The sequence below is a fragment of the Onishia taeanensis genome (assembly GCF_900100755.1).
GTDB lineage: Bacteria > Pseudomonadota > Gammaproteobacteria > Pseudomonadales > Halomonadaceae > Onishia > Onishia taeanensis.
In genome coordinates, this window is record NZ_FNCI01000001.1 from 506,807 (window position 1) to 550,452 (window position 43,646).

General features: G+C 62.4%; 34 protein-coding genes (1 of these 34 cut by a window edge). 22 read left to right on the forward strand and 12 right to left on the reverse strand.

Annotated features, from left to right (window positions below; translation table 11 throughout):
- Positions 1 to 574 carry the 3' portion of a TIGR04211 family SH3 domain-containing protein gene (locus BLR71_RS02395; RefSeq protein ID WP_092522686.1) on the forward strand. Its footprint begins 50 nt before the window's first position, so 574 of the gene's 624 nt are visible here — the last part of the coding sequence; the start codon falls outside the window, past its left edge; its stop codon occupies positions 572 to 574.
- A gap of 72 nt (positions 575 to 646) precedes the next feature.
- A complete protein-coding gene (locus tag BLR71_RS02400; protein ID WP_092522688.1) occupies positions 647 to 1,288 on the forward strand; it encodes a thiopurine S-methyltransferase in 642 nt (213 codons plus the stop codon).
- Between the two features lie 175 nt (positions 1,289 to 1,463).
- Here BLR71_RS02400 and BLR71_RS02405 read toward each other — a convergent pair whose 3' ends face one another.
- From BLR71_RS02405 to ggt, 3 genes are all read right to left on the reverse strand, one after another.
- Positions 1,464 to 2,090: a YajG family lipoprotein gene (locus BLR71_RS02405; protein WP_245696314.1), complete on the reverse strand. Its 627-nt coding sequence runs from the start codon at positions 2,088 to 2,090 to the stop codon at positions 1,464 to 1,466.
- An 11-nt stretch (positions 2,091 to 2,101) separates the two neighbouring features.
- A complete protein-coding gene (locus BLR71_RS02410; protein WP_092522690.1) occupies positions 2,102 to 3,313 on the reverse strand; it encodes an MFS transporter in 1,212 nt (403 codons plus the stop codon).
- A gap of 89 nt (positions 3,314 to 3,402) precedes the next feature.
- Positions 3,403 to 5,133 (reverse strand): gamma-glutamyltransferase, encoded by a 1,731-nt coding sequence (gene ggt / locus BLR71_RS02415; protein ID WP_092522692.1) that lies wholly within the window; start codon positions 5,131 to 5,133, stop codon positions 3,403 to 3,405.
- A 216-nt stretch (positions 5,134 to 5,349) separates the two neighbouring features.
- Here ggt and rpe point away from each other — a divergent pair, with 216 nt between their 5' ends.
- The 3 genes from rpe to BLR71_RS02430 all read left to right on the forward strand — a co-directional run bounded on the left by rpe (position 5,350) and on the right by BLR71_RS02430 (position 7,332).
- Positions 5,350 to 6,036: a ribulose-phosphate 3-epimerase gene (gene rpe / locus BLR71_RS02420; protein ID WP_092522694.1), complete on the forward strand. Its 687-nt coding sequence runs from the start codon at positions 5,350 to 5,352 to the stop codon at positions 6,034 to 6,036.
- Between the two features lie 8 nt (positions 6,037 to 6,044).
- Positions 6,045 to 6,326, forward strand: a complete 282-nt coding sequence (locus BLR71_RS02425) for a GIY-YIG nuclease family protein (RefSeq protein ID WP_092522696.1) — start codon at positions 6,045 to 6,047, stop codon at positions 6,324 to 6,326.
- Between the two features lie 169 nt (positions 6,327 to 6,495).
- Positions 6,496 to 7,332 (forward strand): mechanosensitive ion channel family protein, encoded by an 837-nt coding sequence (locus BLR71_RS02430; RefSeq protein ID WP_422730752.1) that lies wholly within the window; start codon positions 6,496 to 6,498, stop codon positions 7,330 to 7,332.
- Between the two features lie 97 nt (positions 7,333 to 7,429).
- Here the strand turns inward: BLR71_RS02430 and BLR71_RS02435 are convergent, their stop codons facing one another.
- Entirely contained in the window at positions 7,430 to 9,079 is a 1,650-nt protein-coding gene (locus tag BLR71_RS02435; protein WP_092522700.1) for a dihydroxyacetone kinase subunit DhaK, read from the reverse strand.
- 87 nt (positions 9,080 to 9,166) lie between these two features.
- Entirely contained in the window at positions 9,167 to 10,468 is a 1,302-nt protein-coding gene (locus tag BLR71_RS02440; protein ID WP_092522702.1) for an NAD(P)/FAD-dependent oxidoreductase, read from the reverse strand.
- Positions 10,469 to 10,687: 219 nt separating this feature from the next.
- On the opposite strand from BLR71_RS02440, the gene BLR71_RS02445 reads away from it, so the two are divergent.
- The 5 genes from BLR71_RS02445 (at position 10,688) to trpC (ending at position 15,954) form a co-directional block, all read left to right on the forward strand.
- Complete coding sequence (locus BLR71_RS02445) at positions 10,688 to 11,416, forward strand: phosphoglycolate phosphatase (protein WP_340147950.1); 729 nt, start codon at positions 10,688 to 10,690, stop codon at positions 11,414 to 11,416.
- A 313-nt stretch (positions 11,417 to 11,729) separates the two neighbouring features.
- The gene (trpE, locus tag BLR71_RS02450) at positions 11,730 to 13,217 is read left to right on the forward strand and encodes an anthranilate synthase component I (RefSeq protein ID WP_092522845.1); all 1,488 of its coding nucleotides are present in this window, start codon (positions 11,730 to 11,732) and stop codon (positions 13,215 to 13,217) included.
- A 164-nt stretch (positions 13,218 to 13,381) separates the two neighbouring features.
- The gene (locus BLR71_RS02455; RefSeq protein ID WP_092522705.1) at positions 13,382 to 13,966 is read left to right on the forward strand and encodes an anthranilate synthase component II; all 585 of its coding nucleotides are present in this window, start codon (positions 13,382 to 13,384) and stop codon (positions 13,964 to 13,966) included.
- Between the two features lie 44 nt (positions 13,967 to 14,010).
- Positions 14,011 to 15,030 (forward strand): anthranilate phosphoribosyltransferase, encoded by a 1,020-nt coding sequence (trpD, locus tag BLR71_RS02460; protein WP_092522707.1) that lies wholly within the window; start codon positions 14,011 to 14,013, stop codon positions 15,028 to 15,030.
- Positions 15,031 to 15,087: 57 nt separating this feature from the next.
- Entirely contained in the window at positions 15,088 to 15,954 is an 867-nt protein-coding gene (gene trpC / locus BLR71_RS02465; protein WP_092522709.1) for an indole-3-glycerol phosphate synthase TrpC, read from the forward strand.
- 183 nt (positions 15,955 to 16,137) lie between these two features.
- Here trpC and BLR71_RS02470 read toward each other — a convergent pair whose 3' ends face one another.
- Entirely contained in the window at positions 16,138 to 17,091 is a 954-nt protein-coding gene (locus BLR71_RS02470) for a helix-turn-helix domain-containing protein (RefSeq protein WP_245696315.1), read from the reverse strand.
- Positions 17,092 to 17,295: 204 nt separating this feature from the next.
- Between BLR71_RS02470 and BLR71_RS02475 the strand changes: the two genes are divergently transcribed.
- The 3 genes from BLR71_RS02475 to eat all read left to right on the forward strand — a co-directional run bounded on the left by BLR71_RS02475 (position 17,296) and on the right by eat (position 21,034).
- Complete coding sequence (locus BLR71_RS02475; RefSeq protein WP_092522711.1) at positions 17,296 to 18,708, forward strand: ethanolamine ammonia-lyase subunit EutB; 1,413 nt, start codon at positions 17,296 to 17,298, stop codon at positions 18,706 to 18,708.
- Entirely contained in the window at positions 18,705 to 19,538 is an 834-nt protein-coding gene (gene eutC / locus BLR71_RS02480) for an ethanolamine ammonia-lyase subunit EutC (protein ID WP_092522713.1), read from the forward strand. Before BLR71_RS02475 ends, eutC begins: the two co-directional genes overlap by 4 nt.
- Before the next feature lie 68 nt (positions 19,539 to 19,606).
- Positions 19,607 to 21,034 (forward strand): ethanolamine permease, encoded by a 1,428-nt coding sequence (gene eat, locus BLR71_RS02485; RefSeq protein ID WP_092522715.1) that lies wholly within the window; start codon positions 19,607 to 19,609, stop codon positions 21,032 to 21,034.
- A 103-nt stretch (positions 21,035 to 21,137) separates the two neighbouring features.
- Here eat and BLR71_RS02490 read toward each other — a convergent pair whose 3' ends face one another.
- Both BLR71_RS02490 and ydiJ read right to left on the reverse strand, forming a co-directional pair.
- Positions 21,138 to 22,988 carry a cation:proton antiporter gene (locus tag BLR71_RS02490; protein ID WP_092522717.1) on the reverse strand — a complete coding sequence of 617 codons (1,851 nt, stop codon included), beginning with the start codon at positions 22,986 to 22,988 and terminating at the stop codon, positions 21,138 to 21,140.
- Between the two features lie 266 nt (positions 22,989 to 23,254).
- On the reverse strand, positions 23,255 to 26,455 hold the full coding sequence (ydiJ, locus tag BLR71_RS02495; RefSeq protein WP_092522719.1) for a D-2-hydroxyglutarate dehydrogenase YdiJ: 3,201 nt from the start codon (positions 26,453 to 26,455) through the stop codon (positions 23,255 to 23,257).
- Positions 26,456 to 26,665: 210 nt separating this feature from the next.
- Here ydiJ and serS point away from each other — a divergent pair, with 210 nt between their 5' ends.
- Positions 26,666 to 27,943 carry a serine--tRNA ligase gene (serS, locus tag BLR71_RS02500; protein ID WP_092522721.1) on the forward strand — a complete coding sequence of 426 codons (1,278 nt, stop codon included), beginning with the start codon at positions 26,666 to 26,668 and terminating at the stop codon, positions 27,941 to 27,943.
- Positions 27,944 to 28,083: 140 nt separating this feature from the next.
- Here serS and BLR71_RS02505 read toward each other — a convergent pair whose 3' ends face one another.
- Positions 28,084 to 28,935 carry an SIMPL domain-containing protein gene (locus tag BLR71_RS02505; RefSeq protein ID WP_245696316.1) on the reverse strand — a complete coding sequence of 284 codons (852 nt, stop codon included), beginning with the start codon at positions 28,933 to 28,935 and terminating at the stop codon, positions 28,084 to 28,086.
- Between the two features lie 110 nt (positions 28,936 to 29,045).
- Between BLR71_RS02505 and BLR71_RS02510 the strand changes: the two genes are divergently transcribed.
- Positions 29,046 to 30,143, forward strand: a complete 1,098-nt coding sequence (locus BLR71_RS02510) for an AI-2E family transporter (protein WP_092522725.1) — start codon at positions 29,046 to 29,048, stop codon at positions 30,141 to 30,143.
- Between the two features lie 112 nt (positions 30,144 to 30,255).
- Here the strand turns inward: BLR71_RS02510 and trxA are convergent, their stop codons facing one another.
- Complete coding sequence (trxA, locus tag BLR71_RS02515) at positions 30,256 to 30,579, reverse strand: thioredoxin (protein ID WP_092522727.1); 324 nt, start codon at positions 30,577 to 30,579, stop codon at positions 30,256 to 30,258.
- Positions 30,580 to 30,877: 298 nt separating this feature from the next.
- Here trxA and cysB point away from each other — a divergent pair, with 298 nt between their 5' ends.
- A complete protein-coding gene (gene cysB / locus BLR71_RS02520; RefSeq protein WP_092522729.1) occupies positions 30,878 to 31,849 on the forward strand; it encodes an HTH-type transcriptional regulator CysB in 972 nt (323 codons plus the stop codon).
- 115 nt (positions 31,850 to 31,964) lie between these two features.
- Here the strand turns inward: cysB and BLR71_RS02525 are convergent, their stop codons facing one another.
- Positions 31,965 to 32,585 carry a phosphoadenosine phosphosulfate reductase domain-containing protein gene (locus tag BLR71_RS02525; protein WP_092522731.1) on the reverse strand — a complete coding sequence of 207 codons (621 nt, stop codon included), beginning with the start codon at positions 32,583 to 32,585 and terminating at the stop codon, positions 31,965 to 31,967.
- 246 nt (positions 32,586 to 32,831) lie between these two features.
- The gene (gene pabB / locus BLR71_RS02530; protein ID WP_092522732.1) at positions 32,832 to 34,187 is read right to left on the reverse strand and encodes an aminodeoxychorismate synthase component I; all 1,356 of its coding nucleotides are present in this window, start codon (positions 34,185 to 34,187) and stop codon (positions 32,832 to 32,834) included.
- A 258-nt stretch (positions 34,188 to 34,445) separates the two neighbouring features.
- Here pabB and BLR71_RS02535 point away from each other — a divergent pair, with 258 nt between their 5' ends.
- From BLR71_RS02535 to prpD, 6 genes are all read left to right on the forward strand, one after another.
- Positions 34,446 to 35,156, forward strand: coding sequence for a GntR family transcriptional regulator (locus BLR71_RS02535; RefSeq protein ID WP_092522734.1), 711 nt, complete (start codon positions 34,446 to 34,448; stop codon positions 35,154 to 35,156).
- Between the two features lie 40 nt (positions 35,157 to 35,196).
- Entirely contained in the window at positions 35,197 to 36,084 is an 888-nt protein-coding gene (prpB, locus tag BLR71_RS02540; RefSeq protein WP_092522736.1) for a methylisocitrate lyase, read from the forward strand.
- A gap of 111 nt (positions 36,085 to 36,195) precedes the next feature.
- Positions 36,196 to 37,323, forward strand: coding sequence for a bifunctional 2-methylcitrate synthase/citrate synthase (prpC, locus tag BLR71_RS02545; RefSeq protein WP_092522738.1), 1,128 nt, complete (start codon positions 36,196 to 36,198; stop codon positions 37,321 to 37,323).
- Between the two features lie 154 nt (positions 37,324 to 37,477).
- Positions 37,478 to 40,096 (forward strand): Fe/S-dependent 2-methylisocitrate dehydratase AcnD, encoded by a 2,619-nt coding sequence (gene acnD / locus BLR71_RS02550; RefSeq protein ID WP_092522739.1) that lies wholly within the window; start codon positions 37,478 to 37,480, stop codon positions 40,094 to 40,096.
- Positions 40,093 to 41,274, forward strand: coding sequence for a 2-methylaconitate cis-trans isomerase PrpF (gene prpF, locus BLR71_RS02555; RefSeq protein WP_092522741.1), 1,182 nt, complete (start codon positions 40,093 to 40,095; stop codon positions 41,272 to 41,274). The genes acnD and prpF overlap by 4 nt, the downstream gene beginning before the upstream one ends.
- Positions 41,275 to 41,472: 198 nt before the next feature.
- Positions 41,473 to 42,957, forward strand: a complete 1,485-nt coding sequence (gene prpD / locus BLR71_RS02560) for a 2-methylcitrate dehydratase (RefSeq protein WP_092522742.1) — start codon at positions 41,473 to 41,475, stop codon at positions 42,955 to 42,957.
- Positions 42,958 to 43,646: the final 689 nt, after the last annotated feature.

The following is a 43,646-nucleotide window of genomic DNA, read 5'->3' on the forward strand; positions in this document are numbered from 1 at the left end:
GCTTGGGGCCCAAGCCCAGGAGACCTCAGATCCGGACCTCTGGGTATCGGATGATCTCACTACCTTCGTGCGCAGCGGTCCCACCGACGGCTACCGTATCGTTGGCACCCTGACGGCCGGTGACCCGGTCGAGCTGCTCGATACCAGTGGTGACTACTCGCTGGTCCAGGGGCCGGGGGGCGATCAAGTGTGGATTCTTTCTTCCGATCTTCAGGAGGAAAAAAGCGCTACCGCCCAATTGCCGGCCCTGCAGGAGCGGGTGAAGACGCTGAGCACTGAGCTCGAAGGCATCAACGAGCAGTGGGAAGGGCGACTTGCCTCGACGACGGCGGCGCTTGAGCAGCGCGAAACGCGGATCAGTGATCTCGAAAACCGCAACCAAGCGTTGCAGGACCAGTACAGCGAGGCGCAGGAAAATCTGCGCGGCCTGCAGGCCCGGCTGGACACCCAAGAAGAAGACCTGCTGCTGCGCTACTTCATGTACGGTGGCGGCGTGGCCGGGGCTGGCCTGCTGATTGGCCTGATCATTCCCCACCTGCCCAGGCGTCGCAAGAAAAACGATCGCTGGTTCTAGTAAAGCGCTGATGGAAGGCCGTGGGTTACCCAGCGGGTATCCCATGCCCCAACCCATGCAAGAGGAGCGGGCATGAACAATGAGTGGATCTCGCGCTGGCGCGAGGGACGGATCGGCTTTCATCGCGACGCCGAACATCCGGCCTTGGTCCGCCATTGGCCAGCGCTTGGCGTCGAGCCGGGAACCAAGGTGCTGGTGCCGCTGTGCGGCAAGAGTCTGGACATGCGCTGGCTGGCGGCTCAGATGCACCCGGTGCTGGGTATCGAGCTTGCCTCGCTTGCCATCGAGCAGTTCGTGGCGGCCGGCGGGGAGTCGTCTCGTTATCGCCAGGGCGATTTCGAGATCTGGCGACAGGGCAGCATTGAGCTCTGGTGTGGCGACTTCTTCCATTTCCACACCCAGCAGGCAGCCGACCTCGGTGCTTTCTACGACCGCGCGGCGCTGATTGCGCTGCCACCGGCGACCCGGCAGCGCTATGCCTTCCATCTCGCCCAGCTGATGCCACCCGGCGCCCGAGGGCTTCTGATCAGCCTGACCCGCGCGCCGGGTGACGATGCTGGGCCGCCTTACAGCGTGCCGGCCGATGAAGTGAGAGAGCTTTTTGGCGCCAACTTCGAGGTGACTCACCTCGAGGATGGCGAGCCGGAAGACAGCGGCTGGCAGGAAAGCGTATGGTCGCTTCAGCGTCGTGGTCCCCGGGCCGATCGGGAATAGGTCCGGTAACGCGACGCTAGTCTCAGGGTGAGGGCCGGCCTAAGGCGCGCTTGTCGACTGAGCTTGCTAGATCGCCGACCCCTTGTTCATTGCCTGTTGGATGGCTTTCTCTCTGCCTATACAAGAATGCCCGGCCATGGCCGGGCATTCTTTTCTCGTCTGCAAGCGCGAATGTTTAGCGGGACAGTAGCTGCCCCATCGCCGGATCACCGAAGGCCCTGTCGAGGCCATCGCTTAGCAGCTCGTTGATCATCTGGGTGTTGTCTTCCTGGTTGGGGCGCACTGCATAGGACTGGTTGCGCCTCGAGGTATAACGGCCCACATAGCTTTCGCCCCCATTTTGGGCCTCGGCCTCGAATACCGCCTCGAGCTCTGCCTCGCCGAGCAGCGGCTGGCTGTTGCCGTGGGCATAATCCAGGCGCTTGAGGGTCAGGGTTAGCCGTGGGCGCTGCGCACCGGCGTCGCCGGTGGGTGTGAAGCCCATCTGGCGCAGCGCATATTCGGCCTGGGAGGCGAGCTGGGGGAGTACGTCGGCAGTCTGCAGGGTGATGGTGTCGGTGCCCATGACGGCACCGCTGCGGCTGCCCAATACATCGCTTTCGCGGCCGTCGATCACCGTCAGCGTGACCGCCTGCCCGCTGCCGCTTTCAGGCAGATCGCTGCTTACCTTCGGGTTGGCCTGGATGTATTGCGGGCTGCTGGCACAGCCGGCCATGGATAGCAGCAGAGCCATCAACATCAGGCCCAAGGCTGTCTGCCATGCAGTCGATTGGTGAGTCTTCATGAGGAAGCGTCGTGTCATGATCAAGGTCCTTATGCAGAGGCGGAAGCCGTGTCTTGCTGCCGAGTATATCCATGCAGGCACCAAAGGCCGAGCAGGGGGCCCGGTAACAGCAGCCAGGCAAGCCAGGCGCCGGTGTGCTGCCACAGCGGAATCAGGATCAGCAGCGATAGCATGGAGATCGCGAAACCGATGGCGTTTTGAAGCGTGAGTGCGCTGCCCACGATATGGGCCGGGCAGGCCTTGGCCGAGAGCGCGGAAAACTGCGGGGAATCGACCACCGCCAGCGCGTTCCATAGCGCCAGGAAGCCCACCAGCACGCCCCCTGGTAACCCGCCCAGCAGCGGGTAGAGCGCACAGCAAAGGCCCGAGCCCGCCAGGGCGAACTGTGCCACGCGGCGGCTGCCCAGGCGAGTGCTAAAGGCGCCGCCAATCCAGCAGCAGGGCCCGCCAATGGCGATCAGCGTGAAGGCGCCGAAGGCCAGCTCGGCGGTGCTCAGTGACGGCCAGCGTGACGCGAGCATCAGCGGCAGCAGCGCCCAGAGGGTGTAGAGCTCCCACATGTGGCCGAAGTAGGCACCGGCAGCATGGCGGAAGTTGCGGATGCGAAAGGCCGCGAGGCCACCCAGGGGCAGGCCAGGCTTCGTGCCACCATTGGGGCTAGCCGCAGGCTCAGGACTGGCACCTGCCGGACGCGGTGCCTCGCCGAGTCGCCAGACCATGACGCCCCCCAGCACCGTCAGCAGCGACGCGCTCCAGATGCCGCCTCGCCAGGATAGGGTGATCTCATCGAGAGCGGTAAGGGTGCGCAGGCCGTGGGGCAGGGCGGTGCCCAATACCAGCATGCCGACCAGCCAGGCCAGACCCACGCCGCTACGTCCCGGCGTCCAGCCCACCATCAGCTTCATGCCGACCGGATAGATGCCTGCTAGACACAGGCCGGTGATCACCCTGAGTGTTACCGCCATATCCAGGCCGCCGGCCATCGGCAGCAGGGCATTGGAGAGCGCGCCGAGCAGACAGCAGGCGGCGAAGAGTCGGCTGGCATCGAGGCGGTCGGCGAGACCGGTAAGGCCGATGGTCAGGGTGCCGAGCAGGAACCCGCCTTGAACGGCGCCGGTCAACCAGCCCAGGTCCGATGGGGCCAATGACCATAAGGTCATCAGCTCCGGAAGCACGGCGTTGGGCGTGAACCAAAGCGCGGTGCCGAACAGCTCGGCGATGGCAAGAATCAGGGTGGGCATGAGCACCAGAGCGAGTGGGAAAATGAAACGGCCCGGCGGTGCCGGGCCGTCAATCTAAGGTAAAGCCTAGAGCAAGGTCTCGTGGAATATTAGAGCCCCATGGCCGAAGAGGTCGAGCGCCGCGGATCGGCACCGCCGAAATACTCCCCATCGAGGATCATGATCGACTGGGCAGCCCCCATGGCGTCCTGCAGGCTGATGGTATGGCCCTTGGCCTCGAGTAGCGCGATCGTATCCGGGCTGATGCCATCTTCGATGCGAATCTCGTCCGGCAGCCACTGGTGGTGGATGCGCGGGGCGCTGACCGCCGACTGGATGTTCATGCCGTGATCGATGACGTTCATCAGCACCTGCAGGGTGGTGGTGATGATCCGTGATCCGCCGGGGCTGCCGGTAATCAGGAAGTTATCGCCATCTTTCTTGACGATGGTAGGCGTCATCGACGACAGCATGCGCTTGCCGGGCTCGACCTTGTTGGCCTCGCCGCCGATCAATCCATAGGCGTTGGGTACGCCTGGCTTGGCCGAGAAATCATCCATCTCGTTGTTGAGCAGGAAGCCGGCTCCGTCGACTACGATCCCCGAGCCGTAGCTGAAGTTGATGGTGTAGGTGTTGGACACCGCCAGGCCATTGTCGTCGACGATCGAGAAGTGGGTGGTCTCGTTGGACTCATAGGGTAGCGGGTTGCCGGGTGCCAGAGAGGTGCTGGGGGTGGCTTCGTCCATGCTGATGCCCTGGCGCAGTTCGTCGGCGTAGGCCTTCGCGGTGATGCCATCGAGGGGCACGTCGACGAAGTCGGTATCGCCCAGGTACTCGGAGCGGTCGGCATAGGCGCGCTTCATGGCTTCGGCCATCACATGGATGGTCGCGGCGGAGTTGAAGCCCATCGCGCCGATATCATAGTCCTCGAGGATGTTGAGCATCTGCACGATATGGGCGCCGCCGGAGGAGGGCGGGCTCATGGCGTAGATGTCATAGCCGCGGTAGGTGCCGTGGCTCGGTTCGCGGATGATCGGCTGGTAGGCGGACAGGTCTTCCAGGGTGATCAGGCCGTCGTGGGCCTGCATTTCGGCGACGATCAGTTGTGCCGTCTCGCCCTCGTAGAATTCCTGGGCGCCATTGTCGGCAATGCGCTGCAGGGTGGCGGCGAGATCCGGCTGGCGGAAGATCTCGCCAACCTGATAGTCACTGCCATCTGCCTTGAAGAACTTGGCTCTCGATGCCTCCCAGGGCTCGAAATTCGCCCGTGCATCCCGAATACCGTCGACAAAACGCTGGGGCAGCGGAAAGCCGTTTTCAGCCAGATCGATGGCCGGTGCCAAGGCCTCGGCAAGACTCATGGTGCCGTGTTTTTCAAGGGCCATGGCCAGGCCGGCAACGGTTCCAGGCACGCCGGCCGCCAGGTGAGTGAAGCGTGAGCGCTCGGTGACCGCGTTGCCGTCGGCATCCTGGAACATGGTCTCGGTGGCGGCGGATGGCGCCATCTCGCGGTAGTCGATGGCGATGACCTCACCGCTGGATTCATCCGAAATCAGCATGAAGCCGCCACCGCCGATATTGCCCGATCGGGGCTGGGTGACGGCCAGGGCGAACCCAGCGCTGACGGCTGCATCTACCGCATTGCCGCCCGCCTCCAGTACATCATGAGATACCTGGGAGGCGAGGAAATGGCTGGTGGCCACCATGCCGTGCTCGCCAACCACCGGGTGGAAGCGTTCACCTTCGAGGATGGCCTCCTGAGCGAAGATACCTGGTGCGAGTGACAGGGTGCCGACGAATAGGCAGAGGGCTAGTGAACGTCGCATTGGGAACTGGGGCATGACCGTATCCTTGGTGGTGTGTCCTCCTCCACTATTGTTGCTATGTGCAAGGGGCGCAAGGACTCAGCAGTCGAGCTGCAAACAGCGTCTATCAGGCGAGACATCAGCATAGGACCCCGCCGGCGGGGCGGTTTTGCATTCGGGGGTCTGTAAGGCGGCCAGCCGTGGGTTAGAATGATCGGCTTTCACTGGACTCCCACGAGGTCATTTCGTCCCATGCGCGACTTCAAGATTGCCCCTTCGATCCTTTCCGCCGACTTTGCCCGGCTGGGTCAGGAGGTGGACGACGTGCTCGCCTCCGGCGCCGACATCGTCCACTTCGACGTCATGGACAACCATTACGTGCCCAACCTGACCATCGGGCCGATGGTCTGCGAGGCGCTGCGCAAGCATGGTGTCACCGCGCCCATCGATGCTCATCTGATGGTCAAGCCGGTGGACGACCTGATCCGGCAGTTCATCGATGCCGGGGCGACCTATATCACCTTCCATCCCGAGGCTTCAGATCACATCGACCGCTCGCTGCAGCTGATCCGCGACGGCGGCTGCCAGGCCGGCCTGGTATTCAACCCGGCCACGCCGCTGCACTATCTTGACTACGTGATGGACAAGCTCGACATGGTGCTGCTGATGAGCGTCAACCCCGGCTTCGGCGGCCAGTCGTTCATTCCCGGCACGCTCGACAAGCTGCGCGAGGCGCGCCAGCGCATCGATGCCAGCGGCCGCGATATCCGCCTCGAGATCGACGGCGGGGTGAAGGTCGACAACATCGCCGAAATCGCCCGTGCCGGGGCCGACACCTTCGTTGCCGGTTCGGCCGTTTTCAAGGCGCGCAGCAACGACGACCCGCACCACTATGACAGCGTGATGCAGGCGTTCCGCGACGAACTGGCAAACACCTGAGCGGCTCGATGGAATCGTCGTGCTGGCACCTCTACGTGCTCAGAACCGCCGCCGGTCATCTCTACACCGGTATTACCACCGATGTGGCAAGGCGCTTCAAGGAGCACCATGAGGGCGTGCGCGGTGCCAAGGCGCTGCGCGGCAAGGGGCCGCTGACGCTTTTGCACCATGAGGCCATCGGCGAGCGGGGCGATGCGCTGCGACTCGAGGCGCAGGTAAAGCGCCTGTCGCCGGCCGGCAAACGCGCCTGGCTCGAGGCGCGACGCTCGGACCACACTGATATGAATTGAGCGCCAAAACGCTGCCATAACGGCTGCGATGCTCTATACAAGGATGAACGGCCGGCAGCGAAGAGGTTGCCGTGCCTGTTGGCGATATCATGTCGCCGATGCTGATCACTATATCTGACCACCCCGGCGGCGTGCATGCCGCCTGATTCGTCGAGGAAACGCTATGGAAATGGATGCCCTTATCACCTACCTGCAGACCACTGGCGCTAGCTTTGCTATCGATCTGGTGGCGGCACTCGCCATCTTCGTGATCGGTCGTTGGGTGACGTCAGTGGTGCATCGTCTAAGCATCAAGGCCATGGAGCGTGCCAAGGTCGAGCCGCTGCTGGTCAAGTTTCTTGGCAACATCCTGAGAACCTTGCTGCTGATCGTGGTGGTCCTAGCCGCCATCAGCCAGCTCGGTATTCAAACCACTTCGCTGATTGCGGTGCTCGGCGCTGCCGGCTTGGCCGTGGGGCTGGCGCTGCAGGGCTCGCTTGCCAACTTTGCCGCCGGGGTGCTGGTAATCATCTTTAGGCCTTATAAAATCGGCGATTACGTCGAGGCCGGCGGAGTGGCCGGCACCATCGATGACGTGCAGATCTTTACCACCGAGCTCAAGACCGGCGACAACCGCAAGATCATCGTGCCCAACGGCCAGATGATGAGCGGGGCGATTACCAACTACTCGTCCCATGACACGCGCCGTGTCGACCTGGTGGCAAGCGTTGGCTATGACGCCGATATCGATGTCGTGCGCCGGGTGCTGGAAGAGGTGGTGGCCAAGGACTCTCGGGTGCTGGCATCGCCTGCGCCCAATATCCGCATGAGCGCTATGCTGGATTCCAGCGTCGACTGGATCGTGCGGCCCTGGGTCAAGGCCAGTGATTACTGGGACGTGTACTGGGAAATGACCGAGGAGATCAAGCGGCGCTTCGATGCCGAGGGCATCAGCATTCCCTTCCCGCAGCGCGACGTGCACGTGTATCACCATGATGAGCAAAAGGGTGAGCAGAGCGGCCTCTGAGGGCCGCGCTGACGCTCTGCTTGTGAACACGAAAAGGCCGCTGAGCATCCTCGGCGGCCTTTTCGTATCGGCGGCGTTTAGCGATTACCGTCAGGTGCTACGCAGAGGCCAGCGCCTCGAAGACGCGTGCGACCGCTTCGGCGCCTGGGTCGATCACCCCCTTTAGAGCGCTTTCCGGCACATAGGCCGAGCGTCCGGCGTTGGCCTGGGTCAGCGCTGCGGTGGCTTTTGCTCCATCGCGGGCCGCTTGCGCTGCCTGTGGCAGGGATTCGCCACGCTGCATGGCCTCGATTGCCGGCACCAGTGCATCGATCATGGTGCGATCGCCGGGCTTGGCGCCGCCATAGGCCTGCATCTTCTCGACGCCAGCGGCAAGGGCCGTGCCGAGAGTGTCGTGCCGGTCCAGTGCGGCGCCGGCAGCGGTAAACAGAATCGACAGCAGCACGCCGCTGGAGCCGCCCATGTCGCGAGACAGGAGCTGTCCGATGCCGGCAAACAGCGACGGCAGTGCCTGCGTATCGAGTCGCCTTGCCTCTAGTGCTGCGGCAATGGAGTCAGCCCCACTGCGCATGCTGGCCCCCGCGTCACCATCGCCACTCTTGGCATCTAGGGCGTCCAGTTCCTCACGCGCTTGGCGCAGGGTGTCGATGACGCGCTGAAGCAAGGCGTTAACGCCCTCGTCCTGTGGGGCATTGTCGCTCAGTGAATCTCGATCCTGCCGAGTATCCGGCGTGAAATACTCGGGAGGTGCGACCGTTTTCAGTCCCGGCCAGGCGGGGGCCTGGGTCGGTGCCGTAAGGGCGGTCACGAAGGCGTCCTGTACCGAGAGCAGGGTGATGGAAAATCCGTGCATGTCCAGCGACGTCATCAGCGGGGCTGGCCCGATCAAGTGAGCGACCTGCTCGACGCCCAGTTGACGCAACAGGCTATCGGCCAGCACCCCGAGTTCCTGCGTCGAGCAACCGCCAAGATCGTTGAGCATGACGATCCAGGGTCCCGACAGTTGGCGCTCGGTGAGCTGGAGGCGGAGGGGATCCAGCACCAGGCGCATGGCCTCGTCGGCGCTCTGCGGGTCCACTGTGCGGGTGCCGGCCTCATTGTGGATGCCCAGCCCCAGTTCCGGAGAGCGCGCCGCCGGGTCCTGGCCCGGCTGAGCCGCTGGGCGAAGGGCCATGCCCATCGAGCCCATCTGGGCACACAGCGTTTCGGCCTGGAGGCGGATCGCGTCGAGTGGCGTCTTCTGGCTTGCCAGATAGCCCGCAAGCTTGTGGATTAGCAGGGTGCCGGCAATGCCGCGGGGCTGCGGTGCCTTATCGATCGCCACATCGTCGGCCACGATGATCATGGCGACATCAAGCCCCTCGCCACGGGCGCGTTCGGCGGCGAGGCCAAAATTCAGGCGGTCGCCGGTGTAGTTCTTGACCACCAGCAAACAGCCGGCGTCGCCGCAGACCTCACGGATCGCCGCGAGCACCGCCTCGACGCTGGGGGAGGCGAAGAGGCTGCCGGAGATCACTCCGGTCAGCATGCCTTCGCCGACAAAGCCTGCGTGGGCGGGCTCGTGGCCGGCGCCCCCACCGGAGAGCACCGCGACTTGCTCACGGCCCTGGTCCTTTCTGTCCCACTCCTTGCGGATCAGGATGCGCAGACCGCTTTCCGGTTCGGCCATGCGCAGCGGCGATGTGGTCGCGACACCGCCGAGTATTTCATCAACGACGTTTTCCGGCGCGTTGTAGAAACGATCCATGTCTTACCCCCGGCCTTCCTGTCAAAGGCGTGATCGCGTATTCAAGGTGTCATCTCATGCTCAGACTGTTCGTTCCTCTCGAGGCCGTCAATGCAGTTTCATCTTGGGCTTGAGGAAGCGATTGAGACCATCGACGACGACCGTCATGCCGGTCTTCACGGTGCCGTGGATGGCGAGCTGGTGCATGCGATACAGCGAGGCATAGAAGACCTTGGCCAGGCGCCCTTCGATAAACAGCGAGCGTGCGGAGGCGCCACGCATCAGCGAGCCCACGGCGTCGAAGTGGGCAAGCGAGATCAAGGAGCCACGGTCATGGAAGGTGAAGTCCTTGAGCGGCTTGTCGTTGAGGGTGGCGACCAGGTTGTGGAAGAGGGTGCCCGCCTGCTGATGCGCGGCCTGGGCCCGTGGTGGCACCGTCTTGCCATCTTCCTGAGGGCAGCTGGCGCAGTCGCCAAAGGCGAAGATATGCGGGTCATCGATGCTCTGTAGGGTCCGTTCGACCTTGAGCTGATGGTTACGCTGCGTCGACAGTCCCAGCTCGGAGAGAAACTCCGGCGCCTTGATGCCCGCCGCCCAGACGTTGAGATCGGTCTCGATGCGGGTGCCGTCGGCGGTCATGAAGCCTTCTTCGTCGGCGCAGGTCACCTTGGTATCCACGTGCATATTGACGCCGAGGTTTTCGAGCTCCTTATGCACCGCTTGGCTGATGCGCTCGGGAAGGGCCGGCAGAATGCGTGGCGCCGCCTCGATCAGGTGGACCTCTAGCTGCGTGCTCTCAAGCGAGGTGAATCCATAGCTATTGAGCATCTTCGAGGCGCCATATAGTTCGGCGGCCAGCTCCACGCCGGTAGCGCCGGCCCCAACGATACCCACCGCCAGCTTGGGGTGAATGCGACGTTCGGGGTCGCTATAGCGTAGGAAGGTGTTGAGCATGTCATGGCGGAAGGCTTCCGCCTGGTGCGGACTATCGAGGAAGTGGGCATGTTCGGCTACGCCAGGGGTACCGAAATCGTTGGATACGCTGCCCAGTGCCATGACCAGGTAGTCGTAGTCCAGCTCGCGGGAGGGCAGTACCACCGTTTCGCCGTCGTCATCGATAATCGGCGCCAGGGTCAGCTTCTTGGCGTCGCGATCCAGGTTGCTCAGGGTGCCACGTTGGAAGCGATAGCCGTGGGCCTTGGAATGGCCTTGGTAGGACACTTCGTCGAGGCCGGAGTCGAGGACACCGGTAGCGACTTCATGGAGCAGCGGTTTCCAGATGTGGGTGGGGTTTCGGTCGACCAGCACGATCTCGGCCCGCTGGCGTTTACCCAGCTTGCGACCCAAACGCGTCACGAGTTCGAGCCCGCCGGCGCCACCGCCGACCACCACAATGCGTGGTAGAGACATGAGACACTCCGTTGATGGATGTGAAGATTGAGAAACGCGAGAATCGCCTGAGTCAGGCAGGGCGTCTCATGAGGGATGCTGGGCGCGACAATGCGCTAGCGTCGATCCCCGAGGGCTCTCCACCTGGTAGCGGCGACGGCTGATGTCTAGGATATGCCTCTGCTCGGCATATGCCTATGGGCAAAGGCGAGTTTTGATCATGTTTTTTCGTAATATTACATGCATGAAGTGGATCTTTATGCATCAGGCATACAAAACGCATTGATTGGAAAGGGAATTTTTATGCATGACGTGATTCGCGATATGCGAATGGTGGCCTTCGATCTCGATGGCACTCTGATCGACTCGGTTCCCGACTTGGCGGCGGCGCTCGACGCCTCCCTGGTGGATCAGGGCATGCCCCCGGCCGGTGAAGCGCGGGTGAGAGACTGGGTGGGCAACGGCTCACGGCGCCTGGTGGAGAGCGCTCTTGGCGATGCGCTGAAGAGACCTGTGGAGGCGGATGAACTGGAGGCCTGCCACGCACGCTTTCTCGCGCACTACCATGCCTCGCCAGTCGCATTCACCAAGCTGTATCCCGGTGTGCGCGAGGCCATTGAAGGCCTTGCCGCCAGCGGATTATCGCTGGCGCTGATCACCAACAAGCCCAAGGCCTTTATCGCTCCGATCCTTGAGCACTTTGATCTGGCCGGCAGCTTTGGCCTATGTCTAGGCGGCGACTCGCTGGACGAGAAGAAGCCAGATCCCACCCCGTTGCTGCACGCGGCGGCGTATTTCGGGGTATCGCCAGACGCCTGCCTGATGGTGGGTGATTCCCGCCACGACATCGAAGCAGGCAAGCGCGCGGGCTTTCGAACACTGGCCGTACCTTACGGCTATAATCACGGCGAATCGGTGCTCGACAGTCATCCCGATGTGCTAGTTGAATCGCTTTCTGAACTCGTTTAGTGTGAATCCGTGTGTGGCGGCATAAAAACCGCCGAATCAATAAGATCCTGCCATAACGGATTCCCTCATGACGCCGGACACCCGTCATTCCTCTCAAGATGTTCGTTGCCACGGCCTCAAAGGCCTGATGCGTGACGTCAAGCGTTGGCGATGGTGATGCCGGCCTAGTGCGTTCTCGCGCTCGATTATCGATACCTATCCTGCGTGAGACGTGCGTCAGCATGCGGCAAAGCCATGCGATAGCCACGCCCCTCTGTTTAAGCATAAGCGCCCCCGCTTAAGTGATTCATTCTTGAAGGAACTGCCGGGCATGATGACCCCCGAACATTTCGAAGAGCTGGCAGATGCCGGCTATAACCGTATTCCGGTAACCCGTGAGGTTCTCGCCGACCTCGATACCCCGCTGTCGACTTATCTGAAGTTGGCCAACGCGCCTTGGACCTTTCTGCTCGAGTCGGTTCAGGGGGGAGAGAAGTGGGGTCGCTATTCGATCATCGGGCTGCCCAGCCGCGAACGTATCGAAGTCCGCGGTTACGAAGTGCGCCATTTAAAGGACGACGAGGTGCTGGGCGCGAGCCGGGTCGAGGATCCGCTGGACTGGATCGAACAGTTCCAGGCACGCTTCAAGGTGCCGCGGCTCGACGATCAGCCGCGTTTCGACGGTGGTCTGGTGGGCTACTTCGGCTACGACACCGTGCGCTATGCTGAGCCACGCCTTGCCGGCGTCGACAAGCCAGACCCTCTGGGCGTGCCGGATATCCTGCTGTTGGTCTGTGATGATCTGGTCGTGTTCGACAATCTATCCGGTCGCCTGACCCTCTGGACCCATGCCGATCCGGCGGTCGAGGGGGCCTATGTCACGGCTCGTGAACGCCTCGAACGCCTCGAGATTCAACTGCGTAGCGCCACCATCACGACCCAGAGCCCTGGCACCGGCAGGAGCGCCGTCGAGGAAGGCCACTTCAACTCCGGCTTCACCGAAGATGGCTTCAAGGCAGCCGTCGAGAAGATCAAGGAATACGTGCTGGCGGGCGATGTCATGCAATGCGTGCCATCTCAGCGCATGTCGATTCCCTATCAGGCCCCGCCGCTGGATCTGTACCGGGCGCTGCGCAGCCTGAACCCGTCGCCGTACATGTTCTTCTTCAATCTCGACGATCATCATGTGGTCGGCTCTTCACCCGAGATTCTGACCCGCCTGGAAGACGGCGAGGTGACCGTGCGTCCGATCGCCGGTACCCGAATCCGCGGCGCTACCGAGGCCGAGGATCTGGCGCTGGAAGCCGACCTGATGGCCGATCCCAAGGAGATCGCCGAGCATCTGATGCTGATCGATTTGGGCCGTAACGACGTAGGGCGGATCAGCGAGACGGGGTCGGTCAAGGTGACCGACCAAATGGCGGTGGAGCGCTACTCCCACGTCATGCATATCGTGTCCAACGTCACCGGCAAGCTGAAGCCAGGGCTTTCGGCCATGGACGTCCTGCGCGCGACCTTTCCGGCGGGCACGCTGTCAGGGGCGCCCAAGATCCGCGCCATGGAAATCATCGACGAGCTGGAGCCGGTCAAGCGAGGCATCTATTCGGGTGCCGTGGGATATCTCTCCTGGCATGGCAACATGGATACCGCCATCGCCATCCGTACCGCCGTCATCAAGGACGGCCAACTGCACGTTCAGGCGGGTGCCGGGGTGGTGGCCGACTCGGTGCCTGAACTCGAGTGGCAGGAGACCCTGAACAAGGGCCGTGCCCTGTTCCGCGCCGTAGCCATGGCCGAGCAGGGCCTGGATAACCTGCAATAAGTGCGGAATAGCGGCGCAATAAGCCCAGAGTAAGCCGGGCGCTCAAGGCTCGGGCCTGCTTGTATTGCAGGCTCACCGCGCTTGCCTGATCCGTGCCCGCAAGAATCCCACTTGCCTGATGACTACCGCCTGGCAGTGCCCAGGCGGATGCTGGAGACCGATTCATGTCCGTGCTGATGATCGATAATTACGACAGCTTTACCTATAACGTGGTGCAGTACCTCGCCGAGCTGGGGGCGCAGGTCGATACCCACCGCAACGATGCCATCACGATCGACGAGATCGAGGCCATGGCGCCGAGCCATATCGTGATCTCTCCGGGACCCTGCACGCCCAGTCAGGCGGGTATTTCCCTTGAAGTCATTCGTCATTTCGCCGGGCGGGTGCCAATCCTCGGCGTGTGCCTTGGCCACCAGGCCATTGGCCAGGTGTTCGGCGGCCAAGTGGTGCGTGCCCCCCAGGTGATGCATGGCAAGACCTCCAAGGTACGCCATCTGAATACCGGTGTGTTTACGGGGCTCGAAAACCCGCTGGAGGTCACGCGCTATCATTCATTGGTGGTGGACGCGGACAGTCTGCCGGACTGCCTCGAGGTCACTGCCTGGGTCGATGATGACGACGTCACCCCGGGGCTGATCATGGGGCTGCGGCACAAGGAACTGGATATCGAGGGCGTGCAGTTCCACCCGGAATCCATTCTCACCCGCCAGGGCCACGAGTTGCTGGCCACTTTTCTGCAACGTGGTTGAACGTTGATCGCCACACCACGACATGGATCGCAAGGAGAGACAAGATGCAAATGCGAGAGGCGATCGACGCCGTGATGCGCGGCCAGAGCCTGAGCTATGAACAGACCCACAGCGTGATGCGCGCCATCATGACCGGAGAGGCCACCGACGCCCAGATTGGCGGCTTCCTGGTGGGGCTTTCCGTGAAGGGCGAGACAGTAGAGGAAATCAGCGCCGCCGCCCAGGTGATGCGCGAGCTGATGATTCCGGTGACGGTGCATGGCGAGAATATTGTCGATATCGTCGGCACCGGCGGTGACGGCGCCAACCTGTTCAACGTCTCGACGGCGTCGAGCTTTGTGGTCGCGGCAGCAGGCGCGCATGTGGCCAAGCACGGCAACCGGGGTGTGTCTTCCTCATCGGGCAGTGCCGACCTGTTCAGCGTCGCCGGGATCAATCTCGACCTGGCCGCCGATCAGGTGGCGCGCTGTATCGATCAGGTCGGTGTCGGTTTCATGTTTGCCCCCCATCACCACACTGCCATGCGCTATGCGGTAGGGCCGCGCCGAGAGATGGGCGTGCGTACCCTGTTCAATATTCTCGGGCCGCTGACTAACCCGGCCAGCGCGCCGAACCAGCTGCTGGGCGTCTATTCGGCGAAGCTGCTGCCGCTGATGGCCGAGGTGTTGAAGCGGCTGGGCAGTGAACATGTGCTGGTGGTTCATGCCGAAGATGGCCTCGACGAGATTTCGCTCGCGGCGCCGACGCATGTGGCCGAGCTCAAGAACGGCGAGATCACCGAGTACACCATCACCCCCGAGGACTTCGGCATCGAGCGTCAGTCGCTCAGTACACTCAAGGTGACGACCGCCGAGGAGAGCCTGGCACTGGTCAAGCAGTCGCTGGTGGGTGAGGGACCGGCGGCCGATATCGTCGCCCTGAATGCCGGGGCGGCGCTGTATGCCTCTGGTGTTGCCGATACGCTCAAGGAAGGCGTGCTGATGGCTCAGGACTCACAGGCCTCTAAGCTGCCTGCGGAGAAGCTCAAGGAGCTTGCCGATTTCACCCGCGTCTTTGCCGCCTGATCGCGACTTCAGGCGTCGGTCTGTAATCCGGCCCGTACATATTTAGGAACCTCTGACATGACAGCTCAAGATACGCCTTCTCAAGGGTCTCATTCGCCAAGCGCTTCGTCTCAAGGCCAGCCGTCGAGCGATGGCCTGCCGACCATTCTGGCCCGCATCCTGGCACGCAAGGACGAAGAGGTCGCCGAGCGCCGTCAGGCCGTCAGCGAGGACGAACTTTTCGAACTCGCCGCTCGCCAGGCACCGCCGCGTGGCTTCGTCGCCGCGCTGGAAGCGCGTATCGCGGCGGGAGATCCGGCGGTGATCGCCGAGGTCAAGAAGGCTTCTCCTTCGAAGGGCGTGATGCGTGAGGACTTTCGTCCCGGCGATATCGCTCGCTCTTACGAGCGTGGTGGCGCGGCCTGCCTGTCGGTGCTCACCGATGCCGACTTCTTCCAGGGGCACGAGGATTACTTGGCCGAGGCGCAGGAGGCCTGTGGGCTGCCGGTGATCCGTAAGGACTTCATCACCCACAGCTACCAGGTCGTCGAGGCCCGTGCCATCGGTGCCGACTGCATTCTGTTGATCGTCGCGGCGCTGGATGACGCCCGCCTGAAGGTGCTGCATGACCAGGCCGTGGCGCTGGGCATGGATGTGCTGGTGGAAGTGCACGATGCCGATGAACTGGAGCGCGCGCTGGCGCTGGATCTGACCTTGGTAGGCATCAACAACCGCGATCTGCACACCTTCGAGACCCGCCTGGAAACCACCTTCGAGTTGCTCGAACGGATTCCCGAGGGCGTGACGGTCATTACCGAGTCGGGTATCCATGGACGCGATGACGTCGCGCGGATGCGCGAGCGTGGCGTGCATGGCTTCCTGGTCGGTGAGGCCTTCATGCGCGTGGAGGATCCCGGCGCTGGGCTGCAGGCGATGTTCTACTGAGCGCGTTTCGATGCCCGCTACACCGGCGGCTCTCGAGTAGGGCAGGCATGGCTGACGCGATGCGATAGCCCTATTGTCTGGCGTAAAAGTATCTGGCTGAAAGTATCTGGCGTGAACAAAGGGCCTCGGCGAGTCATCGCCGGGGTCCTTTGCTTTTTCGCGATAAAGCGACAGGGGCGTTGATCAGGCCGCATGGCGGGACAGCGTCACCGAGGGCGCTTCCCCGAATAGCTGGCGATAGTCCTGGGCGAACTGTCCCAGGTGATAAAAGCCCCAGTCGGCGGCGACCTGGCTGACCGTGGTGCCGGCTTGCGCGGTTCTCAGGCGCCGGCGCACCCGGTTGAGGCGTGTCAGGCGCAGGAACTGAATGGGGCTGATACCCAGGATGCTGGTGAAGCTGTACTGCAGGGTGCGCTGGCTGACGTGGGCGATCTCGCAAAGCTCACTCAGGGCGACGGGGGGCGACTGGCAGGTGTCCAGGTGCGCCTTGATGCGGTCTACCACCTGCTTGCGATGGGCATAGCTCGGCGACTCGTCGGTATTCGGCGTTTCCTCGCGCAGAATCTCGCCAAGTGCCAGGCTCAGGATGTCTTGATGGACCTTCACCGATAGCTGGTCATTCTGCGTGCCCAGCAGCCGCTCGATCAGAAAGCCAGTCGCCTGGCGAGTATGCTCGGGTAGCTGTAATCGCATCAGGCGGTCGGGGGCTGACGTCAGCAGGTCGTCGGCGGCAGCGCCGGATCGAGTCAACCATTGTCGGCTGACCACCAGGCCGTAGATGCCGAAGCGGTCCGGCGTTACGAGCTCGAAGTCATGGCCGCCCGGCTGGCACATCACCTCATGCGCGCCCACCCGATGGCCGTTGATGCGGCATCCTTGGGCATCGACGGGAATGCCGATCCACAGCGATTCCGGCCAGACGTTGCACTGCTGGCCAAGGGCATTGCTGGTGTACTCCTTGAAGACCTGCATCTCGGTCAGGCGCACCTCGTCGATACGTCCGTAGAAGGCGCCTTTGCTGAATTGGTCATACTCCTGTGACCAGCCGGTCAGGTTGTGGGCGTGTTCGTTGGCGTCCCATGCCTCCCAAATGCACCTCCTTGGTGCATTCTGCGCTACTTGGCGGTCTAGCGACACGGCACATCACTCCCTCTCATGGGGCATATGCTCCTTCCTCATGAGCTAACTACTTGTTTGTATTTGGTTATTCCGTTTTGCCGGAAAGTGATAACGCTCCGCTAAGCGTCGTCGCTACGCTTTATACAAGCAAGTTTCGTTCCGCCGGTGGCCTCGAGCAGTTGTTCAGGCCGCCGGCGAACCGGTTCATCCTGGGAGACGATCATGGCCAAGGCCTACCATTACACGCTGGGTAGCCAATGCTATCGCTTCAAGAACCTGGCCGACCTGATGGCCAAAGCCACGCCGGCGCGTTCAGGGGATCGCCTGGCGGGTGTCATCGCGGAATCCGCCGAGGAGCGGGTGGTGGCCCAGATGGCGCTGGCTGAGCTGCCGCTGGCCACCTTTCTGGAAGACCACCTTATCCCTTATGAGCAGGACGAAATCACCCGGCTGATCATCGACACTCACGATAACCAGGCCTTTGCTCCCATCAGCCATTTGACGGTGGGCGATTTTCGTAACTGGCTGCTGAGCGACCTTGCCACTCCCGAGATGCTGACACGCGTCAAGGCCGGCATCACCCCGGAGATGGCCGCAGCGGTCAGCAAGCTGATGCGCAATCAGGACCTGATCCTGGTGGCGCGCAAGTGTCGGGTGACCACCGCCTTTCGCAATACCATCGGCCTGCCTGGAAGACTCTCGACTCGCCTGCAGCCCAACCATCCGACCGACGATGTGACCGGCATTGCCGCCAGCATTCTCGATGGCCTGCTCTACGGCAACGGCGATGCGGTGATCGGCATCAATCCGGCCACCGACAACGTTGCCCAGAGCATCAAGCTGATGACGCTGATGGATGAGGTGATCCAGAAGTATCAGATTCCCACCCAGTCCTGCGTGCTGACGCATGTCACCAATACCCTGGAGGCCATCGAGCAGGGCGCCCCGGTTGACCTGGTATTCCAGTCGATCGGTGGCACCCAGGCCACCAACGACAGCTTCGGCTTCAATCTCGGCGTGCTTGCCGAGGCGCAGGATGCAGCAAAAAGCCTCAAGCGCGGCACCGTGGGCGACAACGTCATGTACTTTGAGACCGGCCAGGGCAGTGTGCTGTCGGCGAATGCCCACCATGGCCTCGATCAGCAGACCTGCGAGGTACGTGCCTATGCGGTGGCGCGCCACTTCGACCCGCTACTGGTCAATACCGTGGTCGGCTTCATCGGCCCGGAGTACCTGTTCGACGGCAAGCAGATCATCCGTGCCGGACTCGAGGATCACTTCTGCGGCAAGCTGCTCGGCGTGCCGATGGGCTGTGATATCTGCTACACCAACCACGCCGATGCCGATCAGAACGATATGGACAACCTGCTGACTCTGCTCGGGGTGGCGGGGTGCACCTTCATCATGGGCATCCCCGGCTCGGATGACATCATGCTCAACTACCAGACCACGTCCTTCCACGATGCGCTCTATGCGCGTCGGGCGCTTGATCTGTCGCCGGCCCCGGAGTTCGAACGCTGGCTCGGTGAGATGGCGATCTTCGATGACGTCGCCAAGCACGCGCCCAGTTCCGTCTTGCCGGGCTCCTTTGCCCGCTCGCTTGCCAACCTGCCCGCCACCGGAGCCAATCAATGACGGATAACCCCCTTGATCAGGCAGTGACGGACAACCCCTGGCATCATCTGCGCCAGTTCACCGATGCACGCATTGGCCTTGGCCGTGCCGGCATCAGCCTGCCGACTGCATGCTCGCTGGAGTTCCAGTTGGCTCACGCGCGTGCCCAGGATGCCGTGCATCTGCCATTGGATGTCGACGTGCTGTGCCAGGACCTCGAAGCACTGGATGGGCTCAGCGCGAGCCTGCCGATAAAACGCCTTCACAGTCGTGTTCCCGACCGCTTCACCTATCTGCAGCGCCCGGACTGGGGGCGGCGACTCGACGAGGCGTCTGTGCAGCGGCTGCGCGCAGAGGATGCGGCGGCACAGCCTGCCTTCGATCTGGCCATTACCGTGGTCGACGGCCTGTCGTCGCTTGCCGTTCAGCAGAATGCGGCGCCTTTTCTCGCGGCGCTGACCCGGGTCTTGGCCGATGACGACCAGGTGTGGTCGCTGGCGCCGCTCTCGGTGGTCGAGCAGGGGCGGGTCGCGATTGGTGATGAGGTCGGCGAATTGCTCAACGCCCGGGCGGTGCTGGTGCTGATCGGCGAGCGCCCCGGGCTTAGCTCGCCGGATAGCCTCGGGCTCTACATGACATGGGGACCGGCGGTCGGGCTTACCGATGCCTATCGCAACTGCATTTCCAATATACGCCCGGCAGGGCTCGCCTTCGACGATGCCAGTCGGCGGCTTCTGTACTTGCTGCGTGAATCACGGGCCAAGGGACTGTCCGGCGTCAATCTCAAGGATCGAACACAGGATGATGTCATCGAGTCATCGCAAGGTATTCGCAACTTTCTGATTTCCTGACGATGTTCCCCGATGACCTGATCCGTCACCCGCTTTATCTCCAATAACAATGATGTGAGGTAGTACCCATGAACGACGCGAATCTTGACCGGGAGTACCTGGCCAAACGACAGCTAAAGAAAGGCACGGCCGGCTGGATACTGCTGGCCGGTCTCGGTGTCTCCTACGTGATCTCCGGTGACTTCGCCGGCTGGAACTTCGGCATCGCCGAGGCGGGCTGGGGTGGTTTCGTGATCGCCGCCGCCCTGATGGGACTGATGTACTTCGCTCTGGTACTGTCGCTTGCCGAGATGTCGGCGGCCATTCCTGCTGCCGGGGGCGGCTACAGCTTTGCGCGTCAAGCCATGGGGCCGGCGGGGGGCTACCTGACCGGGCTCGCTGTGCTGATCGAGTATGCGCTGGCACCGGCGGCCATCGTGATTTTCATCGGGGCTGCCGTTGAGGAACTGCTGGGCATCAATGGCCCCGTGGTCTATGCGCTCTTTTATGCCATTTTCATCGGTATTCATCTGGCCGGCGTCGGTGAGGCGCTGAAGGTGATGATGGTGATCAGTGGCCTTGCCGTGTTCGCCATCATCGCCACCGCGCTGGCGCTGGTCGGCGTGTTCGATGCCAGTCGGCTGTTCGATATCGCACCGACCGATGCGGTTGGCGCCAATGCCTTCATGCCCTTTGGCTGGGCCGGTGTATGGGCCGCGTTGCCCTTCGGCATGTGGCTGTTCCTGGCCGTGGAAGGCGTACCGCTGGCGGCTGAGGAAGCCAAGAACCCCGCCCGCGATGTGCCCAAGGGAATCATCGGCGCCATGCTCTTTCTGGTCGTTACGGCGCTGTTGGTGGTGGTGCTGCTGGCCGGTGCCGCCGGTGCCGGTGTGATCGGCAGCAGTGGCGTGCCGCTGGTGGATGCGCTCAAGGCCGCGGACTATGCGACGCTTGCCACGCTGGTCAACGTGCTGGGGCTTGCTGGTCTCATCGCCTCCTTCTTCTCGATCATCTACGGCTACAGCCGTCTGGTGTTCGCCCTGTCGCGGGCCGGCTACCTGCCCAAGGTGCTGTCGCTGACCAGCCGTCGCAAGGCGCCGACCTGGGCGCTGGTGGTGCCGGGCGTGTTCGGCTTTTTGGTGTCGTTGAGCGGAGAGGGCGATCTGATCCTGGGCATGGCGGTGGTGGGTGCCACCCTGTCATACGCGCTGATGGCGCTGAGCCATATCCTGCTGCGCTTGAAGCGCCCGGAATTGCCGCGCCCCTATAAGACCCCCGGTGGCATCATCACTTCCGGTGTGGCCCTGGTGCTTTCGCTGGTGGCGCTGTCCGGCGTTTATGCCTTCGATCCGCGCGCCTTCAACTACACCCTGGTGCTGTTTGCGATCGGCGCGGCGTATTACTTCTTCTACAGCAAGAACACCCTGGTGGCGAAGACCGCCGATGAGGAGTTTGCGCTGGTGGCCGATGCCGAGAGCGCCTTGGAAACAGCCGATACGGCACATGCCAATGCCTAGGCTGCCTGGCCAGCAAGCATCGCTCGCGAAGGCCTCATGAATAAACAAAAGGGCTGCCATTTGGCAGCCCTTTTGCGTGTGGCGGGGAGTAACCGATGCTTCCTCAAGCGGCGGGGCGGCGGCGTTCGGTACGCTGCGCTTCCATCACTTCGCTGCCGGTTTCGGCATAGGTCAGCCCGATCAGGGTTTCACCGCTGCGCGGCACGAAGCTCTCTTCAGCGGTGGCGATGCGGATGCGTCCACCGGGGGTGAAGGCAAACAGCGGCAGCAGGCGATCCTGATGCTGGGTGCGATAGTCCTCGATCTTGGTCGTGCTGGAGATCGGCATGCACTGGATGGCTGCGCCGCGGGCGATCAGGCTCGACAGTCGGGCAAAGGTCACGTCTTCGCCGAAGGCCACCGGCAGATGGCCCAGCGCCTGGTCGTGGCGGGGCTGCGGTTTCTTGCCGGCCTTGACGGCCAGTCGATAGACCTTTCCCTCGCCGACCTGGGGTTCGAAGTGCAGCGCGGCCAGATTGTTGAGTTCCCGATAGGGCGAAAGCGGCAGCAAGTGGCCGATGCCGGTTAGCTCGAGGTGCTGGGCGGCATGTTCGGAAAGCGGGTCGCCGTAGTAGACCGGCAGGCCCATGGTCCGAGCTTCCTGAACGGCATCCCAGCTATTGTCGGTGAGCAATACCTTGAAGCCATTCTCCTGCAGCGTGCTGGCCACTGCCCGTGCCACGGGGTTGGCGCCAATGATTAGGAAGCCACGCGGCGTGGGGCGGCTCAGGTTCAGCAGGCCGGCCAGCGGGCGCGCCATCAGGCTCTGCATTACCACCGTGCTGATGATCACCAGGAAGGTTACCGGTACCAGAAGTTCGGCGCCGGGCATGTTGAGGCTCGTCAGGCGCAGCGAGAACAGCGAAGCGACGGCGGCGGCCACGATCCCGCGAGGCGAGATAAAGGCCAGCAGCGTCTTCTCGCGCCAGTCGAGTCCACTGCCGAGGGTACATATCCAGACCGTTAACGGGCGCGCCACCGCTACCAGCACGGCCAGAAAGGCCCAGGCCGGCCAGGTCAGCAACGACAGCTGGTCGGTGGTGAGGCGTGCAGCAAGCAGGATGAATAGCCCCGAGATCAGCAGGATCGAGAGGGTCTCTTTGAATTCGATGATCGGCTGTGTCGGCACGCCGCGCATGTTGGCAAGCCACACCCCCATCACGGTAACGGTCAGCAGGCCTGACTCGTGGAAAAGGGTGTTGGAGATCGAGTACAGCGTCAGCATCATCATTAGGGTGCCGAAGCTGTGCAGCTTGCGCGGCAGCCAATTGTGGCGAAGCACCAGGCCCCACAGATAGCCGCCAGCGATGCCCAGCCCGAAGCCGATCAGCGCTGTCTTGCCGAATAGCAGAAGCGTGTGCGCGGCGGCGTTGCCGGCATCGACCGAGCCCCCTAGCGCCACGAACTCGTAGACCAACACCGCGCCGATGGCGCCCACCGGGTCGATCAGAATGCCTTCCCAGCGCAGAATTTGGGTCAGGTTCTCCTTGGCGCGCAGCGTCTGCAGTAGCGGCAGCACCACGGTGGGGCCGGTCACCACCAGCAGCGCGCCGAGCACGCTTGCCATCTGCCAGGACAGGTCGAGCAGCAGGTAGGCGGCGCCAGTGCCGATCAGCCCGGTTATCAGCACGCCCCAGGTCACCAGCCGTCGCACCGTGCGGCCATGGCCGCCCAGTTCGCGGAAGCTAAGGGTCAGGGCACCCTCGAAGAGGATCACCGCTACCGCCAGTGAGACCAGCGGAAACAGTAGCTCGCCGAGCAGGGCGTCCGGGGCGAGTACGCCGGTGACAGGACCCGCGGCGATGCCGGCGACCAGCAGCGTGAGAATGGCCGGCAAGCGTAGCTGCCAGGCGATCCATTGGCAGACCAGGGCCAGTAGGCCGATTCCCGCCAGTTGGAGAGCTGCATGCTCCATGTGAGGATGCTCCGGTGAGTGTCAGAAAGCCGCGAAGCCTATCTTTGCAGCAGGCCACATGCAAACCCTAAACGGTGTCGATGTGTTCCCGATGACACGGAAGCTGTCGGCGCGCTTAGTGGCCGGCGATGATGCCCGGCATGGCGCGGCTCGTGCGTTGAAGCATGCGGCCAGCGAGAAAAGGGCGATAGGCAAAATGTGACGGGCATTCTAGCAAGCCGCCCGGCCTTGCGTGGCCGGGCGTATTGCAGGGCAGTGTCGCCTGATCAGGCGCCGCGCAGCGTTTCCAACAGCCCCTGCAGAGGATGCGTCAGCGCGGTGTCGGAAAGTCGCTTGGCCTGGCTGCGGCAGGAATAACCTGTCGCCAGCAAGCGGCCGGTGTTGGCGGGATCTTCGACCTTGGGCTGCCAGGACTGGGCATAGATGGTTTTCGAGGTATCGAGGTTGCGCGTCTCGTGACCGTAGGTACCGGACATGCCGCAGCAGCCGCTGGCGAGTACCTCGAGTTCTAGGCCGAAGACGCTGAACACCTGCTGCCAGGCCTTGGGGGAGCCCGGCGCGTTGGTCTTTTCGGTGCAGTGAGCGAGCAGCTTGAAGCCCGGATCACTGAGCGTGACGCCACGGGGCTTGAGGCGCTTGCCCAGCGACACCAGCCATTCCTGCAGCATCAGCACCTCGGGCACGGCATCCGCTCCCAGGGCTTTTACGTACTCCTGGCGATAGGTCAGCGTCATCGCCGGGTCGATACCGACCAGCGGTACGCCGAAGTCTGCCAGGCTCTTGAGTTTCTTGGCCTGGCGCTCTGCCGTGCGCTCGAATGCGCCGAGGAAGCCCTGCACGTTGAGCGGCTTGCCGTTGGGCGAGAAGGGCGCGACGAAGACCTTGATATCCAGCCGCGAGAGCAGCTCGACCACATCCATGACCAGCTTGGATTCGAAGTAGCTGGTGAAGGCGTCCTGGACCAGGATCACGCTGTTGGCTTTCTGGGCCTCGGTGAGCAGGCCAAGTGAGGTCGGGGTCGCTTCTGCCACGCCCCAGGCCTTGAGCTGTTTCTTGAGGCTGGCCCGCGAGAGCTTGGGGCTGTCGACCATGCCGACGGGACCAGCGAGCAGACGATCGACCAGGCGGTTGTCGAGTGCAGCGTTGTAGAGCGGCGCCAGCGGGGCGAGATAGGGCACCATGAATTCCAGGCCACCGATCACGTAATCCCGTGGCGCGCGCAGGTAACGGCCGTGATAGACCTCGAGGAACTGGGAGCGAAACTCCGGCACGTTGACCTTGATCGGGCATTGGCCGGCGCAGGACTTGCACGCTAGGCAGCCCGCCATGGCGTCATAGACCTCATGAGAGAAGTCCTCCTCGCCGCGGCGCTTGGCCCAGGTGTTGCGGGCGCGGGCCGGGAAGTCGCGAACGAAGCCCCAGAGGCCCTCGACCTTCTTCTGCTTCGATTCTTCCACCACGTCGGTGCCGGCGCGTCCCTGCAGGCGCAGCCATTCCCGCATCAGGCTGGCACGGCCCTTGGGCGACTGGACACGCTCGCGGGTGGCTTTCCACGAGGGGCACATGGCGTCATCGGGATCGTAGTTGTAGCAGGCGCCATTGCCGTTGCAGTAGACCGCCGCGGCGTGGGACTGCCAGACCCGTTCGTCGATCTGGCGGTCGTACTGGCCCCGGGTCGGCACCTCGTCGATGGCCAGCAGCCCCGGGTCGACCCATTTTACCGTCTGCTCGCCGTCGCCCGCCTCGTTCTCTTCAGCGTCTTCTGCCGCGAGAGGGGTGGCGATCTTGCCGGGATTGAGCTGGTTATACGGATCGAAGGCCGCCTTCAGCCGCTGCAGGCTCGGGTAGAGCTCGCCGAAGAACTTGGGGGCGTATTCGGAACGCACGCCCTTGCCGTGCTCGCCCCACAAGAGGCCGTGATACTTGTGGGTCAGCTCGGCGACCTCATCCGAGATCTGGCGGATCAGCGCCTCCTGGGCTGGGTCCTTCATGTCGATGGCCGGCCGCACATGCAGCACGCCGGCATCGACGTGGCCGAACATGCCATAGGTAAGCCCGTGGGCATCCAGGGCGGCACGGAACTCGGCGATATAGTCGGCCAAGTGCTCCGGCGGCACCGCGGTGTCCTCGACGAAGGGAATCGGGCGCTTCTCGCCCTGGACGTTGCCGAGCAGGCCTACCGCGCGCTTGCGCATGGCATAGACGCGTTTGATCTGCTCATGGCCCTCGGCCAGGGTATAGCCCAGCCGCTCGACGCTGCTGTCCGCCTCCAGGTGGCGGGTAAAATCGTCGATGCGGGCCTTTAGCGCCTCGGGGTCGTCGGCGTTGAATTCGATCAGATTGATGCCGCGAATCGACGTTTCGGTGCGCGTCGCCACCGCCGTATCGTCTTCGGCTTGATCGTCGGCCTGGTCTTGATGGTTGTCTGCCTTGGGCGCACCGGTGGTGGCCGGGAAGAACTCCGCCACGCTGTCCCATACGAAGTCCTGCTGCGCCAGGCCCAGCACCTTGTCGTCCACGGTCTCGATGGAGGTCGGGGCCGCGGGGCTCGCCATTAACGCCTTGGCATCCCGCAGGGCATCCATGAAGCTCGAGTAGCGAACATTGACTAGGGTGGAGTGCTTGGGAATCGGCAGCACGTTGAGTACCGCTTCGTTGAGCAGCCCAAGCGAGCCCTCCGAACCGCACAGCACGCTGTTGAGATCGAACTGCCGCTGGTCGTTATAGAGATGCGCCAAGTCATAGCCCGTCAGGCAGCGGTTGAGCTTGGGGAACTTGGCCTCGATCAGCCCGGCTTGGGTATCGATGATGGCGCGGGCGGTGCGGTGGGCCTCGCCGACCCGGTCGTCGCGGGCGCAGGTCGCCTCCAGCGCTTCGCCTTCGAGCGGCCGGCTGGTGAGGCGCTCGCCGCCCAGCAGCACGCTGTCGAGCTCCAGCACGTGATCGCGGGTCTTGCCGTATTCACAGCTGCCCTGGCCGCTGGCATCGGTCGAGATCATGCCGCCAATGGTGGCGCGATTGGAGGTCGACAGCTCCGGGGCGAAGAAGAGCCCGTGGGGCTTGAGGGCGGCATTGAGCTGGTCCTTGACCACGCCTGCCTGCACGCGCACCTGACGGCGCTCGACGTCGATGTCGAGGATGGCGTTCATGTGCTTTGAGATATCGACCACCAGGCCGTCGGTCAGCGACTGGCCGTTGGTACCCGTGCCGCCGCCGCGAGGCGTAAGCACGACCTTGCGATGCGCCTCCTGGCCGGCGAGGCGGGCGATGCGGGTGAGATCCTCGGCGTGGCGTGGATAGAGTACTGCCTGTGGCAGACGCTGATAGATCGAGTTGTCGGTGGCCAGCACGCTGCGGCTGGCATAGTCGGGCGATATCTCGCCCTCGAATCCATCGTCCCGCAGCGCCTCGATGAAGCGTAGATAGTCGGCGTCGAGCCGGGCAAGGGTATCCAGTTGTGCAATCATGAGTCGCTATCAGACCGTGAGTCGCTGCCCTTGACCGCGGCATCGTCGCCGATGTCCTGGCGTGGGCAGTAATAAGGGAATGCGGTCCACTTTACCGGAGCATGACAGAAGGTGCACCCGTCAGCGGCGTGGTGAAAGCAGCGGCTTTTCCCTACAATAAGCGCCTGCTGGCGACATTGCCCTTTCATTGACTGTGACGGACAGGATTCCATGCTCGATCCAAAACTGCTGCGTGGTGACCTCGACCAGGTTGCCCAACGACTGGCCAAGCGTGGCTTCACTCTCGATACCGCCCAACTCGAGTCGCTGGAGTCTAAGCGCCGCGAATTGCAGACCCAGACCGAACAGCTTCAGAGCGAGCGCAACTCGCGCTCCAAGGCAATCGGCAAGGCCAAGTCCGAGGGTCAAGACATCGAGCCACTGCTGGCCGAAGTCAGTGATCTGGGCGATCGGCTGGATGCGGCCAAGAAGGCGCTGGCGACGCTGCAGGAAGAGTGGGAGGCCCTGACTTCAGCGCTACCCAACTTGCCTCACGACAGCGTGCCGGAAGGCGCGAGCGAAGACGACAACGTCGAGCTCCATCGCTGGGGGACGCCGCGTGACTTCGATTTCGAGGTCAAGGATCACGTCGATCTTGGCGGCAAGCACGGCTATCTGGACTTCGACATGGCGTCCAAGCTGACCGGTTCGCGCTTCGCGGTGATGCGTGGCCCAATTGCCAAACTGCACCGGGCGCTCGCCCAATTCATGCTCGACACTCAGACCGAGGCGCATGGCTACGAAGAGTGCTATGTCCCTTATATGGTCAACGCCGACTCGCTGACCGGCACCGGCCAGTTGCCCAAGTTTGGTGAAGACCTGTTTCGCCTCGAAGGCGATCAGGACTATTACCTGATTCCCACCGCCGAGGTGCCGCTGACCAACTTCGCTCGGGATGAGATTCTCGACTACAAATCTTTGCCGGTACGTCTGACGGCGCACACCCCCTGCTTTCGCAGCGAGGCCGGCTCACACGGGCGTGATACGCGCGGCATGATTCGTCAGCACCAGTTCGACAAGGTCGAGATGGTGCAGATGGTCGAGCCCGACAAGAGCTATGAGGCGCTCGAAGAAATGCGCGGCCACGCCGAAGCGCTGCTGCAGGCGCTGGGCCTGCCGTATCGCGTCGTCACTCTGTGCACCGGGGATATGGGCTTCGGGGCGACCAAGACCTACGATCTGGAAGTCTGGCTGCCGAGCCAGGATACCTATCGGGAAATTTCCTCGATTTCCAACTGCGAGGACTTCCAGGCGCGCCGCATGCAGGCCCGTTTCCGCCACCCGGATCAGAAGAAGCCGCAGCTCCTGCATACCCTCAACGGCTCCGGGCTCGCGGTGGGCCGCTGTCTGCTGGCGGTGCTCGAGAACAATCAGCAGGCCGACGGTTCCATCCTGGTGCCCGAGGCGCTGCGCCCCTACATGGGCGGCCTAGAAGTGATCAACGGCTGAGCGCGTTGAGAAGGGACCATGGGGAACGCTCCCATTGAGAACACTCAGCGAGAGATAGCAAGGCCCCGATGGCAGTGCCGTCGGGGCCTTGTGCATCTTGCCAGCCGCCGCTGGACTTTGGTTGATGTTCTAGCCGCGCATCATTCGTCGGCGATGGCCCAATGCACCGCGACTTCGGCGTCGATCTCAATCTGGCCTGGGCGATACTCTGATGTCATCTCCTTGGCCGATGCATCGCTTGCGCGCATCATCATCTGTGGCTGGAAGCTTGGCATCTGCGTCTCTTGAACCTGCAGGACGCGCCCCAGGCGGATATCGAGGCGTTCAGCCATCAAGGCGGCTTTGGCCTTGGCCCGGTCGATGGCAAGGCCCAGCGCCTCATCGCTTGCCGCCGTGCGATCCTTAAGGTCGTAGCTGACGCCGTCCAGAGAGTCGACGCTGGCCGTGGTTAGGGCGTCGAGGAGGTCCGGCAGGGCCTCGAGATCATCGAGCGTCACAGTAATCGGTCGGGTCAGCTGGGTCCGCACCCGGCGATCCGGCTGCCCATCGGCGTAGACCGGCCCCTGTACATAGCTTGGCTGGACTGAGAGCGAGCCGGCCTGAATGGCGTTTCGCGGCAGGCCGGTGGCCTCGAGTGTGCGGATCAGCTCGCCCATGCGGTCTTCGAGCCGGCTGCGTGCTTCACTCAGGGCTTCGGGACTGGCTTCTCGCGCCGAGTCGACGGCGCGCACGGGGGTGCGCTCCCACAGGCGGGCAGACAGCGTTGCCATGTTGGGCGCTACCTCCAGGGTGTGGTGGGCCGATACCGTGAGCCGCCCCTGGGGTTGCTCATGGGGCGCTGGCTGATGGGCCGCGGCGGTGGAGCTCATCGTCATGCAGGCCGCCAGCAGCAGGCCGAGACTGAAGCCCATGCAGGGGCCACGGCCTGGAAGCCGGCGACGATTGAGCGCTTTGGGGCTCGTTTGAGTTCGTTGGGTAGTATGGGAAAGCATGCAACCTCCGTGCAGTTTGTCGATATCTCGTCCGATGATTGTGTACAGGCAGTGGCGAGCCGGTACACTCCTTTTATCATCCAGCATAAGCAGATTCCCGGGAAGGACTCATGAACGACGAGGATATCGACGAGGCGGCAAGTACCATTCCGCTTAATCTGACGCTGGCGCTGGCCGCCCTGGTGGTCATCATCGGCGGCATGAAACTTGGGGCCAGCCTGCTGGTGCCGCTGCTGCTGTCGCTGTTCATCGCCGTGATCTGCACCTCGCCGGTTCACTGGCTGCATCGTCGAGGCGTAGGGCTGCGGATGTCGGTATGGCTGACGCTGTTGGTGATTGGCCTGCTACTAAGCCTGTTGGGCCTATTGCTGGTCAATAGCGTGAATACCTTTGCCGAGGAGCTGCCGGGACTCGAGTCGCAGCTCTATGATCATTACCTGAGCATTCTCAACTGGCTCGCCGGCATGGGCGTATCGATTCGTCCTGAGCGCTTCTCGGAATGGCTAGACCCGACTCAGGCTACCCAGCTGATTCCCGCTCTGCTGGGCGAGGTCGGTAACGTGCTCATGCAGAGCCTGATCGTTGCGCTGCTGGTGGTTTTTCTGCTGTTCGAAACCCTCAACTTTCGGGAGAAAGTCTCCCAGGCCCTGCTGAATCCGGCGCCTAGCCTTCAGCGCTTCAATGAGTTCAGTCTGACGCTGAAGCGTTACCTGGCAGTAAAGACGTTGATCAGCCTGGTGACCGGCGTGCTGGTGTGGATTTCCTGCAAGATACTGAGCGTCGACTTCCCGCTGCTGTGGGCGACGCTCGCTTTCGGGCTGAACTACATACCCAACATCGGGTCGGTGCTGGCGGCCGTTCCACCCGTTCTGCTACTGCTGGTCTCGCCCCAGGGCGGGGTCTTTCCGGCAATGCTGCTGGCGGGAAGCTATCTGGGCATTAACTTCGTGCTTGGCAACTTGGTCGAACCCCGGGTCATGGGGCGAGCCCTGGGTCTGTCGACCTTCGTCGCCTTCCTGTCACTGGTCGTGTGGGGCTGGATATTGGGAACCGGGGGCTTGCTGTTGTCCGTGCTGCTGACGATGACCTTGAAGATCGCGCTGGACAGCCATCCGCAGACGCGCTGGATGGCCCGTTTGCTAGGACCGGCCCATGAACGACCGGTAACGGCATCCGGAGGAGGGCAAACGCCTCAGGCAGACGCCTGAGCATTGTGGCGACATGGCAAGCTACCCAGTTGTCTTAAACCCAGTGCCTTAAACGACAACGCCCCGGCACAGCCAGGGCGTTGGAACAAGCATGATGACGCTGGGCGCGTTATCAGGCGTTCTGGTCGAGGAACTGCTCTAGCTGCGACTTGGACTGGGCGCCGACCAGTGAGGCCACCTTGGCGCCAGATTTGAATAGCATCACGGTCGGCACACCGCGCACGCCGTGCTCGGCAGCAATATCCGGCGCATCGTCTACGTTGACGCTCACGACCTTCACATTGTCGGTGCGCTCGTCGGCGACTTCATCCACCACCGGCGCCATCATTTTGCAGGGGCCGCACCAGGGCGCCCAGAACTTCAGCAGGACCGGCTTATCGGCCTTGAGGACTTCCTGCTCGAAGTTGGCAGTCGTGACATCGACGTTGTTGGCCATGTAATTCTCCTGTTGCATTACGCGTGAAACGCGCGTTTTTTCAGCTTAGTCCGATGATGGTAGCGGCCGCTGGGGCCGCTGGCAAATGCCTGTTCCTCAATAAGATCGATAGCGATCCGTAATGACGGTGGCATCGGCGCTACATTCTCTCGGAACATTTTTGTATGCTATTCTTATAGCATAAAGTAATCATGCTACATTATGTTATTGCCTAGCGGTATTAAAACCGTGGGTCATGGATCGGCGATATCAGGCTGGTGGCCGAGCGAACGGCGTGGAAATAAGGAGTGTTTCGGGGATGAAGCTGCAGCAACTGCGTTACGTCTGGGAGGTCACGCGCCACAATCTCAATGTCTCGGCTACGGCGCAGAGCCTCTTTACCTCGCAGCCGGGCATCTCCAAGCAGATCCGCCTGCTGGAGGATGAGCTGGGCGTCGAGATCTTTGCCCGCAGCGGCAAGCACCTGACTCGGGTGACGCCCGCCGGTCGTGCAATCATCGATCTGGCGGGGCAGGTGCTGCGCACCACCGACAACATCAAGCAGGTTGCCCAGGAGCATAGCAACGAGCGCCGGGGTAGCCTGTCGATCGCGACCACCCATACCCAGGCGCGCTATGCGTTGCCGCCAGTGATCGGCGAGTTCACTCGCAAGTATCCGGAGGTGGCCCTGCACATGCAGCAGGGCACGCCCAAGCAGATTGCCGAAATGGTCAGCGAAGGGCAGGCCGATTTCGCCATTTGCACCGAGTCGCTGGAGCTCTTCAATGATCTGGTGCTACTGCCTTGTTACCGCTGGAATCGCTGCGTATTGGTGCCGAAGGGGCATCCGCTAGCCGAAGCCGGTAAGCTGACCCTCGAGGGGCTGGCAGAGTACCCGCTGGTGACCTACGTCTTCGGCTTCACTGGCCGCTCGCAGCTCGATGATGCCTTCAGTGCCCAGAATTTGACCCCCAATGTGGTGCTCACGGCCGCGGATGCCGATGTCATCAAGACCTATGTCCGGCTCGGTCTTGGCGTGGGTATCGTCGCGCACATGGCGGTCGACCCCGAGGCCGATGAGGATCTGGTGGCGTTGGATGCCAGCCACCTATTCGAAAGCTCTACCACCAAGATCGGCATTCGTCGGGGCACCTTCATGCGCGGCTTCATGTTCGACTTTGTGCAGGGCTTTGCAGCGCACCTCGACCGTGACCTGGTAGAGGCCGCCCTGGCGGCGGGGCCGCGTCATGAGCAGGAGCTGTTCGCCCAAATCGATTTGCCGGTGCGCTGAGCGTTCGTCTGGCTGGCCAAACCGCCTGACATAGCCACATACAGAAGGCCCCGATAGCGTTCGCTATCGGGGCCTTCTCGTATCTGTCACGGTTTAACCCGCAAATGTCAGGCGATCAGTGCTGCAGGTGCAGCCCACACTCGCGCTTGTCTTCCACCTTGGTGGGGTCGAAGTAGTCGAAGTTATTGGGCAGGTCGTGCTTCACCAGATACTCGTACATGTCCTTGGCGCTCCAGTGCAATACCGGGGCGACCTTGATCAGGCCGTCGTCGTTGATCGATACCGGCTGCATCTTGGCGCGTTCCGGCGTGTCCTCGGCGCGCAGCGCGGTCAGCCAGACCTGGGGCGCCATTTCGCGCAGGGCCCGAGTGAAGGGCTCCAGCTTGACCTCCTCGGTGAAGGCGGCATGGCGCGGGTCGTCGATGGTCGGCATAGCGCCTTCCAGCGCCTCGCGGTGCGCCCGGGTGCGCTTGGGCAGGTAGCTCACCAGGTTCAGATTTAGCCGCTTGATGACCTCATCGGCGAAGCGATAGGTGGCCTCGGTGTTATAGCCCGAGTCCATCCAGACCACCGGAATGTCCGGCTGAACCTGGGTCACCATATGCAGGATGACCGCTTCGAAGGGGCGGAAGTTGGTGGTGCAGATAGCATGCTTCTCAAGGCTCAGCGCCCAGCGCGTCAGGGCCTCAGGGTCCTGGCCGAGGTCGCGATTGATGGCATCGATGTCAAAGTCCATGGGGCCTCCGAAATAATGAGCAACCAAAAGGTGTTCCGATAATGGCGCTACCCTAGCAAATCGTCTGCCCTTGGCCCCAATACTGATTGGTTCGGTTCTTATATAGCGAAATGATCGTAATTCAGGGCGTCGTTAGAATGGTGGGTGCTATCGAATCGAGCTGTCGCACAGACCTGGCGCATAGACCTAGCGCATGGACCTTTCGGTGCTGGTGTGGCGAGGCTGGCGCTAGTCATAGCGTTTTCATTATGGCGCTTGGTCGCTCAGTGCCGTGAGAAGGTGGCGAATCTTGTCCAGGGTCTCGAGGTATTCGGCATCTTCTTGTGAGTCCGCGACCAGGCCACCGCCGCCCCACAGGTGCAACTGGCCGCCACTGGCCACCGCGGTACGGATGGCGATCGAGGTGTCCATGTGTCCGCGCTGGTCGATATAGCCAAGGCTTCCGCAATAGACGCTGCGCCGGCTGGGCTCCAGTTCGTCGATGATCTGCATGGCGCGAACCTTGGGTGCGCCGGTGATGGATCCGCCGGGGAAGGCGACCGCCAGAATATCCAGCGGTGTTTGATCATCGGCCAGGCGGCCCTCGACCACGCTGACCAGGTGGTGGACGTTGGCGTAGCTCTCGAGGCCGCATAGCTGAGGTACCTTGACGCTCCCCGGTGCGCAGGCCCGCCCCAGGTCGTTACGCAGCAGGTCGACGATCATCACGTTTTCGGCGCGATCCTTGGCACTGGTCTTGAGCGCCTGTGCCAGGGCCGCATCCTGCTCGGGGGTGTCGCCTCTGGGTCTGGTGCCCTTGATGGGGCGTGCCTCGACGCGGCCGGCATGGCACTGCAGGAAACGCTCCGGTGACAGCGACAGCACGGCCTTGTCGTCCCAGGCCATGAAGCCGGCAAAAGGCGTGGGCGTGGCCTGGCGCAGCCGCAAATAGGCCTGCCAGAGATCGCCACGGAAGGGGGCGCTAAAGCGCTGGGTCAGATTGATCTGATAGCAGTCGCCGGCATGAATGTAGCGCTGTACGGCGCGAAAGCGCTCACCATACCCCTCCCGGTCCTGCTCGCCCGCGAACGGGGCGGTGATCGCGAAGGGCGTCGTGGCAGGGGGGGCGGCGTCCAGCCAGGTTTGTACCTGTGCGCGGCGACGCTGATCGGCCACCAGGAACGACTCCCGCCGGGCATGGTCCTGAATGATCGCCCAGTCATAGAGACCGATGCGGCTCCAGGGCAGGTCGACGGCCTCTTTGGCATTGCCGTTGACCGGCTCCAGGCAGCGGCCGAAGTCGTAGCTCCAATATCCGATCAGACCGCCCAGGAAGGGAAGTTCGCTCTCGGGAGCCTCGACATCGAGCCGTGATAGCAGCGTTTTCTGAGCGGCAATGGGCTCGTCAGGCAGCGGCGTATCGCTGTCTGAGCTGACGTGGCCCGCGGCATTGACGCTCATCAGGCCGATCGGTTCGGCGCTGATGATGTCATAACGCCCGCCCGGGCCATGAGGGCGTCCGCTATCCAGCAAAACGGCGCCACGACGTGCGCGTAGCGGCGCAAAATAGCCAAGCGGGTCCGCTTGATAGGGCAGCGGTGTGATTTCCAGTCGTGAACTCATGGGGTGTGCTTTTCCTCAACGAGCGCCACATTCTAGGGGCCATGACGCCTTTTGTCCCTAATGCGTTATCCACGTTCGTGCCATGTCAGCCATCACTCGGCGTCATGCGATCATCTCTGGTAATATTGTCGACAACAGGCTGGGTGAGCCTCTTTGGCTGTACGCCAAAAGGTGTAGTCAATGCGCGGCGAATGCCTATTGACCCTATCCCGGCCGCTGGCTAAAGTTCCTTTTATCATTTAATTGTCGACAATTACCATGACAACCTCTTCATCGAATCTCGCGACCCCGGAAGTGCGCACTCTGGCAGAGCGAGTCTTCAATCAGTTGCAGACCGCTATCGTGCGCGGCGACCTAGCACCGGGCAGCAAGATTACCGAGCCGGGCCTCTCCAAGGCTTACGGTATTTCCCGTGGTCCGCTGCGTGAAGCCATGCGCAGGCTCGAAACGCATCGACTGATCGAGCGCGTGCCCCACGTCGGAGCGCGAGTGGTCAAGCTCTCGATGAAGGAGTTGATCGAGTTGTTCGATGTGCGCGAGGCGCTGGAAAGCATGGCTGCCAGGCTTGCCGCCGAGCACATGACCGCCGACGAGATCGCCGGCCTGCGCGAGGTGCTGGACGTTCACGAGCGTCAGGCCGATCTGCGTCGCGGCGAGGCCTACTTCCAGCGGGAAGGGGATCTCGATTTTCATTATCGGATCGTGCAGGGCAGTCACAATCGCATGCTGATGACGATTCTCTGCGATGACCTTTATTACCTGGTTCGACTCTATCGTACCCAGTTCAGTGCCAGTGGCAGCCGTCCGCAGCGCGCCTTCGTCGAGCACCATCGCATCGTCGATGCCATCGAGGCCGGTGACGCAGAGCTATCCGAGCTGTTGATGAGGCGCCACGTCAGCGCCTCGAGAGCCAACGTCGCCGAGCGCTATGCGGCCATTCTCGACCAGGAATCCACGCAGTCCCAGTGACCATGGTTGCCCGGGGCGCTTTCTTAGACAGGAGATCACCATGACCCCCCTCACTCCCGGTGCACGCTTTCGTGCCGCCCTCGAGGCCCATCAGCCGCTGCCGATCCTCGGCACTATTAACGCCTATACGGCGTTGATGGCGCAGCGAGTCGGCCATCAGGCCATTTATCTGTCCGGTGGTGGGGTGGCTAACGCTTCCTTTGGCCTGCCCGATCTTGGCATGACGACCATGAACGACGTGGTCGAGGATGCGCGGCGCATCACCGCCGCCACCGATCTGCCACTGCTGGTGGATATCGATACCGGCTGGGGCGGTGCCTTCAATATCGAGCGTACCGTCAAAGAGATGCAGCGTGCCGGGGTGGCGGCCGTACACCTTGAAGATCAGGTGGCACAGAAGCGCTGTGGCCATCGGCCCAACAAGGCCATCGTCTCCAAGGAGGAAATGGTCGACCGCATCAAGGCTGCCGCCGATGCGCGCCTGGATCCGGACTTCTATCTGATAGCCCGCACCGATGCCTTCCAGAAAGAGGGGCTCGAGGCGGCCATCGACCGGGCCAATGCCTGTATCGAGGCCGGGGCCGATGCCATCTTCGCCGAGGCGGTGCACAGCCTCGATGACTACCGAGCCTTCTGCGACAGGGTGAAGGCGCCGATTCTTGCCAACATCACCGAGTTCGGTGCCACGCCGCTGTTCAGCCAGCAGGAGCTCGGCGAAGTGGGCTGTCGCATGGTGCTGTATCCGCTGTCGGCGTTTCGCGCCATGAATGCCGCGGCGCTACAGGTCTATCAGAGCATCGCCGACAACGGGCATCAGCGCGACGTGGTCGACATCATGCAAACCCGTGATGAACTCTATGACTTCCTCGACTATCACCGCTTCGAGAAGAAGCTGGATGCGCTCTTCGCAGACAAGAGTCAGGACTGATACGGCGCCTCGCCGTCATAAAGGCGAGGCCGGTTATGAGCACATTCATCACGACAGCATCTATTCAGACAAAAACGACAATACCGATTACACGCCAGTAGGAGACACGTCATGGCAGAACAACCCAAGGCAGGCGCGGGTCTGCGCGGCCAGAGTGCGGGCAGCACGGCCCTGTGCACCGTGGGCAAGAGCGGCTCTGGGCTTACCTATCGCGGTTACGATATCCACGATTTGGCCGAGCATGCGCGCTTCGAGGAAGTCGCCTACCTGCTGCTCAAGGGCAAGCTGCCGAACCAGGCTGAGCTCGATGCCTATGTCACCAAGCTCAAGGGGCTGCGCGCGCTGCCCGATGCCTTGAAGAAGGTACTCGAGCAGATCCCCGCCGACGCCCATCCGATGGATGTGATGCGTACCGGGGCATCCATGCTTGGCAACCTGGAGACCGAGCAAAGCTTCGACGAGCAGCAGGATGTGGCGGATCGGCTGTTGGCGGCGCTGCCGTCGATCATCTGCTACTGGTACCGCTTCACGCATGAGGGCGTGCGCATTGATACCGTGACCGATGATGCGTCGGTGGGCGGGCACTTCCTGCATCTATTGCGCGACGAGCCGGCCTCCGAGCTACATGCCCGGGTCATGAACGTGTCGTTGATCCTGTATGCCGAGCACGAATTCAATGCCTCGACCTTCAATGCCCGGGTCTGCGCCTCGACGCTGTCGGACATGCATTCCTGTGTGACCGGGGCGATTGGCACCTTGAGAGGCCCGCTGCATGGCGGTGCCAACGAGGCGGCAATGGCGATGATCGAGAACTGGCAGAGCCCGGAAGAGGCCGAGCGCGAGATCATGGGCATGCTGGCGCGCAAGGATAAGATCATGGGCTTTGGCCATGCCATCTACCGTGATTCCGATCCGCGTAATGACCTGATCAAGCGGTGGTCCCGGAAACTCGCCGAGGATGTCGGCGACAGCGTGCTCTATCCGGTGTCCGAGCGTGTCGAAGCGGTCATGTGGCGGGAGAAGAAGCTGTTTTGCAACGCGGACTTCTTTCATGCCAGCGCCTACCACTTCATGGGCATCCCGACCAAGCTGTTTACACCGATCTTCGTCTGCTCGCGCGTCACCGGCTGGTGCGCCCATGTCTTCGAGCAGCGCGAGAACAATCGCATCATCCGCCCCAGCGCTGATTACATCGGGCCGGAGAAGTGCGATTGGTTACCGATCGAGGCGCGTGACTGACGCTGACCCACGTCACCGAGGTGCAAGCCTTTGCGAGGGCGCTATCGTCGCCCTCCATGGCGTAGGCCTCTCGCATCGCCTTGTCCCCGGCTAGACAAGACCTTCTCTGTCGCCTCTTTCCATGTCCACGACCCGATCCGAGGGTGGTCACGCCATGAACACTGAATACCGCAAGCCCTTACCCGGCACCTCTCTTGAGTATTTCGATGCCCGCGCGGCTGTCGATGACATCAAGCCCGGTGCCTACGACACCCTTCCTTATACCTCGCGGGTGCTGGCCGAGCAGCTGGTGCGCCGCTGCGAGCCGGCCGCGTTGACCGATTCGCTCAACCAGCTGATCGAGCGCCGGCGTGACCTAGACTTCCCCTGGTATCCGGCCCGTGTGGTGTGTCACGACATTCTCGGGCAGACGGCCCTGGTCGACCTTGCCGGCCTGCGCGATGCCATCGCCGAGAAGGGCGGGGACCCGGCCAAGGTCAACCCGGTAGTGCCCACCCAGTTGATCGTCGATCACTCCCTGGCCGTCGAGCATGCCGGTTTCGAGAAGGATGCCTTTGCCCAGAACCGGGCCATCGAGGATCGTCGCAACGATGACCGCTTCCACTTCATCAACTGGACCAAGACGGCGTTCGAGAACGTTGATGTGATCCCGCCCGGCAACGGCATCATGCACCAGATCAATCTGGAGAAGATGTCGCCAGTGGTGCAGAAGCGAGGCGGCGTAGCTTTCCCGGATACCTGCGTCGGCACCGACAGCCACACGCCGATGGTGGATGCGCTGGGGGTGATTTCCGTAGGCGTGGGCGGCCTCGAGGCCGAGAGCGTCATGCTGGGTCGCGCCTCCATGATGCGTCTGCCGGATATCGTCGGTGTGAAGCTTGTGGGCAAGCTCAAGTCAGGCATCACCAGTACGGACATGGTGCTGGCGCTGACCGAGTTCCTGCGCCAGGAGCGGGTGGTCGGTGCCTACCTGGAGTTCTTCGGCGAAGGCTCCGAGGCGCTGACCGTTGGCGATAGAGCCACCATCTCCAACATGACGCCGGAGTATGGCGCCACGGCAGCGATGTTCTACATCGATGATCAGACCATTGATTATCTGAAGCTCACCGGTCGCGACGACGATCAGGTAGCGCTGGTCGAAAGGTATGCAAAGGAAACGGGCCTGTGGGCCGAGAGCCTGAAGAGCGCCGAGTACGAGCGCCTGCTGAGCTTTGATCTTTCCTCGGTCAATCGCACCCTGGCGGGCCCGTCTAACCCCCATGCCCATTTGCCGACCTCTGAACTTGCCAAGCGCGGTATCGCCGTCGACCTGGACAAGGCGCAGGCGGAAGAGAAGGCGGGCAAGCTGCCTGACGGCGCGGTGATCATCGCCGCCATCACCAGCTGCACCAATACCAGTAATCCGCGCAACATGGTCGCCGCAGGCCTGATCGCCCGTAATGCCAATCGGCTCGGCCTGACGCGCAAGCCCTGGGTGAAGAGCTCCCTGGCCCCTGGGTCCAAGACCGTGAAGATGTACCTGGAGGAGGCCAAGCTGCTGCCTGAACTCGAAGATCTCGGCTTTGGCGTGGTGGCCTTTGCCTGTACCACCTGCAACGGCATGTCCGGCGCGCTGGACCCCGTCATCCAGCAGGAAATCGTCGACCGGGATCTCTATTCCACGGCGGTACTCTCCGGCAACCGTAACTTCGATGGCCGCATTCATCCTTATGCCAAGCAGGCCTTCCTGGCCTCGCCGCCGCTGGTGGTGGCCTACGCCATCGCAGGGACCATCCGCTTCGATATCGAGAAGGATGCGCTGGGTTACGATCAGGACGGTAAGCCGATCACCCTCAAGGACATCTGGCCCGCCGACGAGGAAATCGACGCCATCGTCAAGCAGAGCGTCAAGCCTGAGCAGTTCCGCCAGACCTATATCCCGATGTTCGATGTGGACAAGGGCGCTAGCGCCCAGGTCAGCCCGCTCTACGACTGGCGTGCCCAGAGTACCTACATCCGTCGTCCGCCCTATTGGGAGGGGGGGATGGTCGGCAAGAAGAACCTCAAGGGCATGCGGCCCTTGGCGGTCTTGCCGGACAATATCACCACCGATCATTTGTCGCCGTCGAACGCCATCATGGCGGATAGCGCCGCGGGCGAGTACCTGGCGAAGATGGGCCTGCCGGAGGAGGACTTCAACTCCTACGCGACCCACCGCGGTGATCATTTGACCGCGCAGCGTGCCACCTTCGCCAATCCCAAGCTGTTCAACGAGATGGTGCGGGACGAGGCCGGCAAGGTCAGGCAGGGTTCTCTGGCGCGGATCGAGCCGGAAGGGAAGGTCACGCGGATGTGGGAGGCCATCGAGACCTACATGTCGCGCAAGCAGCCCTTGATCATCGTCGCCGGCGCGGACTACGGGCAAGGCTCGTCCCGTGACTGGGCGGCCAAGGGGGTGGCGCTCGCCGGTGTCGAGGCTATCGTCGCCGAGGGGTTCGAGCGCATCCATCGCACCAACCTGATTGGCATGGGGGTGATGCCTCTGCAATTCGAAGAGGGCACCACCCGCCATACGCTCAAACTCGACGGCACCGAGGTCTATGACGTCGAGGGCACGCTGTCACCGCAAGCCACCCTCGAGCTCATGATTCACCGCCAGAACGGCGAAGTGGAAAGGGTGCCGGTGACGTGTCGCTTGGATACCGCCGAGGAAGTGTCCATTTATTCGGCCGGCGGCGTGCTGCAGCGCTTCGCCCAGGACTTCCTGGAAACCGCGGAGGTAGAGAACGCATGAACCAGATCCGCATCCCCGCAACCTATATGCGTGGCGGTACCAGTAAAGGGGTCTTCTTCCGCCTTCAGGATCTGCCCGAGGCGGCACGCCAGCCGGGCGAGGCGCGCGACCGTCTCTTGCTGCGGGTCATCGGCAGCCCGGATCCCTATCAGAAGCAGATTGACGGCATGGGCGGGGCGACCTCCAGTACCAGCAAAACGGTGATCCTGTCCAAGAGCGACAGCCCTGAGCATGACGTTGACTATCTGTTCGGCCAGGTCTCGATCGACAAGCCATTCGTCGACTGGAGCGGTAACTGCGGCAATCTATCCGCCGCCGTAGGCCCGTTCGCGGTCAGCAACGGCCTCATCGACCCCGCGCGCATTCCCGAGAACGGGGTGGTCGAGGTGCGCATCTGGCAGGTCAATATCGGCAAGACCATTGTCTCGCGGGTGCCTATCACCGATGGCCAGGTGCAGGAGGTCGGTGACTTCGAGCTCGATGGCGTGACCTTCCCGGCGGCCGAGGTGCCGGTGGCCTTCAAGGACCCCGCAGACGGTGAGGGGGCCATCTTCCCGACCGGCCACCTGGTCGATGAACTGGAAGTGCCGGGCGATGTGGTGCCGGGAGGCCGTATCCAGGCGACGATGATCAACGCTGGCATTCCCACTGTGTTCATCAACGCGTCTGATCTTGGCTACTCCGGCAGCGAACTCCAGGAGGCAATCAACGGCGACCCCCGGGCACTTGAAATGTTCGAGACCATCCGTGCCCACGGAGCCTTGCGGATGGGGCTGATCAAGGAGCTTGGCGAGGCAGCTAATCGGCAGCACACGCCCAAGGTGGCCTTCGTGGCGCCACCGGCCAGCTACACCGCCTCGAGTGGTAAGTCGGTCGAGGCAGACGATATCGATCTTAGGGTGCGCGCGCTCTCCATGGGCAAGCTCCATCACGCCATGATGGGCACCGCGGCGGTGGCCATTGCCTCGGCGGCGGCTATCGAAGGAACGCTGGTCAACCTGGCGGCCGGCGGCGGCAAGCGGACGGCGGTGACCTTCGGTCATCCCTCCGGCACCCTGCGGGTGGGTGCCGAAGCGAGCCTGGTGGACGGTCGCTGGGTGATCGATCAGGCCGTCATGAGCCGCAGCGCACGCGTGCTGATGGAGGGCTTCGTTCGCGTGCCCGGCGACAGCTTCTGATCCGTTTTTGAACGGAGTGCCTGGCTGACGAGTGTCGCCCTTGAGTGTCGAGAGCGGAGCTGTCGCCCAGTGGCCGGCTTGGTGCATTCCTTTTCGCCGCCCTCTCACGCCTGGATTGTCACCCTTACCTATAGTGAAGTGATCTAGTGAAGTGGTCAGCAATAACGTGTGACCCGCCAGAGATAAGGAGCAACTGCCATGGATGCCACCGCAGAAGCCAATGTTCGTCCGGATTATGATGCCGAGCTGCAACGGATCGCCGACTATGTACTTGGCTATCGTATCGACAGCACCGAGGCCCTGGAGACGGCGCGCAACTGCCTGATGGACACGCTCGGCTGTGGCCTGCTGGCGCTGCGCTTCCCGGAGTGCACCAAGCATTTGGGGCCCTTGGTCGAGGGCACAACGGTGCTACATGGGGCAAGGGTGCCGGGCACGTCCTTCCGCCTTGACCCGGTCAAGGCCGCCTGGGATATCGGTTGCATCATTCGCTGGCTCGACTACAACGACACCTGGCTGGCCGCCGAATGGGGACACCCCTCGGATAACCTGGGCGGGATTCTCGCCGTCGCCGATCACCTGTCGCAGCAGCGGGTGGCCGATGGCCGTCAACCGGTGACCATGCGCGAAGTGCTCGAGGCGATGGTCATGGCCCACGAAATCCAGGGCGTGATGGCGCTGGAGAACTCTTTCAATCGCGTCGGGCTCGACCACGTGGTGCTGGTCAAGGTGGCCTCCACGGCGGTGGTCGCCAAGCTGATGGGGGCTGATCGAGAGCAGCTGCTGTCTGCGCTGTCACATGCCTTCGTCGACGGGCAGAGTCTGCGCACGTACCGCCACGCGCCCAATGCCGGCTCGCGTAAGTCCTGGGCCGCTGGTGATGCAACATCTCGTGCCGTGCGCTTGGCCGATATCGCCATGCGCGGCGAAATGGGAATTCCCGGGGTGCTTAGCGCGCCTCAGTGGGGCTTCTATGATGTGCTGTTCGCCAAGACCAACAAGGATCAGCAGATCAAGCCGGAAGGGCAGCGTCAGTTCGCCATCAGCCAGGACTATGGCAGCTATGTGATGGAGAACGTGCTGTTCAAAATATCCTTCCCGGCGGAGTTTCACGCCCAAACCGCCTGCGAAGCCGCCGTTACGCTGCATCCGCAAGTCAGGGATCGGCTCGACGAGATCGACCGGATCGTGATCACCACCCACGAGTCGGCGATTCGCATCATTTCCAAGGTAGGCGCGCTCGCTAATCCGGCCGATCGGGATCATTGTTTGCAGTACATGACCGCCGTGCCGCTGGCCTTCGGCCAACTGACCGCCGAGCACTACGAGGATGCCTTTCATCGCGACCACCCCATCATCGATCAATTGCGGGACAAGATGGAGGTCATCGAGGACGCACGCTATACCCGCGAGTACCTCGAGGCCGACAAGCGCTCTATCGCCAACGCCATTCAGGTGTTCTTCAAGGATGGTAGCAAGACGGAGCAGGTCGCCGTCGAATATCCGATCGGTCATCGTCGGCGTCGTGAAGAAGGTATCCCGCTGCTCGAAGACAAGTTCAAGACTAACCTGGCGACCCGCTTCGTGCCGCGTCGCTGCAACGACATCTTTGCCCTTTGCACCGACCAGGCCCGCCTCGAGGCCACATCCGTTCATCGCTTCGTGGACCTGTTCGTGGTCTAAGCCTATCGACTGCCAGGCGCCATTCGGTCAGAAGGAGGAGGGCGTCCAACCAATATGTGGCTACCGGATAGCAGGGGCTCATTGTTAGGTAGGGGCTGAGATATCATCTGGCGGGTTCGCTTAGCCTGGACTAGATTCAGTGACCGGCATAGCGATAGCGCCGCTGGTGCGGTTTGTGAATAGGGTGCTAGGCCGTTTTTGATATTAGCGGCAAAAAAGCCCTTGCGTGCCCCGCCGATAATCCGTAAAGTACGCATCCGCTGCCGCCGACGGGCAAACGTCGGAAGCGGTAAAGAGTGTTGGAAGCACTTGTTTTCGTTAAGGTTTTTCGGTTCGCTTGAGTCGATGAGCATTGACAAAAACGCCGGAAACGGTAGAATGCTCCTCCACTCGATCGGCGCTCAACTCGCCGCTAGTTCACTCGGTCATCTAGAGCGAACTAGCGGCGAGTTGACATTCACCGCCGATTCAGTAGAATACGCCTTCCTCGCAGGGCGCCGGCCAAACGGCCAGGCAAATGCGAGATGCTCCACTCTTTAAGAGTTCGGAGCTGCTCTTTAACAATCGATCAGATAATTCATGTGGGCGCTTGTCGATGAAGGGGTGATCAGTCACCGATACTTCAAGGCAAGCGACTCGTCAAAAGAAGCCATATCGGCTGATTTTTTGAGACGTTTGAACCTTGAGCC

Bases quoted from the DNA above. Each gene is read 5' to 3' on its own strand.
- prpB (WP_092522736.1), top strand. From the start codon at position 35,197: ATGACCCCCCTCACTCCCGGTGCACGCTTTCGTGCCGCCCTCGAGGCC.
- serS (WP_092522721.1), top strand. From the start codon at position 26,666: ATGCTCGATCCAAAACTGCTGCGTGGTGACCTCGACCAGGTTGCCCAA.
- ydiJ (WP_092522719.1), bottom strand. From the start codon at position 26,455: ATGATTGCACAACTGGATACCCTTGCCCGGCTCGACGCCGACTATCTA.
- BLR71_RS02505 (WP_245696316.1), bottom strand. From the start codon at position 28,935: ATGCTTTCCCATACTACCCAACGAACTCAAACGAGCCCCAAAGCGCTC.
- BLR71_RS02435 (WP_092522700.1), bottom strand. From the start codon at position 9,079: ATGGATCGTTTCTACAACGCGCCGGAAAACGTCGTTGATGAAATACTC.
- trpC (WP_092522709.1), top strand. From the start codon at position 15,088: ATGACAGCTCAAGATACGCCTTCTCAAGGGTCTCATTCGCCAAGCGCT.
- BLR71_RS02430 (WP_422730752.1), top strand. From the start codon at position 6,496: ATGGATGCCCTTATCACCTACCTGCAGACCACTGGCGCTAGCTTTGCT.
- BLR71_RS02410 (WP_092522690.1), bottom strand. From the start codon at position 3,313: ATGCCCACCCTGATTCTTGCCATCGCCGAGCTGTTCGGCACCGCGCTT.
- trpE (WP_092522845.1), top strand. From the start codon at position 11,730: ATGACCCCCGAACATTTCGAAGAGCTGGCAGATGCCGGCTATAACCGT.
- BLR71_RS02400 (WP_092522688.1), top strand. From the start codon at position 647: ATGAACAATGAGTGGATCTCGCGCTGGCGCGAGGGACGGATCGGCTTT.
- BLR71_RS02405 (WP_245696314.1), bottom strand. From the start codon at position 2,090: ATGACACGACGCTTCCTCATGAAGACTCACCAATCGACTGCATGGCAG.
- pabB (WP_092522732.1), bottom strand. From the start codon at position 34,187: ATGAGTTCACGACTGGAAATCACACCGCTGCCCTATCAAGCGGACCCG.
- BLR71_RS02440 (WP_092522702.1), bottom strand. From the start codon at position 10,468: ATGTCTCTACCACGCATTGTGGTGGTCGGCGGTGGCGCCGGCGGGCTC.
- rpe (WP_092522694.1), top strand. From the start codon at position 5,350: ATGCGCGACTTCAAGATTGCCCCTTCGATCCTTTCCGCCGACTTTGCC.
- BLR71_RS02425 (WP_092522696.1), top strand. From the start codon at position 6,045: ATGGAATCGTCGTGCTGGCACCTCTACGTGCTCAGAACCGCCGCCGGT.
- eutC (WP_092522713.1), top strand. From the start codon at position 18,705: ATGACGGATAACCCCCTTGATCAGGCAGTGACGGACAACCCCTGGCAT.
- prpC (WP_092522738.1), top strand. From the start codon at position 36,196: ATGGCAGAACAACCCAAGGCAGGCGCGGGTCTGCGCGGCCAGAGTGCG.
- ggt (WP_092522692.1), bottom strand. From the start codon at position 5,133: ATGCCCCAGTTCCCAATGCGACGTTCACTAGCCCTCTGCCTATTCGTC.
- BLR71_RS02490 (WP_092522717.1), bottom strand. From the start codon at position 22,988: ATGGAGCATGCAGCTCTCCAACTGGCGGGAATCGGCCTACTGGCCCTG.
- trxA (WP_092522727.1), bottom strand. From the start codon at position 30,579: ATGGCCAACAACGTCGATGTCACGACTGCCAACTTCGAGCAGGAAGTC.
- BLR71_RS02455 (WP_092522705.1), top strand. From the start codon at position 13,382: ATGTCCGTGCTGATGATCGATAATTACGACAGCTTTACCTATAACGTG.
- eat (WP_092522715.1), top strand. From the start codon at position 19,607: ATGAACGACGCGAATCTTGACCGGGAGTACCTGGCCAAACGACAGCTA.
- acnD (WP_092522739.1), top strand. From the start codon at position 37,478: ATGAACACTGAATACCGCAAGCCCTTACCCGGCACCTCTCTTGAGTAT.
- cysB (WP_092522729.1), top strand. From the start codon at position 30,878: ATGAAGCTGCAGCAACTGCGTTACGTCTGGGAGGTCACGCGCCACAAT.
- BLR71_RS02535 (WP_092522734.1), top strand. From the start codon at position 34,446: ATGACAACCTCTTCATCGAATCTCGCGACCCCGGAAGTGCGCACTCTG.
- BLR71_RS02525 (WP_092522731.1), bottom strand. From the start codon at position 32,585: ATGGACTTTGACATCGATGCCATCAATCGCGACCTCGGCCAGGACCCT.
- prpF (WP_092522741.1), top strand. From the start codon at position 40,093: ATGAACCAGATCCGCATCCCCGCAACCTATATGCGTGGCGGTACCAGT.
- prpD (WP_092522742.1), top strand. From the start codon at position 41,473: ATGGATGCCACCGCAGAAGCCAATGTTCGTCCGGATTATGATGCCGAG.
- BLR71_RS02510 (WP_092522725.1), top strand. From the start codon at position 29,046: ATGAACGACGAGGATATCGACGAGGCGGCAAGTACCATTCCGCTTAAT.
- BLR71_RS02475 (WP_092522711.1), top strand. From the start codon at position 17,296: ATGGCCAAGGCCTACCATTACACGCTGGGTAGCCAATGCTATCGCTTC.
- BLR71_RS02445 (WP_340147950.1), top strand. From the start codon at position 10,688: ATGCATGAAGTGGATCTTTATGCATCAGGCATACAAAACGCATTGATT.
- trpD (WP_092522707.1), top strand. From the start codon at position 14,011: ATGCAAATGCGAGAGGCGATCGACGCCGTGATGCGCGGCCAGAGCCTG.